Below are 56,232 nucleotides of genomic sequence, written 5' to 3' on the forward strand. Positions count from 1 at the left end.
CGGCTGGCGGCTTCTTCGGCGACTACTTTTTCAATCGCTTTGGAGGCCAGCAGACGTTTGAACAGCGCCTGACGATCCGGCAGTTTCGGCCCCGAGGCGGCCAGTTGCTGGCGGGAGAAATGGATACGCGCGACCCGCGCCAGCTTGTTGGCGATAGAATCGTCGGTGCCGTGGTTGTCTGCCATGTAACGCAGCGAAACCGGCGGGCTCAGGCGCACCATACAGTCGCGGCCATGCCCCAGCACGGTAAAGAATTTTTCCGGCCCGTTAAGCGGACGCAGAATCGGCTTCTGGTTATCCTCTTTACCCGGTTTCCGGCCCCACAGGATAGACGCCGGCACGACCTGAATGTCGAGCTCGCTGTCCTGTTTATGCTGTTCCAGCAGTGCGGTGAACTGTTCCAGCGATTCCTGAGGCAATTCGCTGTTCGAGCCAAAGACACTCGGGGCGTCAGAAATATAGACATAACGACTGAACTGTTTACCGGCAATGTCCAGCGGTTCAAGCGGATCCGGGAGCCCCAGCTCCAGTGTGCTGCGGCGCAGGGTCATTAAATCGGTGTTGGAACGGAACGGCAGGATGTAGACAATCGGACGTTCCGGGTCGAGCTCCAGATCCGCCACCGGATTGGATGGAATAGAGTGGGTTTTAACCAGCAGAGAAAGCGGCAAATCCAGTATCTTTTGGTAGATTTTCTGCCAACTTGACATATCTTCTTACTCGTCTCGAATTCTTAATGCGCCGCAAGGATAGCAGAAAAAGAGCCGCTAATAGCAGCGAAATAGCACATACTTGCGGTTAAATGACATTTTTATTGTATTTTTAACCGCTTACTTGTTTCAATTTTCCTATCTTTAATTCCGGACATTTCGTACGGCCGAGCTTTTCATCCAAGTGTAGGTGAGGGGGTGGGACGGGGCTGGCGTTTTCTCACCATAATTGCTGTTTTCATAAACAATTACCTTTTCAAGCGTGTTAACACTGGATATACTCACAGTGAACTGTATAAAAAGACAGGGTGAATGATGAAGCCGTTAACGCCGCGCCAACAAGAAGTCTTTGATTTGATCAAAGCAAAAATTGAAGATACTGGAATGCCGCCTACACGCGCTGAAATAGCCCGTGAGCTAGGCTTCCGCTCGGCTAATGCTGCCGAGGAACACCTTAAAGCTCTGGCCCGCAAGCAGGTCATTGAGATCATTCCCGGTGCCTCCCGCGGGATCCGTCTGATACAGCATGAATCTGGTCAGCAGGAGCAGGGTTTGCCCCTGATTGGCCAAGTGGCCGCCGGTGAACCGATCCTGGCTCAGGAGCATGTCGAAACCCATTACGATGTGGATCCATCGTTGTTCAAACCGCGTGCAGACTTTCTGCTGCGTGTGAACGGGATGAGTATGAAAGACATCGGCATTATGGACGGTGACCTGTTGGCGGTGCATAAAACCCAGGATGTCCGCGACGGTCAGGTCGTAGTAGCCCGCGTTGATGATGACGTCACCGTGAAACGCCTGGAACGCAAAGGCTCGCAAGTGCTGCTGCATGCTGAAAACGAAGAGTTTGCGCCTATCGTGGTAGATTTGAGCAACCAGCACCTGACGATTGAAGGTCTGGCAGTCGGCGTGATTCGCAGCAGCGACTGGATGTAAATTTTCCGGCTTTTCTTACCGTATAAATTTACACCAAAAAGCTTTACAAGTGTTAATGATAGTCATTATCATCTGTTCATGTTATGAAGGAGATGATAATGACCAATTCTGCCCGTTACGACATCCCGCCTGATCTGCTGCAGCCTCTTTGGCTTCGTAGTCGTGAAAGCATGGCAGATGATTGTCTGCTTTATGATCCCATGGCGGCTGTTGCCTGCAGCCAGTGCCATCTCAAACCGGACTGCCTGACCGGTAATGTGTCAGAACAACAGCTGCTTCATGCCAGTCTTGCGCTGCAGTGTGACCGGCAGGTTCAGCATTTCTTGCGCCGCCACCCGAACGGCACCATCATTAATATCGCCGGGGGGCTGGATACCCGATTCTACCGCATTGATAACGGCCGTTGTCGTTGGTTTGATGTCGATGCCAATGAGCATCTGTTGTGGCGCCAGCGCCTGTTTCACCGCAGCGAGCGCTACCGCATGTTACCTGGCTCTATTCAGGATCTCAGTTGGTTGCATTCGCTGCCGCCGCTGATGTCAACCCCGGTTATGCTGCTGTGTGACCAGGCGTTATTGCAGTGTACCGCCGCTGAACTTTCCCGTTTCCTGCAGTCTCTGGCCTGCCATTTTGGTCGGGCGGAGCTGTGTCTGGTCATGGCCGGGGATCGCTGCCACTGGCCGGTAGCCAAAAAAATGGGCGTGGCCCAACCTTATCGGCATGGCTTTCGCAATGCCCTGAGGCAGGTGCTGCAATGGCTGCCGTGGGCCGAACCGGTCGGGCAGTACAGCCCACTGGATAATGCCTGTTCGCGTTGGAGCCACTGGCAACGCTGGCTGGCGAGAACGCCGGGTATGAAATTCAGAATTGTGCCTGTTCTGGTACATATCCGCCTATAAGCCCTCCTAATCGCCGCATTTGGCCACACCTTCATCAATAGTGCTCCGTCGCGCTTATTCCGGCGGGCGACAGATTTTTCCTATCATTTTATTGCGCATTTTTCCTGATCCTGTCCTAAGTTAATTGTAAACAAACTGTTAACTCTTTTATTGCGCTTGAGCCTGCCTGGTTGTTCAGGTGGGCCTGTTACCGAATCATTTTCGTATTGCCATCCGGTGCAGAGTCCGCCCCGGTGTTGTGGCGAGCGGGATTAGGAAGGAGGGAACCGGGTGATGATTCGCCATCTGATGTGCTGTCTGAGTGTTTTGCTGGCTGTGCCGGTACACGCTGATACCCAACCCATGCGCCTGAACATGACACCGGGGGTTACCGAGGTCAGTCAGCGGGTGTTCGATCTCCATATGACCATTTTTTACATCTGCGTTGCCATCGGTTTGGTGGTATTTGGCGTGATGTTCTGGTCTATCATCCATCACCGCCGGTCGAAAGGGGCGCAGGCGGCTTCGTTCCATGAAAGTACCAAGGTCGAAATCGTCTGGACGGTGATCCCGTTCATCATCCTTATCATCATGGCCATTCCGGCTACCCGAACTCTGCTGGCGATGGAAGATACCTCGCAGCCGGATCTAACGGTGCAGATTACTGGCTCACAATGGAAATGGCATTACAGCTATTTCGACGAAGATGTCGGTTTTTATTCTCTTCTGGCCACGACATCGGCCCAAATTGCTAACGAACGTGACAAGCGTGAAAATTACCTGCTGGAAGTGGATCGACCGTTGATTTTGCCGATTGGCAAGAAAATCCGTTTTCTGATCACGTCCCAGGACGTCATCCATTCCTGGTGGGTGCCGGATTTTGCGGTCAAGAAAGATGCGAACCCCGGCTTTATCAATGAAGCCTGGACGCGCATTGATCAACCGGGCATTTACCGCGGGCAGTGTGCGGAATTGTGCGGCAAAGATCATGGCTTCATGCCGATTGTGGTGATTGCCAAACCGCAGGATGAATTTGATGAGTGGCTGCAGGCCACCAAAGTTGCCCAGCAGCAGGCCCGCGAAGAAGAACAGCGTCTGCTGGCGATGGAAATGGATATGGATGAGCTGATGACGCTCGGAGAGCAGGTTTACAACACCCGCTGCGCCATGTGTCACCAGGTGAATGGCCAGGGGTTGCCCGGCGCTTTCCCGGCGTTGGCCGGACAGGGTATCGCCGTGGACCCGTCAGCCAAGCTGGAACATATAAGCGTCGTGGTGCATGGCCGTCCCGGCACGGCCATGCAGGCATTCGGGCCGCAGCTCAGCCTGAAAGAGCTGGCTTCAGTCATTACCTACGAGCGTAATGCCTGGGGGAACAATACCGGGGATACGGTTCAGGCCGCCGAAGTGCAGGCTGTGATCGATGGCAAAGAGCTATAGGGGAGAGTGACGATGACGGACATGTTGCGCGAGCAAACCGGAGTCGAAAGTACCGCGACCGAGCATGAGCATCACGACCATCCTCAGTCCGGTCTGAAACGCTGGCTGCTGACCACGAACCATAAAGACATCGGCTCCCTCTACCTGATGTTCAGCTTTGCCATGTTCCTGATTGGCGGGGCGATGGCCATGGTGATCCGGGCGGAGCTGTTCCAGCCTGGCTTGCAGCTGGTGGAACCGAACTTTTTTAACCAGATGACGACCGTTCATGGCCTGATCATGGTTTTTGGTGCCGTCATGCCGGCATTTACCGGACTGGCAAACTGGATGATTCCTATGATGATCGGGGCGCCGGATATGGCCCTGCCACGGATGAATAACTGGAGTTTCTGGATTCTGCCGTTTGCCTTCACTCTGCTGCTGACGTCGCTGTTTATGGAAGGGGGCGGCCCGAACTTCGGCTGGACTTTTTATGCGCCGCTGTCGACCACGTTCAGTCCGGAAAGTACCGGTTTGTTCGTGTTTGCCATCCATATCATGGGGATCAGCTCCATCATGGGGGCAATCAACGTCATTGTCACCATCGTTAACCTGCGCGCGCCGGGCATGACCTACATGAAGATGCCGCTGTTTGTCTGGACCTGGCTGATCACCGCGTTTCTGCTGATTGCCGTGATGCCAGTATTGGCCGGGGCTGTCACCATGGTACTAACTGACAAGTACTTCGGCACGAGTTTCTTTGATGCGGCTGGCGGGGGCGATCCGGTGATGTTCCAGCACATTTTCTGGTTCTTCGGTCACCCTGAAGTGTACATTATGATTTTGCCGAGTTTCGGCATTATTTCGGCGATAGTCCCTGCCTTTTCCCGTAAGAAACTGTTTGGTTACAGTTCCATGGTTTACGCCACTGCGTCGATTGCCGGGCTCAGTTTTCTGGTCTGGGCGCACCATATGTTCACCACCGGGATGCCGGTCGCGGCGGAACTGTTCTTCATGTATTGCACCATGTTGATTTCGGTGCCGACCGGGGTCAAGGTCTTTAACTGGGTGGCCACCATGTGGCGCGGTTCGCTGAGTTTTGAAGTGCCGATGCTGTTTGCCATCGCCTTTATCGTGCTGTTTACCATCGGTGGTTTCTCCGGCCTGATGCTGGCGATCACCCCGGCAGACTTCCAGTACCACGATACCTATTTTGTGGTGGCGCATTTCCACTATGTGCTCGTGTCGGGCGCGATCTTCTCCATCATGGCGGCGGCGTACTACTGGCTCCCCAAATGGACCGGGCACATGTTCAACGAAAAACTCGCCAAGTGGCATTTCTGGTGCTCGGTGGTGTCGGTCAACATCCTGTTCTTCCCGATGCACTTTCTGGGACTGGCTGGTATGCCGCGCCGGATCCCCGACTATGCCCTCCAGTTTGCGGATGTGAATGCCGTGGTCAGTATCGGCGGCTTTATGTTTGGCCTGTCGCAGCTGATATTCCTGGCGGTCGTGATTAAGTGCGTCCGCGGCGGAGAGAAAGCGGCGGCCAAACCGTGGGACGGGGCGGAAGGGCTGGAATGGACGGTGCCGTCACCGGCGCCGCACCACACCTTCTCGACGCCACCGCGTATCGATTAATCAGGCTGATGAAGGGGGCATGTCATGGACAAGACACCGACACCCGAATCTGACAAATCTGGTGCGACCCAGCGTGATGTGAACAAGCCGGGTGCGAACAGACAGCCGGACCGTCAGAAACGCTCGTTCTGGTCTCTGGTCGCGATGGCAGTAGGCATGTTTGGTTTTGCCTTTGCACTGGTGCCACTTTACAACGTGTTCTGCGATATCACCGGCATCAACGGGAAAACCGCCGACACCCCGACAGCTGCCAGTGAACGGGTGGATACCAGCCGTCAGGTTACGGTGGAGTTTGTCGCGTATATCCATCCGGGGATGCGCTGGACATTCGAGCCGGAAGTCCGGCGGATGGTGGTCTATCCCGGCGAAACGCACACGGTGAGTTTCAAAGCCCATAACCTGACTGCGGTGGAAACCGTGGGGCAGGCCGTGCCGTCGGTCAGCCCGGGGCTGGGCGCACAGTACTTCAACAAAATTGAATGCTTCTGCTTTAACCGCCAGCCGCTCGGGGCAGGGGCAACAGCCAGCCTGCCACTGGTGTTTTATGTGGATCCGGCGTTGCCGGAGGATATTAACACCCTGACCCTGGCGTACACCCTGTTTAATGCCAAGCCGGAAGCGGCGGCCCAAACGCAATGAGGTGAAAGATGGCGAACCCTTACTCTGAGCATGAGCAGTCGGCAACCCCGGGGAGCGAACCCTATTACGTACCGGCTGCGAGCATCTGGCCGATTGTCGGGGCGGTGGCCCTGTTCCTGATTGCTATGGGGGCCGGGGCGACAGTCGGCGGCCTGTTCAACGGTCAGGGCCCCTGGATCCTGATGTCGGGCGTTGGACTGCTGTTAATCATGCTGTTCGGCTGGTTCCGCGATGTGATTACCGAATCCATGCGGGGGCTGTACAGCAGCCAGATGGACCGTTCGTTCCGCCAGGGCATGAGCTGGTTTATTTTCTCGGAAGTGATGTTCTTTGCGGCCTTCTTCGGGGCGCTGTTTTATGCCCGGATGATTGCTGTTCCCTGGCTCGGCGGGGCGGGGAACAACGCCATGACCCATGCGGTGCTGTGGCCGGATTTCATTGCCCAGTGGCCACTGCTGATGACCCCGGGCGGTACTGAAACCCAGGCAATGGGAGCATGGGGGCTGCCGCTGTATAACACCATGATCCTGCTGACCTCATCCGTGACGGTGCATATCGCGCACACGGCGCTGGAGCAGGATAACCGCCCGCGTCTGACGTTGTTTCTGTTGCTGACCGTTCTGCTGGGGGCACTGTTTGTTTACCTGCAGGGGGTCGAGTACGCCCATGCCTATGAAGAGATGAACCTGACGCTGGATGCCGGGGTGTATGGCAATACCTTCTTCCTGCTGACCGGGTTTCACGGCATGCACGTGACCCTCGGTACTCTCATTCTGTTCATTGTCTGGCTGCGTATCCTGCGGGGGCATTTTAGTGCGGAGCGGCATTTTGCGTTTCAGGCCGGTGCCTGGTACTGGCACTTTGTGGATGTGGTTTGGCTGTGCCTGTTTGTGTTTGTCTACATTCTCTGACCGAAGCGTGATATTGCTCAGTAAGGGCGGGGATTGGGGGTGATCACCCCGCTCGCCAGTGCCAGCAGCAGGAGCGCAAACAGGATCACTGACAGCAGAATGCGTCGGCCAAGGTAGCGGGACATCGGGTATGCCTGCTTACCTTTGAGCATCACGGGTAGTGCTCTGAACAAGTTGAAGATGATAAAAATCAGCAGGCAAACGATCAGGGCTTTCAGCAACATAGGCCACCTCGGCGGGATAGGGGTCAGTCATGCGAAGGATCGGGTTCATATTGTTTACTGTGGCGGTACTGGTGACGTTGGTCAAGTTGGGTTTGTGGCAAATGTCGCGGGCACAGGAAAAAGAGCAGCTGAACCATGTCCTCCAGTTTCGCAGTGAGCAGATGTATTACAGCATTGCTAGTCTGCCGGCAGACCCTCGCTGGTACAGCCTGACCCTGCGCGGCCAGTTTGATCACAGCCGGGCTGTGCTGCTGGATAATCAGATGTACAGAGGCCAGCCCGGCTATCACGTGCTGTATCCCTTTATGTCGGAAAACAGCTGGGTGATGGTCAATCTGGGCTGGATTGCTGCGCCGCCATATCGCGATCAGATCCCGGTGCTGCCGGAGCTGCACGGGGAAGTCCGGATCAGTGGCATTATCGCCCCGCCGTCAACGTTACTGGAGCTGGCGCCGGAGCAACTGGGGGAGGGGTTTCCCCTGCGGGTCCAGAATATCAACCTAGCAGCACTGAGAGAGCGGACGGGATTGCCGCTGCCGCCCTGGGTGTTACAGATTGATCCGGACAGTCCGGTGGCGCTGGAGCAGACCTGGATTCCGGTCGTGACCGGTCCGCAGAAGCATTATGCCTATGCCCTGCAATGGTTCCTGATGGCGCTGGCGGTATCCGGGCTGGCGGTGTGGTGGTTAAGACGGAGTAAGGTATGAGTAAACACGGAACGTTGTTGCTGCTCCTGGGGGTGTTTGTGTTGCCGGTGGGCATTGCCAAACTGGTGCTGGACATGGACTGGTATCACGGCGGGGTAACCAACCGGGGGGATTTGCTGGAACAGCCACTGACCTCGGACTGGCTTGGCGAGCGCCATCGCTGGCAGCTGATTTACCTGCTGCCGGACCACTGTGATGACTACTGTCAGGGGGCGTTGTTTAACCTGCGTCAGGTTCCTCAGGCGGTCGGAGCGGATCACTCCCGCCTCGACAGTGTGTTACTGGTGCAGGGCGATGGGCTTGCCGCTCAGCCAGCTGCTATTCGGGCGCAGGCGACGGGCGTGACAGCCCGTCAGGTGCCTGATTATATTGTCGCGAAGCTGAAAGCGCAGGCGCACGGAACCCGGGCGATCTATATCGCTGATCCCATGGGGAACGTCATGATGGCCTATCCGCTGGTCAAAGGACAAACCGCTGTGCTGGCGCAGGGAAAAGACGTCCTGCGCGATCTCAAGCGATTGCTCAAGCTCTCTAAAATCGGCTAAGGAGGCGGCGATGCAACGGAACGGATTCAGACTGTTGGTGCTGGCGGCATTGATACTGTCAGTGTGTGTGATTGGTCTGGGGGCGTACACCCGCCTGACCGAAGCCGGGCTGGGCTGCCCGGACTGGCCCGGTTGTTACGGTTTTGCCGGGGTACCGAAAACCGATGTCCACCAGGAACTGGCTGCCGCCCGCTATCCCCATGCCCCGTTGGAAGTTCACAAAGCCTGGAATGAAATGCTGCACCGCTATGTTGCCGGTACGCTGGGCATCATGATCCTGGCGATTAATGTGCTGGCCTGGCGGCGGCTGGAGCGTCCCCGGGGGTTACCGGCCTGCCTGCTGGTGACCGTGGTTTTTCAGGCTATGCTCGGGATGTGGACCGTAACCCTTTCGCTGATGCCGGTGGTGGTGATGGGCCACCTGCTCGGAGGCTTTACCACGGCTTCGTTGCTGTTGGTGCTGTGGCTGCGATTGCGGCCGTTACCGATGCCCCGTTCGCCGTCGCGATCCCAGCTGCGTCCATCATCGCCGTTTGCGTCATCAACGGCCTCTGCTGGGGCATTGTCGCTGTTTGCTCTGCTCGGGCTGGCCGTCGTCATCGGCCAGATTGCGCTCGGCGGCTGGACTGCCGCCAATTATGCCGCTGTGGTGTGTACCCAGTTGCCGCTGTGTGAAGTGGACTGGCAACAGAGCTTCGACAGCAGCGCGTTTTCACTGATTCAGCCGGTGCACGACAGCTATCAGTACGGGGTGCTGGATTATCAGCAGCGGGTCACGATTCACGTTACCCACCGGATTGGTGCCGCTGTTACCACACTGGTGCTGTTACTGCTGGCCTGGCAACTGTGGCGGCACTCGGCGTTGCGCCAGCTGGCACTGTTGATGCTGGGGGTGTTGTGCGGCCAGGTTGCGCTGGGCATTACCAATGTTGTGGCCAGCCTGCCGCTGGGTGTGGCGGTGGCGCATAACCTGACCGGGATGGCGTTGTTACTGGTGCTGGTGGCCGTCAATGTGCAGGTGTTCTGGCTGCGCCGCCCGACTCGGCACTGGCAGGGCTCTGCCGCCCGGTTGCACTGAATGTGTTGTTTGATGATGTCCCAAGGAAAGGCAAAGGAGGGCAAATATGGCCAAAGCTGAGATTGTTGCCAAACGCAGTACCCGAACCTGGAGTGGACATCGGGTCTGGCAGGATTATCTGACCATGACCAAGCCTAAAGTGGTGGCGATGCTGCTGCTCACGGCTCTGGTCGGGATGTGTCTGGCTGTACCGGGAATTCCGCCGGTCAAAGCGGTGACGCTTGGGTTGTTGGGAATTGGGCTGCAATCGGCCGCAGCGGCGGCTTTTAATCACGTGCTCGATCGGCATTTCGATGCCAAGATGGCGCGTACCTACCACCGGCCGCTGGCGAAAGGCCGGGTGGAGACCCACAAAGCGGTGCTGTTCGCCACGGCGTTGATGGTTGCGGGCTTTGCTGTCCTGTGGCAGCTCAACGCCTTGACGGCCTGGCTGACGTTTGCCAGTCTGGTCGGCTATGCTCTGATTTACACCGTATGGCTGAAGCATGCCACTCCCCAGAATATCGTGATCGGCGGACTGGCCGGGGCGGCGCCGCCGCTGTTGGGCTGGACCGCCGTCACCGGCCAGTTTGATCCTCATGCGCTGCTGCTGGTGATGCTGGTGTTTACCTGGACACCGCCGCACTTCTGGGCGCTGGCCATTCACCGCCGCGATGATTACGCCAAGGCCGGGATCCCGATGCTGCCGGTCACGCACGGCATCGCGTTTACCAAAACCATGGTGTTGCTGTATACCGTGATACTGGCGCTGGTGGGGCTGCTACCCTGGCTGACGGGCATGAGCGGCTGGCTGTATCTGGCCGGCAGCAGTGTGCTCAATGCCGGCTTTATTGGGTATGCCCTGAAGCTGAAATTTGCGGATCAGCCCGGCCATGCCTGGGCGACCTTCAAATATTCTATCTGGCACCTGCTGGCCCTGTTTGTGGTGTTGTTGGCCGACCACTGGCTGATCAGTCTGCTGGCGCGCTAGTCGCTGTGTGCCTGTTCGAGCGCTTTCTGCTGCACATCAGTTTTGCTGAGGGCAGGATGTGCTTGCCATTCCTAAACGCCAAGGCTTCCGCTGACTGAGGCCTTGGCTGTTTCATCTTGTTTTTCCAGGATTGCTCTCCCTGGATTCCTTTACCGTCCGGGTTTCCTCGTATCCCCCTATCATTGGGGCTTGCCGCGGGTGATCACTGCTGGTAAGCACTTAGCTGATCAGTGGCATAGAGAAGCGTGTGCATGACGGCGCTGACATGCCGGGGTGGCATGCGTTTCAGGCTGAACTCAGTATAATGTGCAGTCTGAATCTAAGGGTCGAGGTGATTGTGCTCAACGCGTTGCGAGATATGTCTTTACACCGCCAGGTTTTTGCCCTGGCGCTTCCTATGGTGTTGTCCAACATCACAGTGCCCCTGCTGGGGCTGGTGGATGCGGCGGTGATTGGTCACCTCGATCAGGCCTGGTATCTGGGCGGTGTCGCGGTCGGCAGCACCATGATTAACGTGACTTTCTGGCTGTTGGGCTTCCTGCGGATGGCGACCACCGGGCTGAGTGCCCAGGCGTACGGTGCATCGGATAAGTCGGCACAGGCCGCTGTGTTCCTGCAAGGACTGGCACTGGCCTGGCTACTGGCACTGGTGCTGATTATTTTCCATAACCCGGTGGCCGATCTGGTGTTCCAGTTCAGTGATGCCAGTGCCGAGGTCAAACAGTACGCGGCGCAGTATTTCTCGATCAGGATCTGGGGCGCGCCGGCTGCGCTGGCCAACTTTGTCATCATGGGTTGGCTGCTCGGCAGCCAGAATGCGCGTCTGCCGATGTGGCTGCTGATCGTCACCAACGTGGTCAATATCGTGCTTGATGTACTGTTCGTGGTCGGACTGAACTGGAAAGTGCAGGGGGCGGCGCTGGCGTCGGTGATGGCCGATTACAGCGGGCTGGCGCTGGGGCTGTGGTTTGTGTCCCGGCAATGGCTGGCGCAGGCCCTGCCGCCGTGGCGCGAAAAACTGGGGACGATCCGCGAAGGCACGGGGCGTCTGCTCAAGCTGAACCGGGACATTTTTTTACGCAGCTTGTGCCTGCAGCTGGCCTTTACGTTTATGACGTTTCAGGGCGCAACCCTGGGGGATGATATCGTCGCGGCCAATGCGGTGCTGATGAGCTTTCTGATGCTGGTTTCTTACGCGATGGATGGCTTTGCTTATGCGATGGAAGCGATGGTTGGTAAGGCGATCGGTGCCCGGAACCGACAGGAACTGGGACGCACGCTGGTGGGCACCACTTTCTGGAGCCTGGTGATCTCGCTGCTGCTGACGCTGGTGTTTGCGTTCGGGGGCGGTGCGATTATCGCCCTGATATCTGACATCCCGGCCGTGCAGCAGGAAGCCGCGCTTTACCTGCCGTGGCTGGCGGCGGTGCCGCTGGTGTCGATGTGGTGTTTCCTGCTCGACGGCATCTTTATCGGGGCGACCCGGGGCCGGGAAATGCGCAACAGTATGGTGGTCGCCACCAGCAGCTTTTTTGCGTTCTGGTGGTTGCTGTCCGACTGGGGGAACCATGCGCTGTGGGCGGCGATGCTCGGTTTCTTGGCGATGCGCGGCATTGGCCTGGCTGTAATATTTGCTTACCAATGGCAAAAAAATATTTTTCTGGAACCTTTTAGTGCAAACAAATAGTTAGCTACCACATGTCAAATCCGTTCAATAATTCGGCAAAAAATGCTACCCATGGGCGGGAGTTCATGGTTAAAATGCGAACAATCTTTGCTGTTTAGGAGGATGGATGAGGAAAGCGGTCATTGGACTTTTTTTGACGATTCTGATGCTAGGCTGGGTGGCTCCTGCTTCTGCCAGCATCCAGGGCAAAACCTATAATGTCACCGCCACAGCTTACAATTCAGTGCGCGCACAAACCCAAGGTAACCCGACAGTTGCCGCCTGGGGTGACCGACTTAAACCGGGCATGAAGGCGATTGCGATTTCCCGGGACTTGCTGGGACGGGGTTTTAAGCGAGGCACGAAAGTGAAAATCTCCGGGTTACCGGGTGAGTATGTGGTACTGGACAAGATGGGGCGCCGCTGGCAAAACAAGATTGATATCTACATGGGTAAAGATATCCATGCTGCCAGAAACTGGGGACGTCGAAAGGTCACTATCACAGTGGTGGAAGTGTAGGAACCAGCCACAACCTGAAAAAATAACTGCTCTGCATGCACAATGATACATGATAAAGAACAGCTACTTTTTCAGATTGATGACACAAAAAAGCGAGAGCTCAGGCTCTCGCTTTTTTTATCTAACAATACTTACTCGTGTAAGGCGGAGTAAGATTGCTTAGTAGTAAGAGTGCTCGCCACGGGCGTGCTCAGTGATGTCACGCACGCCGGTCAGTTCGCCTTCGAACTGCGCCAGCAGCTCTTTCTCGATCCCTTCTTTCAGGGTCACGTCAACCATTGAACAGCCGTTACAGCCGCCACCGAACTGCAGAATGGCAACGCCATCTTCCGTAATTTCAGACAGGGACACATTACCGCCGTGGCCAGCCAGCTGCGGGTTCACCTGGGTCTGGATCACGTAATCCACGCGCTCCATCAGTGAAGCATCATCCGACACTTTGCGGATTTTGGCATTGGGCGCTTTCAGGGTCAGCTGAGAGCCCATTTTGTCAGCGACAAAATCGATCTCGGCATCTTCCAGGAATGGCAGGCTCAGCTCATCGATATACGCCGAGAACATACCGAATTTGATTTCGGTGTCTGACGCTTCGATTGCTTCCGGCGGACAGTAGGATACGCCGCACTCAGCACTTTGCGTACCAGGGTTAACCACGAACACGCGGATGTTAGTGCCTTCCGGCTGTTGGGCCAGAAGTTTAACGAAGTGCTCTTGAGCACTTTCAGAAATAGTAATCATAGACACGACGTAATACCTGACTTAATTAGTAAGATTAATTCTATTCTACTCCTTGCTGCTCTTTCTATCACCCCCTAATCGACGTAACTATGATTTCGCCACATAAAACCGTGACTTTGCAGGTTATTTCCCTGCGGGGGTATAGCACAGGCAGTAGATGTCCACACGTTCGACGCCTTCAGCCAGCAGCAGGCGAGTGAGAACCGACAGTGTACTGCCGGTGGTGACCACATCATCCACTAGGGCAACATGGGATGGCAAGGGGCTTGATGGCCGGAAAATGGGCTTTCGTAGGCGAAAAGCATCCCGCAAGTTAGTCTGACGCTGGGCTTTGTTCAGCTGGTGCTGTGCTGGGGTATGCCGTGTCCGCCGCAATAGGCCAGGCTGACACCGGCTGCCGGTGGCCTCCGCAATCGCCGTGGCGAGCAGAGTACTCTGGTTGAAACTTCGGGTCAGCTGACGCCTGGGGTGCAGCGGAACCGGCAACAGCAGAGGGGCTGGCTCGGGGATCGCCTGCGCCAGCAAGGTGCCTAACGGGCGGGCCAACCAGAACTGATGGCCGAATTTGAACTTATGTACCAGCTGGCGCAGTGGAAACCGATATTCGCCCAGCCGGTAACAGCGTTGCCACGGTGGTGGACGGGTCAGGCAGCGACCGCAATACTCAGTCATGGTGAGGGTGGTTGCACCGCAACCGTGGCAGTATGGGGTGCGCGGAAAGCGAGCCAGGCACGGCTGACACCAGTGCTGATCCGGCGTGTCGACTGGCAGCCGGCACAACATACAGCGGTGATGACGGTGCAGAAAGTTGGTGATTTGAAATAATGGCGATACCATCTTGACCATCCCGTGGCGCAACAGAGAAAGGAAGTTTACATGACAGCCAAGCTACACTGGCATACGCAGGGCCAAGGTTCCGATCTGGTTCTCATTCATGGTTGGGGCATGAACGGTGCTGTCTGGCAGCAGATCCTGCCGCAACTGGCTGAGCACTGCCGGGTGCATGTGGTGGATCTGCCCGGCTACGGACACAGCCATGCGCTGCTTGCCGAGCAGATTGAGGAAATGACCGATATGGTGCTGGCCTCGGCCCCCGAGCAGGCCACCTGGCTGGGCTGGTCGTTAGGCGGTCTGGTCGCCAAACAAGCGGCGTTGCGCGCGCCTGAGCGAGTCTCGCGGCTGGTGACGGTGGCCAGCTCCCCCCGGTTTTCCGCCCGGGAAACCTGGCGCGGGATCAAACCGGATGTGCTGGCTGATTTTCGTCGTCAGCTGGATGACGACTTCCATACCACGGTTGAGCGGTTTATGGCGCTGCAGGCGATGGGCAGTCCGACGGCGAGGCAGGATATCAAACGCCTGAAAGAAGCCGTGCTGTCTCGTCCTGCGCCGAATCCGCAGGCGTTGGCCAATGGCCTGAAAATTCTGGCAGAGGTGGACTTGCGTGATCAGCTGGCCGATTTGCAGCAACCCTGGCTGCGGTTGTATGGCCGACTGGACGGGCTTGTTCCGGCAAAAGTCGCCCGCGACCTGGACACGCTGGCCCCGCAATCTCAGCGGGAAATCTTCGCGTCGGCGTCACATGCTCCGTTTATTTCCCATCCTGAGGCATTTCTTGAGGTGCTCACCGACTTTTTATTCGCTAACCACTGATAAGCTGCAACAATGCCGGTGATTCACTGCATTTTTTCGCGTGATGGCCGATAACGGGTAACAAGCGGTTGCTCTTGGTCCCGGAGCGGCCATAATGATAGATGTAACGATAATAAACACAGCCACTTACTTGCGGTTGGCCTGAGTGGGCTGACCGGTGGCATCGTCTAATCACTGGATGGCGGCGCGGTGCTGAAGTGCCGCCCGGCCGTTAATGCCCGGAGCATTGCACCCCGATGATCGTCTCCCCTGTCCAAGTCGGCGCCCCTACGGTCGCGCCGTCTGTGAATCCGCCGACCGAGCAGGTTGCACGGGACAACCGGGTGCGCGAAAAAATTGTGCCGCCGACCAGCATGGCGGCTGCCGGGCAGGAAAAGCCGGTAACCAGTGAAGAAAAGCAGATGAAAAAGCCGTCCTGGGATCCGAGTGAACACCCGGATTACTCAGACTTGCCCGGTTCTGAGCAGCATTACGGCTACCGCGACGAACTGGAGCAGCTGGTGAAAGTGCTGTCGGCAGACCGCTATATGGCGGACAGCAAAGACCTGGGGTATGCCATGCACATCAAATTGCCGCGGGAATTGCTGGAGGCGCTGGCGTTGATCAGCCAGGCGGAACGCACCAAGGGCGTGGTGGCCCATAAATACGCGCAGGCGACGTTGCCCAATCCACCGACGGAGTATCTGGTAAAGATATAGCGACGCAGGCATCCCGCCACTGATGTCTCTGAGTGGGTCAGCGGATGAGCCGCCGACGGACGAAAAAATAAAAAAGAGCCGACAGTCATGCCGGCTCTTTTGTCGTTTATTGTCGCAGTAAATGGCTGCCGGTAATGGCGTTACTTCTTCTTGGCGTTCGCAAAGGCCGCTGCAAAAGCACCGCCCATGGCGCCATTCGTCGCATTGCCCGCCGCATTGCCTGATGCATTGTGCTGGCCGTTGCCTTGCGACGAACGGGGCGGGTTCTGGCGGGGTGACTGGCCTTGCGGTTTACGGGCCGGTTTTTCCTGCCCCGGCTCATCGCTGAGGCGCATCGACATGCCGATCCGCTTGCGCTGCAGATCCACTTCCATCACCTTAACCTTGACGATGTCACCGGCTTTCACCACTTCGCGCGGATCCGCCACGAATTTGTCGGACAGCGCCGAGATGTGCACCAGACCATCCTGATGGACACCGACATCGACAAACGCACCGAAGTTGGTCACGTTAGTGATCACGCCTTCCAGTACCATGCCCGGGATCAGGTCTTTGACTTCATGCACGCCTTCGGCAAATGTCGCGGTCTTGAACTCCGGACGCGGGTCACGGCCCGGTTTGTCCAGCTCGCGAATGATGTCAGTGACGGTCGGCAGACCAAACTGCTCATCGGTGTAATCGGCCGGTTTCAGGCTCTTGAGGAAGTCACTGTTGCCAATAATGGCATCCAGTGCCTTGTCGTTCGCGGCGGCGATATTTTTCACCACGGCGTAAGATTCCGGGTGAACCGCCGAGCTGTCGAGCGGGTTCTTACCGTTCATGATGCGCAGGAAGCCGGCACACTGCTCAAACGCTTTAGGGCCCAGACGGGCGACTTTTTTCAGCGTGGTGCGGGACTCAAACCGGCCATTTTCATCACGGTAATTGACGATGTTCTGTGCGATCGTGCCGTTCAGGCCTGCCACGCGGGTCAGCAGCGCCGGGGACGCCGTATTCACGTCAACGCCAACGGCGTTTACACAGTCTTCCACCACCGCATCCAGACGCTTAGCAAGCATGCTCTGGCTGACATCGTGCTGGTATTGGCCCACCCCGATGGATTTCGGATCGATTTTCACCAGCTCGGCCAGCGGGTCTTGCAGACGGCGGCCAATCGACACCGCACCACGCAGGGACACATCCAGGTTCGGGAATTCGTTGGCGGCCAGCTCCGATGCAGAGTACACCGAAGCCCCCGCTTCGCTCACCATCACGCTCTGGATCTTCAGGTTGTTGTCTTTCAGCAGGGTCGCGACAAAGCTGTCGGTTTCACGTGAAGCGGTGCCGTTACCAATCGCGATCAAATCCACGTTGTGCTTGGCGATCAGGGCCAGCACCGTTGCCGCCGACTGGGCCACCTGACGCTGTGGCTGGTGGGGATAAATGGTCGCGGTATCGAGCAGCTTACCGGTCTGATCGACCACCGCCACTTTACAGCCGGTCCGCAGACCCGGGTCCAGGGCCAGGGTGATGCGCGGGCCCGCCGGAGCAGCCATCAGCAAGTCTTTCAGGTTATCGGCAAATACCTGCATCGCGCCGTCTTCGGCTTTCTCGCGCAGTGCCGCCATCAGCTCGGTTTCCAGGTGCATCAGGATTTTGATGCGCCATGCCCAGCTGATTACCTGTTTGCGCCAGTTGTCTGCCGGCTGGGTACCTGGCTTCACGCCATAATGATCGGCAATGATGACTTCACAGTAAGAGCCGCGCACCCCTTCTTCCTGATTCGGATCGGCGTTCAGGGCCAGTTGCAGCACGCCTTCGTTGCGGCCGCGGAACAGCGCCAGTGCGCGGTGGGACGGGATGTTTTTCAGCGGCTCATTGTATTCAAAGTAATCTTTAAATTTCGCGCCTTCGTGCTCTTTGCCTGCCACTACGCGGGAGGTCAGTTCGGCCTGGCCCTGCAGGTGACGGCGGATTTTTTCCAGCAGCGCCGCGTCTTCCGCGAAACGCTCCATCAGAATAGCGCGGGCACCATCCAGGACGGCTTTACTGTCGGCAAAGCCTTTATCGGCATCAATGAATGCTTCAGCAGCGGTTTCCGGCGTCTGGCTCGGATCTGCCCACAGGCTGTCGGCCAGCGGTTCCAGACCCGCTTCAATGGCGATTTGCCCTTTGGTACGGCGCTTGGGTTTGTAAGGCAGATAAAGGTCTTCAAGGCGGGTTTTGCTGTCAGCGGCACGTAGCTCGGCTTCCAGCTCCGGAGTCAGCTTACCCTGCTCGCCGATAGATTTCAGAATCACCTGGCGGCGGTCTTTCATTTCGCGCAGGTAGCCCAGGCGGGATTCCAGATTACGCAGCTGGGTGTCGTCCAGCCCACCGGTGACTTCCTTACGGTAACGGGCGATAAAAGGCACGGTGTTACCGTCATCGAGCAAGGCAATCGCCGCATTCACCTGTTCCTGGCGAACACTTAGTTCCTGGGCAATCGTCTGGTTGATCGTGTAGCTCATCCGTTGTTTCTCATGTTGTCGTTTAAGGTCCCATTCTACGGGTGAACGGGGCACAGGCAAGGTGTTGCATGTAAGAAGCGTGTCAGTACGTGACGTCAGTGCCGGGTTTACTGATAGCGGATGCTGTTGACGAACCACTCTTTTTTGCCGGTCGGGGTAGTGACTTCGAATTCGTCATCGACTTCTTTCTTGAGCAGGGCCCGGGCCATCGGGGAGTCAATCGAGATGTAGTCATTGCGGCCGTAAATCTCGTCCGGTCCGACGATGCGGAAGGCTTTGACTTCACCGGCCTCGTTCTCAATTTCCACCCAGGCACCAAAGAACACTTTGCCGTCCTGCTGCGGGGAATAGTCCACCACCTGAACCAGCTCCAGTCGCTTGCGCAGGTAGCATACCCGGCGGTCGATTTCACGCAGGCGTTTTTTGTTGTACTGGTAGTCTGCGTTCTCTGAGCGGTCACCCAGACTGGCCGCCCAGGTCACTTTTTTGGTGACTTCCGGACGTTCTTCTTTCCACAGAAAATCCAGCTCTTGCTTGAGTTTGTTGTAGCCCTCACGGGTGATCAGGTTGGTTTTCATTACCGGCCATGCTCCTGTTGGTTCGCGGCGATGCGGTTGACCTTCAATGCTCTGATCTTCCGTCGCTTGCCCGGGAAGATCAAGGTTCCTGATTCTGAGTTCGTTAGTTTTGGATAGTTCCTTGAATTTCAGGTAGTTTAGGTGGCAGGCATGTCCGGCTGAGCTTGACCATACTAAGTAAAGTGTTGAGCGAGGTTTGCCGGACATAAACGGTAACAATTTTGCGGGTATTTTCGCGGCAAAATTCAGCGAGTCGCAGGGAGGCTCGAGTACACTATGCCCGTGCCTACCGATGTAAGTAAGGTGAGATATGCAGGAAAATTACAAGATTCTGGTTGTTGATGATGATATGCGCCTGCGTGCGCTGCTGGAGCGTTACCTGTCTGAGCAGGGCTTTCAGGTGCGAAGCGTGGCCAACGGCGAGCAGATGGACCGCCTGTTATCACGTGAAACGTTCCACCTGATGGTGCTGGATTTGATGTTGCCGGGCGAGGATGGCCTGTCGATCTGCCGCCGTCTGCGTAATGCCAACAATATGCTGCCGATCCTGATGCTGACCGCCAAGGGCGATGAGGTTGACCGTATCGTGGGGCTGGAAGTGGGCGCGGATGACTACCTGCCGAAGCCGTTTAATCCGCGTGAGCTGCTGGCCCGTATCCGTGCAGTACTGCGTCGCCAGACGGTCGAAGCACCGGGTGCACCGAGTGCTGACAGCAAGATTATCGAATTTGGTGAGTTCCGCCTCAACCTGGGAACTCGTGAAATGTTCCGTGGTGACGAAGCGATGCCGCTGACCTCCGGGGAGTTTGCCGTGCTGAAGGCGCTGGTGACCAATGCCCGTGAACCGATGTCCCGCGATAAGCTGATGAACATGGCCCGCGGCCGTGAATATTCGGCGATGGAGCGCTCGATTGACGTCCAGATTTCCCGTCTGCGCCGGATGATCGAGGAAGACCCGAGCCGTCCGCGTTATATCCAGACCGTTTGGGGGCTGGGGTATGTGTTTGTACCGGACGGCAATGAGGCGTAAGCCATGCGATTGTCGCCGCGCAGTACCTTTACCCGGACGCTAATCCTGCTGGCTGGCCTGTTAATTGCCAGCCAGATTTTTTCTTACCTGGCCGTGCTGAATTATGCGCTGTTGCCCAGCTTGCAGCAGTTCAACCGCATTCTCGCCTATGAAGTGCGGTTGATGCTCAAAGAAGACGTTGAGCTGGCTGACGGCCATACGTTTCATCTGGATACGCCGTTGCGCCGGCAACTGCTGGAACAGCTGGGGGTAACCCTGCACGCCGAAGACGGCAGTGATCCGATTGCTGATGGTGAGCTGCAGGAATTCGAGCAGGCCACGGTCATCGAATACCTCAGCGAGGAAATGAGCAACGAGCTGGAATCACCGACTGAGGTGCGGCTGGTGCTCGGGGCTGACAGCTATGTGCTGTGGCTGAAAAGCGATTCGATTCCCGGCTACCTGATGCGGATTCCGCTGTCGGAGTTGCAGGAAGATGACTTTTCACCACTGTTTAACTACAGCCTGATCATTGCCTTTATGGTGATTGCTGGCGGCTGGCTGTTTATCCGTATTCAGAACCGCCCGCTGGTGGCACTGGAGCAGGCGGCGCTGCAGGTTGCCCGCGGTGAGTCGCCGCCGGTACTGCCGGAGCGGGGAGCCTCAGAAATCCGTGCTGTGACCAAAGCCTTCAACCGGATGGCGGAAGGCATCAAGCAGCTGGAAGATGACCGGGCGTTGTTGCTGGCCGGGGTCAGCCATGACTTGCGTACCCCGTTGACCCGAATTCGTCTGGCGACGGAGATGATGTCGCCGGAAGACGGTTATCTGGCTGAAAGCATGATTAAAGACACGGAAGAGTGTAATGCGATCATCAGTCAGTTTATGGAGTACCTCAAATCGACCCAGAAACTGTCTGAGGCTGAAGCGCTGGATCTGAACGGATTGTTGTGTGAAGTGGCCGAAGCGGAAGGCGGTTATGAGCGTCAGATTGAGCTCGCGCTGGACGCGATTCCCGGTGTGGTGCTTGGCAATGGCGTGTCGATTAAGCGCCTGGTGGCCAACCTGGTGGTCAATGCGCTGCGTTATGGCAATGGCTGGGTCAAAATTTCCAGTGGTGCCACTGCGGATCGTACCTGTGCCTGGTTCTGCGTCGAAGATGACGGGCCGGGGATTGAGCCGGATCAGGTGGCCAAGATGTTCCAGCCGCTGACCCGGGGCGATACCGCACGCGGTAATGAAACGGAAGGGACCGGACTGGGGCTGGCGATCGTCAAGCGAATTGTCGACCAGCACGAAGGCAGCATTCAGGTCAGTAACCGCAGTGAAGGCGGATTACGGATTCAGATTGGTTTGCCGCTGGTGATGAAAAAGCACTGATTGCCAGAACCAGAACCAGAACCAGAACCAGAACGAAACGCCAGCCGGGTGTGAAACCGACACTCTGGCCCATAAAAAAGCGAGCCCCGTTGGGGCTCGCTTTTTTTGTCTCCAGTGTTATCTGCAGGCGTTGCCAGCGTCAGGCTCTTTTCAGTTCTTGCGCTCAGTGCTTTTCTTCCGGCAAAACCAGATTCAGCACAATCGCGGTGATACCACCGGCAGCCATCCCGGAAGACAGGATGCTCTTAACGATATCCGGCATGAACTGTAGGATTTCCGGCTTCTGGGCGATCCCCAGACCCATGGAGAACGACAGCGCCATGATCAGGATGGCACGGCGGTCCAGCTCGCAGCGTGAAATGATGCGCACGCCAGAGGCCGCGATGGTGCCGAACATCACGATGGTGGCGCCGCCCAGTACCGGTTCCGGGATCAGCTGCACCAGATTGGCAACGCCCGGCAGCAGACCCAGCAGGATAAGCATGCCAGCCACAAAGTAACCGATATAGCGGCTGGCTACGCCAGTCAGCTGGATAATGCCGTTGTTCTGGCTGAATGTGGAGTTCGGGAAGCTGTTCAGCACTGCAGCCAGGGCGGAGTTGATGCCGTCTGCCAGTACGCCGCCTTTGATGCGTTTGAGGTACACCGGCCCGGCAACCGGCTGCTCAGAGGTTTCTGATGTCGCTGTTATATCCCCGATGGCTTCCAGTGAGGTGATGGCAAAGACAATCACCAGCGGGATCAGCAGTCCCCAGTCAAAGCCCAGGCCGTACTGCATTGGCATTGGAATGGCCACCAGATCGGTTTCAGCCATACGGCTGGTATCGACCATCCCGCTCATCCAGGCCAGCAAGGTACCGGCAGCCATGGCGAGCACAATGGATGAAACGCGCAGGTATGGGTTTTTCACCCGGTTGAGCAGCACAATCAGACCCAGAACGGTCCCGGCCAGCATCAGGTTATCCAGGCTGCCGAAGCTGCCACTTTCAATTGCGGCATAGCCGCCGCCCATTGAGGTCAGGCCAATCTGAATCAGGGTCAGGCCAATCAGGGTCACGACAATGCCGGACACCAGCGGGGTGATAATACGCTGGGCATACTGCAGCACCCGCGAGATGAATACTTCGGTCAGCGAGGCCAGCAGAATCGTACCGAAAATGGCGGCCATCATGGTCGGGATATCTGCGCCACCGGCTTTCAGTGCCAGGCCGGCACCGATAATCGGACCGAGAAAGTTGAAGCTGGTGCCCTGGATGGACAACAGGCCGGAACCGACCGGACCAAAGGTGCGGATCTGGATAAACGAGGCAATCCCCGAGGCGAACAATGACATGCTGACGATGGTGTTAGTATCGCTGGCCGGCAGCCCGAGTGCCTGACAGATGATCAGCGACGGGGTGATCACCGCCACAAACATGGCCAGCAGGTGCTGGGTTGCGGCAAACAGAGTTTGGGGAAGCGGCGGACGGTCTTCCAGTCGATAAATCAGATCAGATTTACGCGGCGTCTCAATAGCGCTGTGTTGGCGTGTCATGGCCCTTGGGTTCCTGTGCTGGGTTGCTGTTTTCCCGCCGGTAACGCTGAATGGGTTACCCGCTGTGTGGTTCGGATACTTTCTGTGATTGCTGTTAGTCAGAACCGAAATCCCACAGGGAATCAGAGGATGAATAAAAGTTGGCCGCTATTGTAGAGATCTCTCACTAAAAAGCAAACGTTTGCGCAGTTGCCAAAGGAAACGGCGAACAGAAATGGCGGAACAAAAATGTAAAAGTGAAGTGCAACAGCGTTGTGCAGAAGGAAAGGGCGGCAAGGATTAACGTTGGACACGGTCAGACGGTGGCAGTGCCAGTTGTCAGCGATTAGCGACTGTGCTGGGTGGCTATGATTGATGACTATGAATGGAAGCCGTGCTCGGGGACAGGGTTTGGGGGCACTGGTCGGAAGGGGGAACGGGTGCCGGGGCAAGCCAGGCACCAGCTATGATCAGGCGTTGGAGTAATTTTCCCGTTGTCCCAGCCAGCGGTCGATAATGGCCTTGGCATTCTCCGGGTAATGGTCGTGCAGGTAACGCGCCAGCCGCTGAACCTCGGGGATCAGATGCTGATCGCGGACTAAGTCGGCGACTTTAAAGTCGGCAATGCCGGTCTGTTTAGTTCCCAGCAGTTCACCGGGGCCACGGATTTCCAGATCGCGCTGGGCAATCACAAAGCCATCACTGCTTTCCCGCAGGACGCCGAGGCGCTTCTGGGCGGTTTTTGACAGCGGAGCATGGTAGAGCAGCACACAATGGCTGGCGACGCTCCCCGGCCGACCCGTCCCCGGAGCTGGTGGAGCTGAGCCAGACCGAGCCGTTCGGGGTTTTCGATGATCATCAAGCTGGCGTTGGGGACATCGACGCCGACCTCAATCACCGTGGTAGCCACCAACAAGTGCAGCTCACCGTCTTTAAAGCGCTGCATCACGGCTTGCTTCTCGGCTGGTTTCATCCGGCCGTGCACCAGCCCGATGTTGAGTTCCGGCAACTGGGCCGTCAGCTCATCGGCGGTGTCGGACGCCGCCTGGGCTTCGAGCACTTCTGACTCGTCGATCAGGGTACAGACCCAGTAAGCCTGACGCCCTTCACTGAGGCAGGCGCCCCGAATCCGGTTGATGATGTCGGCGCGGCGTGAATCGGGCAGGGCGACGGTCTGGATCGGGGTACGTCCTGGCGGCAGTTCGTCAATGACCGAGGTTTCCAGATCGGCGTAGGCCGTCATGGCGAGAGTACGCGGAATCGGGGTCGCGGTCATGATTAACTGGTGGGGATAACGGCCCTGGTGGGCCCCTTTTTCCCGTAGTTCCAGCCGCTGGTGCACGCCGAAGCGGTGTTGCTCATCGATGATCACCAGTGCCAGGTTGTGAAACTGGACCTGCTCCTGGAACAGGGCGTGGGTGCCGACCACCATTTTGGCCTCGCCGCTTTCAATCCGGGTAAGCTCGCTGTCGCGGGCCTTGCCTTTGAGCTTGCCCGCCAGCCAGCCCACCTCAATCCCTAACGGATTGAGCCAGCTGGCAAAGTTAATCGCGTGCTGCTCGGCCAGCAGCTCGGTCGGGGCCATCAGTGCGACCTGAAAACCGTGCTCGATTGCCCGCAGGGCAGCCAAGGCTGCGACCAGGGTTTTGCCAGAGCCGACATCCCCCTGAACCAGACGCATCATCGGGTGAGGTTGGGCCATATCCCGCTCAATGTCCGCCACGACCCGCTGTTGAGCACCGGTCGGGCTGAACGGCAGTCCGGCCAGCAGTTGTTGCTTCAGGGTATCTTGCGTGGCTAATGGCCAGGCAGCATGGCGCTGGCTTTTCTGGCGCACCGCCAGCATCGACAGGTTCTGGGCCAGCAGCTCTTCGAGGATCAGCCGCCGCTGGGCCGGGTGTTTTCCCTCTTCCAGTTGGTCAAGCGAGACATCCGGTGTCGGACGGTGCATCACATGGAGTGCCTGCGCCAGAGTCATCTGGCGGTCGTACAGCCCTTCCGGCAGCAACTCGCGTACCGCAGCTTTGTCGAGCAGGCCCAGAGCCTGATCGGTCAGGCTGCGCAGGGTCAGTTGGCGTAGGCCGTCGGTAGTGGGATAGACCGGGGTGAGGGTCTCTTCCACACTCAGCTCGGTAGGCTCGGAGAAGACCCGGTAATCCGGATGAATGATTTCCAGTCCGTACTTGCCGCGTTTGATTTCGCCGTAAGCTTTCACCTGCTTGCCGTCAGCCAGGCTGTTTTTCATCGCGGCATTGAAATTGAAAAAACGCAGGGTGGCGGAGCCGGTCTGGTCGCTGATTTTCACCGTCAGCATTTTGCGTTTGCCGAAGGTGATGTTGCTGTTCAGCACCTCGCCCTGGATTGTCAGGTACTGGCCGGGCATGGCACTGGCAATCGGCCAGATCCGGGTACGGTCCTCATAGCGGAGCGGCAGGTGAAACAGCAGGTCCTGCACCGTGCGCAGACCTATCTTGTCCAATTTTTCGGCCATTTTTGCCCCGACACCGGAAAGTTCAGTCAGGGCGATAGTATCTAATAGTTGTCCGCTCATCGCTGGGTCCGTCTCAGATCATTGGCGTTTTTTGCGTTTCGGTTCAATCGCCTGAATTTTCTGCCACCAGGCTTCATCGGCCACAATCTGGCCGTCTTCATCCAGGGGCGGGTATGGCATGCCTTTGCGTTGTGCCACCTTGGCCAGCACCGGGTGACCCCGTTCAAACAGAATGCGGTGTACCACGTCGTCAGGCAACAGGGTGGTGTCGCGATCATACATCCCGGCCTGCTGGCGCTGGCGCTGGGCTTCATACAGGATGAGTGCGCTGGCGACCGATACGTTCAGTGACTGTACCATACCTACCATCGGGATGATGATATCCTGATCGGCAAGCGCCAGGGCTTCCGAGGTGATCCCATTTTTTTCGCCGCCGAGAATAATGGCGGTCGGTTTGGTGTAATCCACCTCACGAAAGTCGATGGCGGTGTCAGACAGGTGGGTGGCCAGCACCTGCATGCCCTGGTCTTTGAGGGCAGCAATGGCATCGACCATGGTGTCATGCGTTTCCAGCTCAACCCAGTTGCGGGCACCGGCTGAGGTGTGGCTCAGTACGCGCATGTTTTCTTGCGGCCACACGGCGTGCACCTTATGGACCCCGACGGCGTCGGCGGTGCGGATGATGGCGGAAACGTTATTGGGTTTGTGGACTTCTTCCATGCACACCGTGAGATCCGGTTGGCGGGTGGCAAGGACTGTCTGGATGCGTTGGAAGCGATCTGGTGTCATGGTATTGGTGTCTGTTTAAAGAAAACGCCCGGAAACGGGCGTTTTACAGTTTATCGGGTTCACAGAACCGGCTCAGTTTTTCTGTCGCGAGACGCGGACCACGTTCGGCATGACCCGGATCCGGCGCATGATATTGGCCAGGTGGATACGCCCCTTGGTCGTCAGGCGCACCGTAATGGTGTACAGGCGGCCGTCTTTCTCTTCGGTCGACAGTCCCTGAATGTTAGAACCGGTCGCGGCAATGGTGTTGGTCAGATCCGCCAGGGCACCCTGATGGTTCTGCATGTCCACTTTCAGGATGGTGACAAACTCCTGTTCGAACTCGTCACTCCACTCAACCGGCATGTATTTGTCCGGCTCTCTCTGATAACCACGGATGTTGGCACACTCTTCACGGTGAATCACCAGCCCTTTACCTGGGCTGACATGCGCCATGATCGGGTCGCCGTGAATCGGGTGACAGCAGTTGGCAAAGGTCAGCAGAATACCGTCGGCCCCGCGGATTGGCAGGCGCTTGTTGTTCGCCCCACCGCTGACAGCCGGGTCACCGGCTTCTGACGGCTCTTCGACATTGCCCAGCAGGCGGCGGGCAATCACGACGCTCATCAGTTTACCCAGACCAATTTCGGCCAGCAGTTCTTCGCGGTTGTCCAGACGTAGATCGGTCAGTACCTTGTGCAGGTTTTCTGGCTCAATCTGATCAATGTTCAGCGCGCCCAGCGCGTGATTGAGCAAGCGACGGCCGAGAATAATGGACTCTTCCCGGCGCATGGTTTTCAGCACCTGACGAATCTTGGTGCGGGCCCGAGAGGTCACTACATAGTTGAGCCAGGCAGCGTTCGGGCGGGCTCCCGGTGCGCTGATGATTTCTACGGTCTGGCCGTTTTTCAGCGGTTTGCTCAGTGGATATGGCTGACGCTCAACCCGGGCACCGACACAGGCGTTACCGACATCGGTATGCACGGCATAGGCGAAATCGACCGCTGTGGCACCAACCGGCAGTTCAACGATCCGGCCTTTCGGGGTGAAAACGTAAATCTCATCCGGAAACAGATCGGATTTTACGTTCTCGATAAATTCAAAGGAGCTGCCGGCGCTTTGCTGCAGTTCGAGCAGGCTTTGCATCCAGCGCTGGGCTTTGACCTGCGCAGTGGTGCCGGAGCTTTCGCCGTCTTTGTACGCCCAGTGGGCGGCGACCCCTTTGTCGGCCATCTGATCCATATCTTCGGTACGGATCTGCACTTCCACCGGCACCCCGTGCGGGCCCACCAGTGAGGTGTGAAGCGACTGGTAGCCGTTGGCTTTCGGGATGGCGATGTAGTCTTTCATCCGGCTCGGACGCGGCTTGTACAGGTTATGCACCTGACCCAGTACGCGATAGCAGGTATCGAGATCTTTCACCAGCACCCGGAAGGCATAGATGTCCATGATGGAGTGGAAGCGCTGCTCCTTGTTCTTCATCTTGTTGTAGATGGAGTACAGGTTCTTCTCGCGTCCCAGCACCTTGCCATCGATCCTCGCGTCTTCGAGGCGACCCTCGATTTCGGCGTGAATCTTGTTGATCATTTCTTTACGGTTGCCACGCGCGGCTGCCACGACTTCTTTCAGCACGCGGTAGCGGTTCGGGTACAGGGCTTCGAAACCCAGCTCTTCCAGCTCGGTTTTGATGTTGTGAATACCCAGGCGGTGTGCCAGCGGAGAGAAAATCTCCAGGGTTTCGCGGGCAATGCGGCGACGTTTGTCAGGGCGCAGGGCACCCAGGGTACGCATGTTGTGCGTCCGGTCGGCCAGCTTGATCAGGATAACGCGGATGTCATGGGCCATGGCCATGATCATCTTGCGGAAGTTCTCGGCCTGCGCTTCTTTGCGGTCGCGGAACTTCAGTTTGTCCAGCTTGGAGACGCCATCCACCAGTTCGGCCACGGTACAGCCAAAACGGCTGGCGAGGTCTTCTTTGGTGACATCGGTGTCTTCAATCACATCATGGAGAAGGGCGGCCATCAGGGTTTCGTAGTCCAGGCGCATTTCGGCCAGGATACGAGCGACAGCAATAGGGTGGATGATGTAAGGTTCGCCGCTGGAGCGGGTTTGCCCTTCGTGGGCATCACGCGCAACGAGATAGGCCTGCCTGAGAGCCTCAATCTGAGTCTCAGGCAGGTATTCAGTTACGACTTCTTTCAGGCTATCAAAAAGATACAATGCGCCCGGTTCCCTGAATTAACGGTTGTCGCCGGCAATAGCGCTAACTGCGGCTAGCTCTGCTGCTTCCTGCTCTTGAATTTCCTGACGCTCACGGGCATCCAGGATATCTTTAGTGATCAGGCCTTCTTCGATTTCACGCAGTGCGATCACTGTGTACTTGTCGTTTTCTTCCGGAACCAGTGGATCCTTACCGCCAGTTTGCATCTGACGAGCGCGGCGTGCCGCAATTTGAATGAGATCGAAACGGTTGCCAATTTTATCAACAGCGTCTTGAACGGTTACGCGTGCCATGGAGGACTCCAGTGGTAATTAAGTAAAGATGGAAAATTGTACAAAAATAGTTACTGTTCTGCCAATAGGGCATTGAGCATGCTGTTATATTTAGCAGCTTGCTTATCCTGCTTCAATCTTTCAGCACGGATAATGGCTTTAAAATCCATCAAGGCAACGTCGAAATCATCGTTAACGATCACATAATCGTATTCGTTGTAGTGCGAGATTTCAGAACGGGCTTCCTGCATCCGGCGCTCAATAATGGCAGCACTATCCTGGCCACGGGCATTCAGGCGACGCTCCAGCTCTTCTTTCGAAGGCGGCAGGATAAACAGGCTTTTTGCTGCTGGCATTTGCTTACGGATCTGACGGGCACCCTGCCAGTCGATGTCCAGGAATACGTCGATTCCCTTGTTCAGCTGCTCTTCAATCCAGAGACGGGAAGTGCCATAGAAGTTGCCAAACACTTCGGCATGCTCCAGAAACGCACCTTGCTCGGCCAGCTCGGTAAATTCTTCTACGCTAACGAAATTGTAATGAACACCGTGGTTTTCCCCTGGGCGCATGCCACGCGTGGTGTGCGACACGGATACTTTCATGTCATAGGTCGGGTTGGTTTCCAGCAGAGCGTTGATCAAACTGGATTTGCCTGCACCACTCGGCGCCGACACGATGTAAAGAGTACCTTTGCTCATTGCCTGTTTTCACTCAGTGATAGAAGGGCGCGCAGATTATCATGAACTGCGGCTAATTGAAATTGGCGGGCTGCTTGAAAAATCATCTTTTTCTGATCTGAACCGCTTCTTATTAATCCTAGATGGCTTTTGCCAAAAAAGGGGAGGTGGCGGGCTGCGGCATGGCAGCCCGGTGTCCGGTGAAGGGCGCGTATGGTGAAGAGGACGAGCCTCCTTCTGCTGATACGACGGTGCGTAAGGCCTGCTGGTGATACCTGTGTTCACCTGGCGCTACAGCGGCACGGTGTCGGCAGACCCGGTCGGAGACGACGCGGCAGCACCCGAGCGGTCAAGCCGCAAGGTCAGTAACCCGAGCGCAGCAATGGCGACCCCGACCCACATGGGGGCGTGGAGGCTGAAGCCCCATTCCAGAACCTGCCCGCTGGCAAAGCTGCCGAACATGATTCCGAGGGTGATCACCGAGGCGTGCACGGTGTTGACCAGCGGCCGCTCGCCGTTCGGGACCTGCATCACCCGGCTGACCATCGCCGGGTTCATGCTGATTCCGGTCAGGCCGAGTCCGAGTATGGCGATGACGGCTGCCCAGGGCTGATGGATCAACAGGGCCAGCAGGGTCAGAAACAGACTCTGCAGTACCAAGCCGCCAGCGAGGATGCGCAGGTTACGTTTGCCGGCCAGCCGGGCAACGAGGTGATTGCCCATCAGCATGGCGATCCCGTAGGCAAACAGCAGCAAGGTGACGCTGTGGTGGGTAAAACCGGCCAGCTGGGTCAGGATGGGGACGAAATAGCTGAACGCGGCATAGGTCGTACCAATGACACAGAAACTGGTAGTAAAGACGGCCCAGAGTTGGCGGTTGCCAAACGCCGCCAGCTCCTGCCGCAGGCCGATTTTGGGGGCGGCGGGTAAGACGGGGAGCAGTACGGCAGTGCCCAGCGCCGCCAGCATGGTCAGAACGACCACGAGCCAGAAACTGGCGCGCCAGCCGTAGTATTCGCCGACCAGACTCGCCAGCGGCAGGCCCAGAATGGTCCCGACCATGATCCCGGCCAGCACGATGGCGACGGCGCGGATGCCCAGCTCGGGCACCACCAGGCGGTGGCAGGTGCCCAGTGCGGTACCGAAGAAGGCACCGGACACAGCACCGGTGATCAGCCGGGAGACGATCAGCTGCGGATAGCTCTGCGCCAGCGCCCCCAGCACTTCGCCGATGATAAAAAGCGCAAACAGCAGGTAGAGGATTTTCTTCGGTGGTTGGGTTCCCAACCCGAGGGTGAGCAGCGGGCCCCCGAGGGCCATGGCGGCGGCATAGAGAGAGACCAGATAGCCGACCTGAGAGAGGCTGATATCCAGATCCCGGGCCATTTGCGGCATCATGCCGAGTACCTGCAGTTCGCAGTTGATCATGGCGAAAATGCCCAGAGCCAGGACATAAACGGAAACCGGCATGTTCGGCTTGGCAGAGGTGTGCATAAGCGATCCTTGTGATGAAGTTGATGTCACTTGCGTCAGTATCACTTATGCAATAAGTTTGATTAACCCTCTCACTCTCCTTTCAGTAATGAATAAAATCATGGATCTCAATGCTATCCGCCAGTTTCTCAAGGTCGCCGAGTGCCTGAGCTTTACCGATGCGGCGGCCCAGCTCGGGGTAACCCAATCCGGGGTCTCGCGTGCGGTCAGTCGGCTGGAGCAGCAGCTCGGGGTGCGTCTGCTGCACCGCAATACCCGCCGCCTGAGCCTGACTCCGGACGGCATCGTGTTTTATGAGCGCAGTGCACCGCTGCTGGGTGATTTGGAGGCACTCGGCCAGGAACTGCAGGATCGCCGCAGTTCACCATCTGGGGTGCTGAAGGTCAGTGCGCCGTCGGCGTTTGGTCGGGTGGTGCTGATGCCGATCCTGGCGCGGCTGCTGGCAGTGCATCCGCAACTCAATATTGAAGTGGTGATGAGCGATCGCATTGTCGATTTGGTGGAAGAAGGGTTTGATGCCGTGCTGCGCACGGGGGAGATCCGGGACCAGCGCCTGATTGCCCGACCGTTGGCTCCGCTAACCTGGCAGACGGTCGCTTCGCCGGACTATCTGGCCCGTCACGGCATGCCGGCGCATCCGGATGATCTGGCGGCGCATAATTGCCTGCAGGTGCGCAACCCGCATACCGGGCGCCCGGTGCGTTGGCGTTTCACTGAAGCAGATCAAGAGAAAATGTTGGATGTGGACGGTAATCTGGTGTTCGACCACGGCGATCCGCTGCTTGATGCCGCGCGGCTCGGGGTCGGAGTGGTGCAGGTGATGACATTCTTTGCCCGTGAGGCGATCGCCCGCGGCGAGCTGCAACCTGTCCTGACCGAGTTTAATCCCCCGGCTTACCCGTTGTCGCTGGTTCATCAGCCCTCAAAGCTGCATTCGGCTAAACTGCGGGTGTTCAAGGATGCCTTGCTGGCGGAGTGGGGCGAGGCCGGTGTCGAAGCGTATTCAGAAGGCAGCAACAGCCCGCAAATAAACAAGCCCTGAAGGTTCAGGGCTTGGGGCATCGGGTTGCGCGTCGATAAGCGGGGGCTTATTCGATGTTTTGGATCTGCTCGCGCATCTGCTCGATCAGTACCTTCAGCTCGACGGCCGCGGCAGTGATTTCGGTATTGATGGATTTCGACGCCAGGGTGTTCGACTCGCGGTTGAACTCCTGCATCATGAAATCCAGACGACGGCCACAGGCTCCGCCTTTTTTCATGATTTTCTGCGTTTCTTTGACGTGCGAGTCCAGGCGGTCCAGCTCTTCGGCGACATCGCTCTTTTGGGCCAGCATGATCAGCTCTTGTTCGACGCGGTTGGCATCCAGCTCGACTTTGGCTTCTTCCAGGCGGTTCAGAATGCGTTCGCGCTGCCAGGTCAACACTTCCGGCATCATGCTGCGTACCTTGGCGGCTTCGGTGGAAATGGCCTCCAGACGCTGCTCGATCAGAGCCTGCATATTTGCCCCTTCGCTGGCACGGGCGGCAATGAAGTCGTCAATAGCGGCATCAAAACCGCTCAGCAGGTCCTGATTGATGATATCCAGATCCTGCTCCGGCGCTTCCATGACACCAGGCCAGTTCAGGACCTGGAACGGACCGATATTGCCTTCGCCGGCAGCATTCTTCACCCATTTGGCCGCCTTGATAACCTGATGCGCTAGGTCTTCGTTGATGGTCAGCTCAGTGTTGGTGGCCGGGTTAACATCAAAACGCAGGCTGCACTCAACCTTACCGCGGGCCAGACGCTTGCGAAAACGCTCGCGCAGTACCGGCTCCAGGCTGCGGAACTGCTCTGGCAGACGCAGGTATGTTTCGAGGTAACGTTGGTTAACAGAACGGATTTCCCATACGGCTGTACCCCAGTCGGCTTTGATTTCGCGACGGGCGTAGGCGGTCATGCTGTGAATCATTGGCTGATGGCCTCTAATGTAGAAAGAAGAAAACTGCTTCAGGACGGACAATCCGGAGGCTGTCGGTCCGGTGAATATGGTACGGCGCAGTGTTCGTGGTGCTTTGATTATACTGACCCCTGCGCATAAAAGAAATCTGACGGCCCGGTTCGTCCTCGGGCGATGCGGTCTCTGGGGCAGATTGCGAGGCCGTGCGGGGTTTCGCGTGCACTGGCAGCCAGATGTGGCTATAATCGCCGGTTAATATCAGCCAGAGGGAACCCCGATGCGTCCAAGCGGAAGAAATGCCAACCAGGTGCGTCCTATTACTATTACCCGTAACTTCACTGCCCATGCCGAAGGCTCAGTATTGGTGGAGTTTGGGAACACCAAAGTCATTTGTACCGCCAGTGTTGAAGAAAGCGTTCCGCGTTGGCTGAAAGGCAAAGGCCAGGGCTGGGTTACCGCCGAATACGGCATGCTGCCGCGCGCGACCCATTCCCGCAACCGTCGTGAAGCGGCCAGCGGCAAGCAGGGTGGCCGTACCATGGAAATTCAGCGTTTGATTGCCCGCAGCCTGCGTGCCGCCGTGGATCTGGAAAAGCTGGGCGAACAAATGGTGACGGTGGACTGTGATGTGATTCAGGCGGACGGTGGTACCCGCACGGCGTCGATCACCGGTGCCATGGTTGCGCTGGTGGATGCCATCAATTACATGCTGGCAAAAGGCCTGATCAAAGAAAACCCACTGAAAGGCATGGTGGCGGCGGTATCGGTAGGGATCTACAACGGTGAGCCGGTGTGCGATCTGGAGTACCTGGAAGACGTCGCAGCGGAAACGGACATGAACGTGGTCATGACGGAAGACGGCAAGATGATCGAAGTGCAGGGCACGGCGGAAGGCGAAGCGTTCAGTCATGAAGAATTACTGGCAATGCTGGCTCTGGCGAAAGAGGGCATTGCCGACATTATCAACGTGCAGAAGCAGGCGTTGAGCAGTTAATGATTTTGAGCGGTTCCTATTGGAGCCGCTTTTTTTTGGGCTACGTATCGCCCTGAACCCGTGCGGACGCGCACGGGCGTGAGTAAATAGTTATGACAAGGAGAAACCATGAAAGCATATCAGCGTCAGTTCATTGAATTTGCCCTGGAGAAAGGTGTTCTGAAATTCGGTGAGTTCACACTGAAATCTGGCCGTAAGAGCCCGTACTTCTTTAATGCGGGACTGTTTAATACCGGGCGTGATCTGGCTCGTCTAGGCCGTTTTTATGCTGAAGCTTTGGTGGATGCTGGTATTGAGTACGATGTGCTGTTTGGTCCGGCTTACAAAGGTATCCCAATTGCCACGACGACGGCGGTTGCGCTGGCGGATCAGCATGATATCGACACCCCATACTGCTTTAACCGTAAAGAAGCCAAAGATCACGGCGAAGGCGGTAACCTGGTGGGCAGTGCGCTGGAAGGCCGTATCATGCTGGTGGACGATGTGATTACCGCCGGGACGGCGATTCGTGAATCGATGGAAATCATCAAAGCGAATGGTGCGGATCTGGCCGGCGTGCTGGTTGCGATTGACCGTCAGGAAAAAGGGAAGAGCGAGCTGTCGGCAATTCAGGAAGTCGAGCGTGACTTTGGCTGCGCGGTCATCTCGATTGTGTCACTGGGTGATGTGGTGAGCTTCCTGGAAGAGCAGCCGGGTATGGAACAGCATCTGGAAGCGGTGAAAGCGTACCGTGCTGAATACGGCGTGTAAGCGTTACCGCCTGAGCGAATGCCGCAAAAAAGCGAGGGTATCCCTCGCTTTTTTTATTGGGTAGTCCGGTAACTGCCGGTTCGACAGTGGCCGTTAGCCCAGCTGGGCGCTCAGCAGGCGCCAGTAGTCGTCGAAATTAGAGGTCGGCTTGTGCTTAAAACTGGAACGAACAAAACGATTTAGACTGCCTTCCACCTGGCCCAACAGCTGTGCGGCCAGAATATTCTCATCAACCGGAAACCCTTTCCCCTCACGCAGCTTACGCTCACGCAGGATTTGACGCAGCTGCGTTTCAATCCGCTCAAACAGCTGGTTGATGCGGGACTGGAGACGGTCTTGTTCGAACATCAGGGCGTGGCCGGTCATGATGCGGGTCAGGCCTGGATTGCGCTCGGCAAATCCCAGGATCAGCTGCAGCACCATGCGCAGGCGGTTCAGGGTATCTTTTTCGTCATCAAGGATGCGGTTAATGCGGGTGGTGATCGAATCTTCAATAAACTCAATCAGACCCTCGAACATGCGCGCTTTACTCGGGAAGTGGCGGTAGAGTGCCGCTTCCGAAACACCCACCTGGGCGGCCAGCTTGGCGGTCGTAATACGTTGACTACCTTGAGCAGACTCCAGCATTTGCGCCAGGGCCTGCAAAATCTCTTCGCGGCGGTTGTTTTTCTTGTTGCCAGCCATGAATAACCGTTCCTTTTCAAAATGAGACTGTCACCGGACAGCGTGAAACCCGCCTATCTTAGCTGTGGAGTGGGATTGTGAAAAGCGTTGCGGGTAGATACTGTTTTCTATATCGACAAAAAAAGCCCAACCTTAAGGAATGGGCTTTATATTTGATCTTATTCGCTTAATTCGTCTGCATTTTCAGCACTATGACGGCGGGCTGGAAACGGTCAGGCCGACTCGTGGGTGCGGTACAGTGCCACAATTTCGGCCATCAGCTGCTGGCCTAATTCGGCTTTGCTGCACAGTGGCAGGGCTTTATCACCGTTCGGCCAGTACAGGTGCAGGGCGTTTTGATCGCTGTTGAAGCCTTGGTCCTGCTGAGAAACATCATTGGCGCAGATCAGATCCAGGTTTTTACGCTGAAGTTTATCCTGGGCGTACTGGGCCACATCCTGCGTTTCGGCGGCAAAGCCGACAGTAAATGGACGCTGTGTGGTCAGGGCCGCCACGTTGGCGATGATGTCCGGGTTTTTCACCAGCCGCAGCACCATCTCGTCTTCACCATCCTGTTTTTTCATTTTTTGCCCGGCAGCCTCTACCGGGCGGAAATCTGCCACCGCGGCACACCCGATGAAAATCTGGCTGCCCGGTGCATGGGTCAGTGCAGCTGCGTGCATCTGCTCGGCGCTGCTGACATCAATGCGCTCAACCCCGGCCGGGGTGGCCAGGTTGGTCGGGCCGCTAATCAGGGTCACTCTGGCACCGCGCTTGGCGGCGGCGGCGGCAATGGCATAGCCCATTTTGCCGGAGCTGTGGTTGGTCAGGTAACGCACCGGGTCAATGGCTTCGCGGGTCGGACCGGCGGTGATGGTCAGGTGAAGATCCTGCCAGTCAGCCGGTTGGAAAAAGGTTTCAGTCAGTCCGACCAGCTGCATAGGCTCCAGCATGCGGCCGGGGCCGACATCGCCACAGGCTTGCTCACCGCTGGCCGGGCCCCAAATCTGGCAGCCACGGCGTTGCAGGGTGGCAATGTTTTCCTGCGTGGCGACGTGACGGTACATTTGCTGGTTCATGGCCGGGGCAACGGCAATCGGGGCATCGGTCGCCAGGCAGAGGGTGGTCAGCAGGTCATTACCCATGCCTGCCGCCATACGGGCGATTAGATCGGCTGTTGCCGGTGCCAGCAGCACCAGGTCAGCCCATTTGGCCAGCTCGATATGACCCATGGACGCCTCGGCGGCCGGATCCAGCAGGCTGTCAGAGATCGGCTTGCCGGACACCGCCTGCATGGTCAGGGGAGTAATAAACTCCTTGGCTGCCGGGGTCATGACAACGCGCACCTCTGCGCCGCGCTCGATCAGCCGACGGGTCAGTTCGGCACATTTGTACGCCGCAATCCCGCCGCTGATTCCAAGAAGAATATGTTTTCCTGCCAGTGTTTGCATGGTGTTGCCTGTCTCTCTGAACCTGTAAATCCGGCCCACAAGATAGCACCAAAGCCGGTGAGATTCACGGCTTGGGATCAAGCGCTGCGCATGAAATCAGGAAAATGTGGTAGCTCTCGCGGTCTGTTAATGTCAAAAGTGTTGATGACTTCATGGAATATTGTCATGAAATCCTTAGGGTTAAAGCATACCGCGTTTAAAACAGGATATTGATCAGATGGAGTTACGCTGTCGTAGCAAGCTGTTGCTGCTGGTTTTGTTGCCGCTCGTGATTGTGGCGGCCTTGATTAACGGGATTTACCTTTCGGAGCAAAAGTCTGACTTGGCGTCGCAAATTGACACCTACCGCAGCCAGATTACCGCAATGAAAAAGCAGGAGCTGCAAACGGCGCTGCAACTGGCGCGGACGGCCATTGCCGATCTGTATGAAGCCGATATCAACGGGAACAATATTCCGGCCGCGAAAGCCCGGCTGGTGGCGATGCGCTTTGGCGAAGATGGTTACTTCTTTGCTTATAACAGCCAGGGTATCAATACCCTGCATGCGGCCCAGCCGACGCTGGAAGGTAAAAACCTGATTGATGTGGTGGACGAAAACGGCGTGCGGGTGATTGCCGGTCTGATTGATGCCGCCAAACGCGGGGATGGTTTTCTGAATTTCAGCTGGCATAAGCCGTCGATAAATGCCACCGCGCCCAAGCTGGGGTATGCCGAGTATCTGGCAAAATGGGACTGGGTGCTGGCAACTGGGGTGTATGTCGATGACATTGAGGCCGAAGTCTCGGCATTTCAGGCGAGTGCTGCTGCCAGGTTCGAGCATCAGGTGTGGCTGTCAGTCAGCGTGACTCTGACCGTGGTAGTGCTGGTCGCGGCACTGGTGGCCTGGCTGACAGGGCGGGCGCTACAGCCACTTAGCCACATGCTGGTTGCCTTGCAGGGTATTGCGGCCGGAGGTGGCGATCTGACTGCTCGGTTGCAGGTGGAAAGCCGGGATGAGATTGGCGAACTGGCTGCCGCGTTTAACCAGTTTATGGCCAAGCTGCAACAGCTGATCGGTGAAGTTCAGCAGGTTGCAAGGCATGTCAGCGATGCTTCCGGTAGTCTGCAACAGCAGACCGAGCAGGCCGGATTACAGATGGATGAGCATCATCGCCAGACCGAGCTGGTCGTGACGGCGGTGACGGAACTGAGCGTGTCAGCGCGGGAAGTGGCGAACAACACGGTGAACACGGCGACCGCGACACAGGAAGCGACCGCCCAGACGGAGGCAGCCCAGCAGGAAGTAGATGCCGTGGTTAACCGTATCGATCAGCTGGCGGCGCATGTCGATAGTGCCTCTCAAGCCATGGCGCTGCTCAATACCCAGACCACGCGCATCAGCTCGGTGCTCACCGTGATTGGTGACATTGCCGCTCAGACCAATCTGCTGGCGCTGAATGCAGCCATTGAAGCCGCCCGCGCCGGAGAGCAAGGACGAGGGTTTGCGGTGGTAGCAGATGAGGTCCGCTCGCTGGCCGGACGGACTCAGCAAAGCACGGAAGAAATTAATCAGATGCTGGCAGAACTGCAGTCGGTCACCCGGGAAGCGGTGCAGGCGATGACGGTCAGTCAGCAGCAGAGTCAGGAAACTCTGGCGGAGTCGCAGCGTATTACGGCCAGTCTGGTGACCGTGACCGATGCGGTGAACAGCATTAATGCCATGGGGGTGCAAACCGCCACAGCGGCGGAAGAGCAAAGTGCGGTGTCGGAGGAAATTAACACGAACATGGTCGCCATTCAGCACATCCTGGATCAGATTGTCGGCGCGCTGGGGCATACCCGAACCACAACCACCGAGCTGGCCGCCGCCGGAGAGCAGATGCGCAGTCTGGTCGGGCAGTTCAAGGTGTAATGGCATCGGTTTGTTTCGCACTGCCGTGAAAGTGTCGTGAAGTTGCCGGTAAAGAGTGCGAACATTTTCCCATAAGTCGGTCGGCGCTCTTGCGGCCAGGTCCGTCAGGCTCTCTTCTGGGCAGAAAACCAGGAGAGAGCCTGATGTCACTAAAACTGTTACCGTCTGATTCCCGGCCGCGGGAAAAATTACTGGCCCGGGGCGCACAGGCATTATCTGATGCCGAATTGTTGGCCATTTTTCTGCGAACTGGTATTGCGGGCATGAATGCCATTGAACTGGCCTCCGACTTGCTTGAGAAATTTGGCTCACTGCGGGCCTTGCTGGCTGCCGATCAGCTCACCTTTTGTCAGTACAAAGGTCTAGGCCCGGCAAAATTTGCCCAGTTGCAGGCCGTGCTGGAAATGAGCCAGCGTCATTTTGAAGAAACCCTGAAGCGTGGCGATGCCCTGACCAGTCCGGATCATACTCGGCGATATTTAAGTCATTTATTGCGTGATCGGCATCGGGAAGCCTTTTTTGTCCTGTTTCTGGATAACCAGCATCGGGTTCTGAGCGGAGAAGTATTATTTGAGGGCACAATTGACGCTGCAAGCGTTTATCCGCGTGAAGTTGTAAAAAGATCACTAGAACTTAATGCAGCCGCGCTCATTTTAGCGCATAATCACCCATCGGGCGTAGCTGAGCCGAGTCAGGCAGATCGTCGAATTACCCGCCGCATATGTGATGCATTGGCGTTGGTAGATATTCGGGTTCTGGATCACTTTGTTATTGGAGACGGAGAAATTACGTCTTTCGCCGAAAGAGGTTGGCTATAAAATAGGCCAAAATCGATCAAAATGATGCGAAAGGATCTGCTCGGGACTTGAGCAACTGGTTTTGACTTAGTATAATGCGCGACCTTTGATAGCTATGGTTAGCGGAAATGAAGATTTCCGTTTGGTTAACCATGGTTGATATCGAGCTGAAACGATTTGGAGAAGACAGTAATGTCCCGTGTATGCCAAGTAACTGGTAAGCGTCCTGTAACGGGTAACAACCGTTCACACGCACGTAATGCCACCAAGCGTCGTTTTCTGCCGAACCTGCAAACTCATCGTTTCTGGGTAGAAAGCGAAAAACGCTTCGTTAAACTACGCCTTTCTGCGAAAGGCATGCGTATCATCGATAAGAAAGGCATCGACGCCGTTCTTTCTGATATGCGTGCTCGCGGCGAGAACGTTTAAGAGGATTTGAACAATGGCTAAAGGCATTCGTGAGAAGATCCGTCTAGTATCATCTGCTGGCACTGGTCACTTCTACACTACCGACAAAAACAAACGTAACATGCCAGGCAAATTTGAGATCAAGAAATTTGATCCAGTAGTTCGCCAGCACGTTATGTACAAAGAAGCGAAAATCAAGTAATTGATTTTTTGCCTCTTGGTAAAAAGCCCAGTTTATTGACTGGGTTTTTTTATGTCTGCAATTTGGCGCCCTGCCACCTTTCCTGCTTCTCTCATACACTGATACTCATGGTATGATTTCGCATCTGCATGTGAAGGAGTCGTGTTATGAGGCTGTCCCGCCGAGGCTGGAACAATGTCATCATCATCGGAGTGGTTTGTTTTATCGCGGTGATCCGTCTGCCGGAATTGCTGCAGCAGCGTTTTGCAACGAACGAACCAGAACCGATGGTTGCCAGCGGGCTGACGCGCTTACTGCCCGAGGACACCCCAATGACCCGTTTGAGCCTGCCGCAGGTTGCCCTGAGACAGAGCGAACTGGGTTGGCTGGCGGAACCGCCGGTATCTTTGCCAGCCGCGACATTGGCTGCCCACTGGCAGCGCCTGGAAGGGACCCCGGTTAACCGGGACATGATGGCTCAGTTGCAGCCTACGCTGCAGGCCCCGAGAACCGCGGAGATCTGGCTAGCCAGCCACGAAGAGCCGGTACGGGTGACGATTTACCAGTTACCGCAATTCTGGCTGCTCCAGAACTGGCAGGGGGAGTGGCTGGCCGTCTCGGTTGATGAGGCCTATTTATTTCCGCGTCACATGAATCCGTCTGAATAATCGGACCTGCGGACAACGCGGGGTCTGAACGAGAGAAAAAATGCCTGAATTACCGGAAGTTGAAGTCAGCCGGATGGGGATTGCCCCCCATGTGACCGGCCAGCGGGTAACTGATATCGTGATCCGCAATCCCCAATTGCGTTGGCCTGTCCCGGAGGCGATCCGCCAAATCGTTGGGCAGGAGATCCGGCGGGTCAGCCGCCGGGCGAAATACCTGATGCTGGAAACCGATGCCGGTTATGCCATTGTCCATTTGGGTATGTCGGGCAGCCTGCGGGTTTTGCCGGCAGGGATTCCGCCGGAGAAGCATGATCATGTGGATCTTTGTCTGGCCAGTGGAGAAGTACTGCGCTACAACGATCCCCGCCGATTTGGTGCCTGGTTGTGGCAGGACAAAGGCGGCGAGCACCCGGTGCTGGCCAAATTGGGACCTGAGCCATTAAGCGAGGCGTTTTGTGCACAATATTTGCAGGAAAAAGCCCGAGGCAAGCGGACCGCAATCAAGCAGTTCATCATGGATAACCATGTGGTGGTGGGCGTAGGGAATATTTACGCCAATGAATCCCTGTTCAGTGCCGGTATCCATCCGAAACGGGAAGCCGGAAAAGTTTCGGCCAAACGGTTGGCGGTGCTGGTGGCGGAAATTAAGGCCGTGCTGGCGTTTGCGATTGAGCAGGGTGGCACAACGCTGAAAGATTTCAAGAATGCGGACGGCAAACCTGGCTATTTTGCTCAGGAACTGCAGGTGTACGGCAAAGCCGGTCAGCCTTGCCCGCGCTGTGACAAGTTGCTCAGTGAAGTGAAGATTGGTCAGCGGACCACAGTATACTGCAGCGATTGTCAGAAATAAGCGCACCGTAAAGACAGGAACATCGCTTCCGGCCTGCGTGACATGGGATCCCGGTTGCATGCCTAGTGATAGGTTCGTCAGTCTGAGAGTGCTATGATCCTGTTATCCAATACGTTTTATGTGTGTCGGGAGACGCACGCTGAGAAGGGTGAAACGGATGAAAAAATATCTGGTTACCGGTGCGGCCGGTTTTATCGGCAGCGCCGTTGTTGAACGTCTATGCGCGATGGGCCATCAGGTCGTCGGGATTGATAACCTCAATGACTACTACGAGGTGTCGCTCAAGCATGATCGTCTGACCCGAATTCAGCATCCTGGCTTCACCTTTGTGGAGCTGGATCTGGCGAACCGTGACGGTATGGCCGCGCTGTTTGCAGAGCAAAAATTCGATCGGGTGATTCATTTGGCAGCACAGGCCGGGGTACGTTACTCGATTGATAATCCGATGGCCTATGCTGACAGCAACCTGGTTGGCCACCTGACGGTTCTGGAAGGCTGTCGTCATCACAAGATAGAACACTTGGTGTATGCCTCTTCCAGCTCGGTTTACGGCCTGAATCAGAAAATGCCGTTTAATACCGCTGACAGTGTCGACCACCCGATTTCCCTGTATGCGGCGACGAAAAAGTCCAACGAGCTGATGGCGCACACCTATTCCCACCTTTACGGTGTGCCGACGACTGGCCTGCGTTTCTTTACCGTGTACGGCCCGTGGGGGCGTCCGGATATGGCGCTGTTTAAATTCACCAAGGCGATTGTCGAGGGGAAAGCCATTGATGTGTATAACAATGGCGATATGCGTCGCGATTTCACCTACATCGATGACATTGTGGAAGGCATTATCCGGATTCAGGATGTGATTCCGCAATCCTCACCGGACTGGACGGTCGAAACCGGTTCTCCGGCAACCAGCTCGGCACCTTACCGTGTGTATAACATTGGTCATGGCAGTCCGGTGAAGCTGATGGATTTCATTGATGCGCTGGAGTCGGCACTGGATATGGACGCGAAGAAAAACTTCATGCCAATGCAGCCGGGCGATGTGTACGCCACCTATGCTGATACGGCGGATCTGTTTGACGTCACTGGTTATAAACCCCAGGTCTCGGTGCAGGAAGGTGTGCAGGCCTTTGTGGCTTGGTACCGTGAGTATTATCAGTGTTAAAACGGTAGTGTTAATGCAGTCGTGTTAATACGACTGCATGAATGTTGCGGCCTGAAAAGCGGTAAGTCGTGAAGGACGCAAAGTAATGCGAATAAAAAAGGAGGCTTGGCCTCCTTTTTTGATATTGCTGGGACTGGTTTTTTATTTTCCCTGTGCCTTGAACTTCTTCTCCAGCGCGTCGGCAATCACTGGGTCGACAAACTGGCTGACGTCGCCTTTGTGCAGCGCCACTTCTTTGACAATGGTGGAGGAGATGAAAGAATTTTCTTCTGACGGGGTCAGGAACACAGTTTCCAGTTCCGGCATCAGACGGCGGTTCATGTTCGCCAACTGGAATTCAAACTCAAAGTCAGACACAGCACGCAGGCCGCGAACCAGCACATTGGCCTGATATTCCTTGGCAAAATCAACCAGCAGGCCGGAGAAGCCGACGATGTCGACGTTGGTGAGGTGCGAAGTAATGGCTTTGGCCAGTGCCACGCGCTCCTCCAGTTCAAACAGTGGTTTTTTACTCGGGCTGTAGGCGATGCCGACGATCACATGATCAAACATCGCGGCGGCTCGCTCGATCAAATCCAGGTGACCATTGGTAATAGGGTCAAAGGTGCCAGGGTAGATAACTCGGGTTGTCATAATGAGTACCAGTCGCTGATGTTGAATTAAGAAATGAGAGTGTCGAGGGTCGCTGTCACCTGCGCCAGACTGATGTCTTTCATCAGCTGATCGCCTTTGACCCGGGTTCCCCACGGCAGGGCAGATACCGGTTTGCCGTGCTGCGCTTCGGCATGCTGGTCGTACACGCTGCAGACTGTGTTCAGACTGTTGTACGGGCCGGTGCGCTGGGGGTTACTGTGGGCGTACAATCCAATCACCGGGGTGCCCTGCGTGGTTGCCAGGTGAGCCGGACCGGTATCGGGGGCGACCACGACGGTGGCCTGTCCAAGCAGAGCCGTCAGCTGTTTCAAGCTGGTCTGGCCGATCAGGTTTTTGACCGGATGCTGGCAAAGCTGTTCGATGGCCTGACCCAGGGTGACTTCGCGCGGTGCCGGTGAACCGCATAGAATCACCTGCATACCTTTTTCATTCGCATAATCGGCCAGCTGGGCATAACGTTCGGTCAGCCAGTTGCGCTCGTCTTTACTGGCGGCCGGCGAGATGATCAGTGTCGGATGCTGGTTAATCTGCTGCCGGGCAAATGCTGTGTCCTCATCGGACAGTGGGATATTCCAGTGAGGCTGGTCAAACGGCACCCCCAGATAGCGGGCAAAGTCGGCGAAATTGTCCAACACATGGAAGCTGTTGGTGTCAGGCAAATGGCGGTTGGTAAACAGCCACTGGCCTTCTTTGGTGCGGTTTTTGCCAAATCCGACCCGGTAGCGGGCTTTGATCCCCAGTGACAGGGCACTTGCGCGCAGTGCCACCTGCATATGCAGCAGGGCATCAAATTGCTGACCTTTCAGGGCGGCCCAGACAGCTTTCATACCGGCCCATCCGGCTTTTTTGTCAAACACCACCACCTCAATGCCCGGTAAGTCGCCAATCAACTGAGCTTCGATTTTTCCGGTGACCCAGGTGATTTTGGTACTCGGCCAGTGAGCCTGAATCGCTTGTACGACAGCAATGGCATGGCAGACATCACCGATGGCGGACAAGCGAAGAATACATAAGGATTGTGGCGGAGTTGAAAATAACGCCATGACAGTTACCTGTTAGTGATTCAGAGAGGAAATTATGCAGTTCACGTAAGTGATTGTAAAATACTCTGTCGCCTCATGCCTGGAGAGAAAGTGTGCAAGTGATTACGAAAGACAATCAGCGGGTCTGGTTTGACCCGGATTTGTTACGGGAAGAGCCCCTTCGTTGCTTTGACCCGGCCTTCTGGCAACAGGCCGGACGGGTCACCGGCTCGGCACAGGGCCGGGGCACGACCTGGTTTGTCGAGGGCCAAGCACTGCCGATGGCCTTGCGCCACTATCGCCGGGGCGGCCTGTTCGGCAAGCTGGTGAAAGATGCCTACTGGTTTACAGGCTGGGACAATACCCGCGGCGCCGCAGAGTTTCGCCTGCTGGATAAACTGGCGCAGGGTGGCGTGAGGGTTCCGCGACCTGTGGCGGCGCGGGCAGTACGTAGCGGACTGACCTATCAGGCCGATTTGCTGGTGGAAAAAGTGGCTAACGCGCAGGATTTGGTCGCGATTCTCGCCGAGCAGGCTTTGCCAGAGTCGTGTTGGCGCGCGATTGGGGCCATGGTGCGTCAGATGCATGACCTGCAGGTGTGCCATACCGATCTCAACAGTCACAATATCCTGCTGGATGACCAGCAGCTGGTCTGGCTGATTGATTTTGATAAGTGCTATGAACAGCAGGGCGAGCAATGGAAAGAAGGGAATCTGTCCCGCTTGCACCGCTCGTTTGTCAAAGAGCAGGGCAAGCGGGGGATCCGGTTTGATGCCTCGTGCTGGCAGTGGCTGCTGGCCGGATACCGGAACGACTAATCTTTCAGCAGAGTGGCCAGTACCGTCAGGGTTTTGTTAACCGCGCCCTGATTCTGCCTGACGACATTCAGGGCGGCCTGGCTCATGCACTGGCGCTGTTCTGGGGCCGCCAGCAATACGGACAAACGCTCGCCCAAGTCCCGGGCGTCTTGGCAAACCTCGAGAGCTCCGGCGTCCCGTAATTGCTGGGTGATGTCGGCAAAGTTATAAAAACTCGGCCCGGTTAGGGTCGGTTTGCCCATTGCGGCGGGCTCCAGCATATTGTGGCCGCCGACGCGATCGCCGATCAGGCTCCCGCCCATGAAGGTGATATCGGCAGCCCCCAGAAACAACAGCATTTCTCCCATGGTGTCTGCCAGATAAACCTGAGTTTCCGGCGTAACCGCCTGGTCGCCGGTCCGGCGAACACAGCGTAATGACTGTGCCAGACAAAGCTGCTCAACCTGATCGAAGCGCTCGGGGTGGCGGGGCACCAGAATCAGCAGACTGTCGGGATGCTGGTGGCGAACCGCGGCAAAGGCTTCCAGCACCTGTTCATCCTCTCCCTTGTGGGTGCTGGCTGCGACCCATACCGGGCGAGCTGAACCCAGCACCGTCCGCAGCTGCTGTGCCTGCTTGCGAATGCTCTCATCAATATGAATATCAAACTTCACTGAGCCGGTAACTGTCAGTCGGCTGGCTGCAATGCCCAATCGGGCGAAGCGGTCGGCATCATCTTGATGCAGGCACAGGATATGGTCAAGATGACGTGCAATCAGTTTAAAGACCGGCTGGAAGCGCTGATAACGGGTGGCGGAGCGGGCGGACAGGCGCGCGTTCATCACGATCACCGGAATCCCGGCGCTGTGCACTGTCGCCAGGGTATTGGGCCATAGTTCGGTTTCCATGATCAGCATCGCGGAGGGGCGAACTGCGCGCAAAAAACCGCGGACGCACCAAGCAAAATCGATAGGCATATAGCGGTGTTCCACCAGATCCCCGAGTTTTTCGACTTGCTGGGCCCCGGTGCTGGTGGTGGTGGTAACGACAATGGGGGTGTCGGGGTAAGCCGCTTTAAGGGCTTTAATGACGGGGATCGCGGCAATGGACTCGCCCACACTGACGGCATGAACCCAGATCGGACGCTGACCCCGGACAGGCGGCGTGAAGCCAAAATGCTCTTTCCAGCGGGAACCAAAAGTCGGTTTACCGGGTTTCTTTTTATAAAGCCCGAACAACAGCACGGGAGAGGCTAGGCAGAGCAGCAGGGTATAAAGGGCGCGTATCAACATAATCAAAGGCCAGTGAACGATTTAGGGCTATTATAACGGCTTCTTTCGTCACGAACAGGCGGGGAAAACTCACTATCCACAGCATGATTCGGTTAGAATAACCGTCTTGTTTCATGTACAGACCGGCGACGGGAACCGAGCAGAGAGTTAGATGAAAAAACGTTACTTGATGTATATCGCCCAGAACTATTCGTATGCCATCTTACGGCCGCTGCAACACGCCATATTGGCACAGGGCGGGGAAGTGCGCTGGTTCCTGGAAGGCAATGAAGTCAATCCGGCTTTCCTCGCTCCTGACGAGCAGGTGCTGGCGACCATCGGCGATGTCAAAGCCTGGCAGCCGGATGCGGTGTTCGTCCCGGGCAATGTGGTGCCGAGTTTCGTTCCGGGGCTCAAGGTGGGTGTCTTTCATGGTTTCAATGCCGGAAAACTCAACCGCCGCGGTCGCGAGGATCATTTTGAGATACGTGGTTGTTTTGATCTGTACTGCACGCAGGGGCCGGATACCACCGAACGATTTGAACAGCTGGCCGCTGAGCACGGTTTTTTCCGAGTGGCGCAAACAGGCTGGCCGGCACTGGATCCGCTGTTTACCCCAGAGCCTAATAACCCTTACCTGGCACCGGCTGACCCGCGGCCGACGGTGCTGATGTGCTCGACGTTTTCCCGCAACCTGACATGTGCGCCGATACTGTTTGAGAAGATCAAACAGTTGTCGCAGACCGGTAAATGGCGCTGGCTGATTCAGTTCCACCCGAAAATGGATCAGGATATTGTCGATAAGTACAAAAGCCTGGCGGGCGAACACCTGCAGTTTGTCGAAACCGACAATGTGATTCCGTTGTTGCAGGCGGCAGACGTGATGTTGTGCGACACCTCATCGGTTCTGCTGATGTTCCTGTTGCAGCGTAAACCGGTTGTGACGTTCTGCAATCAGTCACCGGGGGAGTACCTGCTGGATGTCACTGAAGTGGATGCTGTCGAAGCGGCGCTTACCGAGGCTCTGCAACGCCCGGAAGCCCTGATGGCTGAGATTGAGCGCTATTGCCAACTGATTCACCCGTATTCTGACGGCGCATCCAGTGAGCGTGTACTGCAGGCCACCAACGCGATGATTGCAGACGGCCGGGCCGGGCTGAAATCCAAGCCGTTGAATTTGATGCGTCAATTCAAAATGCGAAAGAAACTCGGATACTGGAAGTGGTAAGCTCGGGGAATGTAGCCTGCAAGTAGCTGCCCGATACAGAACTTATTCAAAACATCGTTAACAGAAAGGCCCAATTTATGAGAAGGCATTCATTGTCAGTAATTGTGATCACGAAAAACGAAGCGGATCGCATCGAGCCGTGCCTGCAATCGGTCGTAGACATCGCCGATGAAATCATTGTGCTGGATAGTGGCTCAACCGATAACACAGTCGAAATTTGTCAGCGTTATACCGACAACGTGACGATCACTGACTGGCCGGGGTTTGGTAAGCAGAAACAGCGGGCGCTGGATAAAGCAACTGGCGACTGGGTTCTGTCTATTGATGCCGACGAAGCGCTGGATGAAACGATGAAATCGGCACTGATCGCGATGCTGGAGCAAGAGCAGATTGAGCACACGGCGTACCGTCTGCCTTGGGGTGTCACGTTGTACGGCAAAACCCTCAAATATGGCCGCAGCGCCCGTTCGGTTCTGCGTCTGTTTAAACGTGAAGGCGCAAGGTTTACCCTGGATGAGGTTCATGAAACTGTGGTGCCTGCACCGGGCTCGACCGGTGTCATGAAAGGCTTGTTGCTGCATTACACCCACCGCGATTACGGTCACGGTCTGGATAAAGCCGCTAAATATGCCTGGCTGGGGTCGCAGAAATACCATCGTAAAGGGAAAAAATCCCATGGCCTGGTACTTGCCCTGCTACGAGGGATGTGGACGTTTTTCCATATTTATATTCTGCGTCGTGGTTTCCTGGACGGCAGTGTGGGTTTCATCGTCGCCATGACGTATGCCCAGGTGAACTTCAATAAATATGTTGGGCTGTGGCTGCTTGAGCAAGAAAAGAACGCATGAAAGAGATGATACGAAAACTGCGAAAGTACTTGCAGCCGACACCTGTCATCTCTGAGCAGGATTATCAAAAGGGTCTTGAGGCGCTGTCTCATATTCAGCACCTGGAAATTCCAGCGGGTGATTTTACGAAGACCGTCTGGATGTACTGGGATTCAGGACTCGACAACGCCCCAGAGGTTGTGCAGCTTTCTTATAAAAGCTGGGTAACACAAAACCCTGATTATCAAGTTATTCTCCTGAATGAAGTGAATATCTCTGACATACTTGGCTTCAACTTTAATGATGTCTTCAATTGTTTCACGGTGGATCTTAAAGCTGCAGGCAAGAGTGATTTCCTGAGAATATTTTTATTGTATAAGTTTGGTGGTGTATGGGCTGATGCCACCTCATTTTGTTTAAAGCCGCTGGATCAGTGGCTTGATATGGAAAACACACCGTTTTTCTCCTTTCGCGAAAAGTATTCTGATGATCGTCAACTGGTCTCGTGGTTTTTAGCGGCGCGGCAGGGAGCGGTCATTCCGAAGCGGCTGCTTGAGGTGGCGATTGAGTATTTATACCAGCCGCACAGAAAACAGAAGCTCGAGATAAGAGGGCTAAATACAACTAGGAAACTTGCGGCTCGCCGGAATCTGATCAGCAAAGCCGGTAGTGGATATCCTTTGCTGGAACATTTGGAACGAAAAGGGTTTGCGCCTTATTTCTGGTTGTTTTATTTATTTAATGAAGTCGTTAGCTGTGACGACCAGGCAGAGACTTGGCAACAAATTCAACTGCTATCGAATAACTACGCTGAGCTTGATGATGACTTCTCACAGTACAGGAATGCATTCATTGCCAAGCAAACCTATCGGGACAAGTATGTGCAGGGAGAGCGTTACCAGGAAAGGATAACCTTCTTGAAGCAGGAAATATTATAGGATCTTGCTGTTTCGGTATCTCCAGTACGAAGAAAAACCGCCATTTTGGCGGTTTTTTTAGTGGGACCATTTATAAATCAGCTTGCTCAGCGGCAGTTTGAACAGCCGGCGCAACTCCAGTAACAACTGCTGTGCGGTATAGGTCAGCGGCTGGCGGGCATCACAATATTTGCGGTACAGGCGCAGCCAGTCGATATGACTGTATTCATTGGCCCGCTTCAGCTTCCTGATGGAAATTTTCCGCAGACCAATGCCGCTGTTCTCCGGATCGGCAATAATGATGTTGCTGGCCAGGAATGATTCCCAGAATGTGATGTCTTGCTGACGGCTGGTAAACCGGCTGGCCATTAGAGGTGTGCGTTCGGGTAACAAGGCCTTGAGCCAGATTTGGCAGTACACTTGCTCAGCTTCCAGTGCCGGCTCTCCGGCTGACCGGCGGGTAGCCTGCGCCATCAGTTCAGCCGCGAAGGGTTGCTGGGTAAATGGCGGTTGGTCCCAGATTTTCCGCAGATCGTCAGTGCGGCCATAATAGAAAAAGTCACTCGGGCTCATGATCACCCGTTGGCCGTGTGAGGTCCGTCGAAACAGGTTCGCGTTGATGACCACTTTTTCGGCAAACACGCGGTGTTCGGCCTGACTGCAAGGGAAGGCTTGCTGCAGTGCCACGAATTCGTTGCCGGTGAGGAAGTTGTCACTGCGCAGCTTCACAGCATAAGGGGTTGTCACGCGTGCTAGGCCTGCTTTGGTCGAGACGATCTGGCGATAGTAATTCACCGGGCAGAAGCCGTCACTGTTTTGCCCCGGGTCTTCACTGATCACCAGCAAGTCATAATCCAGACCCGACAGGTCCTGATCCGGCCAGGTCGACAGGATGACCGTCGCTCCCGGTAAATGGGTACGGATACTGTCCAGGCAGCGTTTGGTGATGCCTTCTTCGTGATGGGTCCGGCCTTTATAGTTTTGGACCGGTCCCTGAACCACAACGCTGATGTGTTGGAAATCCTGGCTCAACCTTGTCCCTCCAGAAATTGGTAGTACTCGTCCGGTACGCCACAGAAAATGACGTCATCGGTTGCAATCAAGTGGTAATGGATAGCGTGACCGTCCTGAATCAAGGTGTTATAGAGCGGGGCGATATAGAGCTCACCTTTGGCCCATTCAGCTTGAGGGCGGGCAAGATAGCGTTCATAGGCATCCGTAAACAGCACCGTTGAGGCAAAGTAATATAAACCGGTGCTGCACAGATCGGAGATCGGCTCTTTTTCGGTGGTGCGCACCACGCGGGTGGAGTCGGCCGATGCTGGTTGAGCAAATGACCAGTTATCACCACTGCCCTGAAACACTTCAAGGTAACCGTCCCACTGGGTCAACTCGGCTGGGAAAGTGAAGCCGGGACGGAAGGTGTCGATATTAAAGATGGTTATCGGGCCCTGATATTCGGGCAGCGATTGCAACCCGAGGTACACCGTTTCCGCCTGACCGCGGGTGGCTTCCTCCAGCACAAAAATGTGGGCTTCTTTGATACCCAGGCGTTTTACTTCCTGCTCGACGAATGCCCGGGTTCCGTACACATCGCGAATGATGAACAGAAATGACTCGGTGTCGAAGTAGTGTGAGAAGCTGTTAATGGCGTGAGCAAACAGTGTCTCTCCGTGGGCTTTGAGCATGTATTTTGGCTCGGTAAACCCAGCTTGGAAAAAACGGGAACTTAGGCCGGCCATGGGAATGACGATCATACTTCGGCGTCCTGAATCAGTTGGTAAAGGCGAAATGCATTGGCCATCAGCGCTTGCTGGCGGCGTAAATCGTCGGCATGCAGTGGCAGCATAGACAGAAACAGCTGGATCTGCATGGCGTACAGGGCTTTATCGGATAGCTGATACTTCTCTTTCATCAAGGTAATGAACAGCTGCTGAATGCTTTTAATGTGTTTAGGAATATCCAACCGGAAGGTGATCGCACGTTGTACCACGCTAACCTCATAGTAGCCGGCGATAATCCAGTCATACAGGCCGAGTACCGAGTGGCTCAGCTTGGCCAGATCGTAACGCACATCCCCGTACACGGTGAAGTCGCCATGTACATCCATGCCCCGTGGGTCGATGGTTTTTATTTTATCGCTGCGAAAGTCATACAAAATATTGCTAAAGCAGTAGTCGCCGTGCATGACACTTGGTGGCAATGATGCCGTTGGCAAATATTGCTCGCTGGCCGCCAGTAAATCGGCAAAGGAGGCGCTCAGGTTGTCGTTAAACGTCCACGGTGTTGCCATCTCGCAACCAACGGATTGGCAGTATTCAGTCAGCCGCTGACGTGTTTTTTCGCCGAACAATACCTCCAGAGACTGGATCGGCTGATGGTTGTCAGTGGCCGGGGTGTGTTGCTGGCAGGCGTCGATAAAGTCCAGGCAACTGCTGAGAATTTGCTTCCACACCAGCTCCGGCAGGGTGGAGAACACAAACAGCTCGTTCAGTGCGGTATGGTGCAGGTATTCCAGCTGGTAAGACACTGTCCCGTTTTGTGTCTGAGTACCGAGAAATTGAGGCAGATAGGTGCGAAGAATCGGCGGTACCTGTTCAAACCAATGAGCTTCTGCGGCTATTTTCTGGTTTTTTGTGCTGGACTTACGAATCCATTTGGGCGTGATTTCCAGATGATTAAAGGCCCGCTGGGTCGTGAACTTGGCTTTGGAGGTGTAGTAAGTATTCAGGTGACCAAAGTCGAGCCAGTTGGAAACGTGAACGCTGTTGAGGCCACATTCCTCGTGGTAATAGTTCAGGCTCTGGATGAAATCCCAGTGCGCCATCGTCAGTGCTTTGAGCAACCGCTGGGGCTGGCTGAATTTGAAATACCCGCAAACCACGTTGTTCTGATCCAGCAGATGGCGATGCTGTGGGGTGTCGAGCCAGTGGGAGTTATCATTGGTGACGATGGCCCAATCGTAGCTGTTTTCGACCTGGGAAATCGTAATGATATCTTCGCCGCCAGGCAGCTCGGAAAACAGGGTGTCTCCGAACAGGATACTGAGGCTACTTTTATGGTCATAATCAGCCAGTGTCAGGGCAGAGACCAGCGAGGCGCCCAGTGACAGGCCATCCGGGATGCGCAGCAGGGCGACACCGTGCTTGCTCAGCCAGGCTTCATCGTAAGTTTCGAGCTGATAGCTTTCCGGCAAGCTGAGGTAAATTTTCTTACCTTCCGGCGCACTGGCGACCTGATGCTGAAACAGACGGCGGTTACCCAGCGGCAGAAACGCCGGTGGAATGGTGCCGAACTCCGACTCTAGCTCCTGACTGACATAAGCAGCGGACATGATCAGAAACATGCTTTTTCCTTGTCGAGCAGGGCATTGATCTCCTCTACTGACAGAGAGGCAAATTCTGATGGGCGTACTGCACGGTCATCAATGTAGAAGCCGTCATGACCGCACCAGGGCTTGCCCACCAGAATCTCATCATAAGGTACCTGATGTTTGTCCAGCCAGGCTGTAATGATCGGTAGGGTGTGAATGTTAATCAGTCCTACATTCCCTTCGTAAGTGCGCATGTTGCGCGCCGTACTGATGGTGATCGTGTAGCCTTGCGCCTTGTAATTTTTCAGTTGCTCAATCACTGCCAGATTCGGCGCGACGTTCTCGTAATCATTGGTATCGGCCAGCGTTATCGTGCCGTCTAGATCAACAACCAGTTTTTTCATATCAGACTGTCCTACTTCGTTGGGTGCAGCAGCTTTTCAAAAAAGGCGATGTGATGGCGTACGGTTTCCATCGCATTGAATTCCGTATCCAGTTTCTTTTGTGCCGCGGCGCTGAATCGGGCAATTTTGTTTTTATCCGTAATCAGCTGGTTCATTGCCTGGCCCAGAGCCTGTGCATCGCCGGCCGGAACGATAAAACCGGTTTCACCGTCATCAACCAGCTCCGGCGAACCACCGGTGGTGGTGACAACAGAAGTGGTTCCGTTTGCCATGGCTTCAATAATGGTACGAGGCAGGCCTTCACCACTGACTGACGGCTGAACCTGGAAATCGGCCATGGCCATGATCGAGGGAACGTCTTTACGGTGGCCGACCAGGTGGATCCGGTCTGCCATAGGGCTTTGCCTGATTTCGTCAAAGTGAGGTTCGAAACCGCTGCCGACCAGCAACAGGTGGAAATTCGGGTTATCAATCTGGTGGGTGGCTTGTACCAGAACCGAAATCCCCTTGCTCGGGCGCACATGCGCGGCGCAGACGGCAATGATGTCATCGTCGGTCAGGCCAAATTCTTCACGCTGGGTCGGTGCAACACTGTACCAGTCCAGCTGGTGACCTTTATAAATGGTGACGATGTTGTCGCGGTTTTTCCAGACGCGCTGGCTGACATCGCGGCGCACGGCGTCAGATACACAAATGATACCGTCAACCCGTGGGTGAAGATGGGTCAGGTAAGCACTGGGATCGTGGCGATACAGGCCGCCTGTTGTGCCCCGGTAAGTCACCATTTTTGCGCGGGTACCGATGCAGGCAAACGCGGCATTGGGAATGGTTTTGGAGTTAAATCCGTAGCAGATGTCGTAGTCGCCATCTTTCAGTTCGCGATGCAGGGTTTTGATGGTCTTTGAACAAATTTTCTTGGTCGGGTAGCAGTCGATAACTTTTACCCCGTGCTCACGAAAACGGGACACATATTCGGCATCGCCCTGCGTGGCGACCGTTACCTGATGACCCTGGCGAACCATTTCAATAAACATTTCCGCTTCTGGACGAACGCTGTTCCATGCGTGATGGTAGGAGCTGGCAATCAAAATTTTCATAATTCAGGCTTTATTTTTGTTTGATTTTATACAGAGCGTTATGTGTTTCGCGCTTAAAGAGCTCGGTCAGATTAAACCACTCCCGTTTGCAGCGGGTCAGCAGACTGCGCGGTGGTTTCTGGCTGTCGTAACCGATGTCCGAATCGAAAATCGGGTCGTTGGTTAAACAGGCAGGGGCTGTGCCGTAGCAATCGACCTGGTTGATCCAGAAACGGTCCATATAAATATCGACCGCCATATACCAGCGATCGGAATGTGCCAGGAACTTCCGGGCTCCGGTCGGCGTCAGGTAATAACCGGTGGCACTCATATGCCCCTTGGTAAATTTGCACACAGACGTTGCGCCTAGCGAAACCAATGGGGTGAAGTTAAATGCTTTGCGCTTGTTATCAAACAGGCGGATACATTCAAATTTGGGATCAAGGGTCGGTATAGCCCGGACAAAGTCCGTCATTGGTGCCGGATAAAGCAGGGCATCATCCTCAATTACAATAATTGGCTTATTCAGCTCAACGCACTTTTGCCACAACAGGTAGTGGCTGGCATAGCAGCCGAGTTGCCCTTTGCTCAGCGATTTGCCGCGGTATAGCTGACTGAGAGGATCATCATAGTTGTCGAACAATGGGTGATGGCCTTCGCGGCCATTCACTGCGGAGAAAACGGAAAAGGGTAATCCGAGTTCGTCAAGCTGCCGAGAGATATTGTGACGGCGCTCAACGGAGGACTCCAGGTTGATGACAAAAATTTCGTACATATCGTTAGTGTTTTCTGCTAGATGTCGTTAAGCAGCTGACCAGAAAAATATACAACAGCAGCGGCTGTGGGTGGCTAAAAGGGACATCAGTTAACGATGCCGTGGCATAAAGAAGAACGATAGAGCTCAGCATATAGCGGTGCTGATGTGAGGCGCGTGAGAGGCCGATCAATGGCACTGATAACAATGCCAGTAGCAGTGCCACGCCAACCATGCCGCTCTTCACTAACCGATCCAGGAACTGATTGTGATAATGGGCAGGGTTTTGTTGCTTTAAGGTTTCGGATGCCTGCCCTTGTTGGTACAGTTCGTTGAACTTCTCGCGGTGATACCTGCCAAGCCCCAGTAACCAATTATCTTCAACAAGTTGTGGGACAATTGCCCACATCTGCAACCGTAATCCTGCTGATGTCGTGAAGTTACCAGACATGATCTGATTCACTTCATATTGTGTTTCATCAATTCGTGCTTCAACAACCGGTTTTAAGGCAAAACCGCCCATGATTAAGAGCAACAGGGCAACAAGACAGGATTTTTTTGTCAATAACAGGGAGCGGAAGTGCAGGATAATCATTAACGCGACGGTGACGAAATAACCCAGCCATACCCCCCGACTCTGACTGAAGAGGACTGCTGCAGTGCTAATAACAAAGGCGAGCACAGCGATGGTTGTATGACTCGCATTTTTGTTGCAAGAAAGGCTCAAAGCAATCAACCCAATTGCTGCGCTCATAGTCGCCTGAGGAATGGCATTGATAGGCCAAGCGCCACGGCCAATATCCAAATACTGGCCGTAGTAATACGCCATGTAGAAACACGAAATACCTCCCATCAGGCACAGCCAGCTTAAGAGGCGCTGCGAAATGAGTTCTCGAGGAAAACAAATCAGCATGACTGACGCCATCAACAGGGCACGAATTTCTCGGGAACTGATGCCGTGGTAGAAATGACTGAAAAGACCATAAGCGGTCAGTGCCAGTACCACCCATAAAACCCGGTTGTGACGGAGGTTGTCTCTGGTCGTCTGAAGTCCGTAGTAACTTATTGAGGTAATAGCGGAAATAACAACCAGTGCGACCATCGGCTTATCGCCATCGCCGACAACCAGTAAGCCGCTGAACAGCCAGATAACCGGCAGCAGGATAAGGGTGTTGAATATTGTACTTCTGTTCATTCTGCCCTGATCCTATTTCTTGACGTTATACGGGTTGGCTTCGCCATTTGGTCGCGTTTTTAACAGACGAAGAATCCACATATATTGTTCCGGGCGTTCGGTGACGTACTGCTCGATGCACTCGTTCATCAGACGGGCATCCTGCTCTTCGGTTTCCAGAGGAAACGGTGACAACGGCGGATAAATGTCGATTT

At 55.7% G+C, this 56,232-nt stretch carries 56 protein-coding genes and 1 pseudogene (2 of these 57 only partly in view); 30 read left to right on the plus strand and 27 right to left on the minus strand.

What is annotated here, in order from left to right; all coding sequences use genetic code 11:
• On the minus strand, positions 1-710 hold the beginning of the coding sequence (gene plsB / locus FH974_RS00540; RefSeq protein ID WP_207103423.1) for a glycerol-3-phosphate 1-O-acyltransferase PlsB. 1,747 nt of this gene lie to the left of the window's left edge; 710 of the gene's 2,457 nt are visible here — the first part of the coding sequence; its start codon is at positions 708-710; the stop codon falls past the left edge of the window.
• A 315-nt stretch (positions 711-1,025) separates the two neighbouring features.
• Between plsB and lexA the strand changes: the two genes are divergently transcribed.
• The 6 genes from lexA to FH974_RS00570 all read left to right on the plus strand — a co-directional run bounded on the left by lexA (position 1,026) and on the right by FH974_RS00570 (position 7,134).
• The gene (gene lexA, locus FH974_RS00545) at positions 1,026-1,646 is read left to right on the plus strand and encodes a transcriptional repressor LexA (RefSeq protein WP_047887331.1); all 621 of its coding nucleotides are present in this window, start codon (positions 1,026-1,028) and stop codon (positions 1,644-1,646) included.
• Positions 1,647-1,744: 98 nt separating this feature from the next.
• Positions 1,745-2,545, plus strand: coding sequence for a class I SAM-dependent methyltransferase (locus FH974_RS00550; RefSeq protein ID WP_047887259.1), 801 nt, complete (start codon positions 1,745-1,747; stop codon positions 2,543-2,545).
• 273 nt (positions 2,546-2,818) lie between these two features.
• A complete protein-coding gene (coxB, locus tag FH974_RS00555; RefSeq protein ID WP_207103667.1) occupies positions 2,819-3,964 on the plus strand; it encodes a cytochrome c oxidase subunit II in 1,146 nt (381 codons plus the stop codon).
• A 12-nt stretch (positions 3,965-3,976) separates the two neighbouring features.
• Entirely contained in the window at positions 3,977-5,584 is a 1,608-nt protein-coding gene (ctaD, locus tag FH974_RS00560; protein WP_047887257.1) for a cytochrome c oxidase subunit I, read from the plus strand.
• A gap of 24 nt (positions 5,585-5,608) precedes the next feature.
• Positions 5,609-6,223, plus strand: coding sequence for a cytochrome c oxidase assembly protein (locus FH974_RS00565; RefSeq protein ID WP_207103424.1), 615 nt, complete (start codon positions 5,609-5,611; stop codon positions 6,221-6,223).
• An 8-nt stretch (positions 6,224-6,231) separates the two neighbouring features.
• Positions 6,232-7,134: a cytochrome c oxidase subunit 3 gene (locus tag FH974_RS00570; RefSeq protein ID WP_207103425.1), complete on the plus strand. Its 903-nt coding sequence runs from the start codon at positions 6,232-6,234 to the stop codon at positions 7,132-7,134.
• Between the two features lie 17 nt (positions 7,135-7,151).
• On the opposite strand, the gene FH974_RS00575 is transcribed toward FH974_RS00570, so the two are convergent.
• The gene (locus FH974_RS00575) at positions 7,152-7,358 is read right to left on the minus strand and encodes a DUF2909 domain-containing protein (protein WP_047887255.1); all 207 of its coding nucleotides are present in this window, start codon (positions 7,356-7,358) and stop codon (positions 7,152-7,154) included.
• Between the two features lie 29 nt (positions 7,359-7,387).
• Between FH974_RS00575 and FH974_RS00580 the strand changes: the two genes are divergently transcribed.
• The 6 genes from FH974_RS00580 to FH974_RS00605 all read left to right on the plus strand — a co-directional run bounded on the left by FH974_RS00580 (position 7,388) and on the right by FH974_RS00605 (position 12,844).
• The gene (locus FH974_RS00580) at positions 7,388-8,065 is read left to right on the plus strand and encodes an SURF1 family protein (RefSeq protein ID WP_047887254.1); all 678 of its coding nucleotides are present in this window, start codon (positions 7,388-7,390) and stop codon (positions 8,063-8,065) included.
• Entirely contained in the window at positions 8,062-8,610 is a 549-nt protein-coding gene (locus FH974_RS00585; protein WP_047887253.1) for a hypothetical protein, read from the plus strand. Before FH974_RS00580 ends, FH974_RS00585 begins: the two co-directional genes overlap by 4 nt.
• Positions 8,611-8,620: 10 nt before the next feature.
• The gene (locus FH974_RS00590) at positions 8,621-9,688 is read left to right on the plus strand and encodes a COX15/CtaA family protein (RefSeq protein ID WP_047887252.1); all 1,068 of its coding nucleotides are present in this window, start codon (positions 8,621-8,623) and stop codon (positions 9,686-9,688) included.
• A gap of 46 nt (positions 9,689-9,734) precedes the next feature.
• Positions 9,735-10,658 (plus strand): heme o synthase, encoded by a 924-nt coding sequence (gene cyoE, locus FH974_RS00595; protein WP_047887251.1) that lies wholly within the window; start codon positions 9,735-9,737, stop codon positions 10,656-10,658.
• 337 nt (positions 10,659-10,995) lie between these two features.
• Positions 10,996-12,345 (plus strand): MATE family efflux transporter DinF, encoded by a 1,350-nt coding sequence (dinF, locus tag FH974_RS00600; protein WP_047887329.1) that lies wholly within the window; start codon positions 10,996-10,998, stop codon positions 12,343-12,345.
• 106 nt (positions 12,346-12,451) lie between these two features.
• A complete protein-coding gene (locus FH974_RS00605; protein ID WP_047887250.1) occupies positions 12,452-12,844 on the plus strand; it encodes a 3D domain-containing protein in 393 nt (130 codons plus the stop codon).
• Positions 12,845-13,003: 159 nt separating this feature from the next.
• Here FH974_RS00605 and nfuA read toward each other — a convergent pair whose 3' ends face one another.
• The gene (nfuA, locus tag FH974_RS00610; RefSeq protein ID WP_047887249.1) at positions 13,004-13,582 is read right to left on the minus strand and encodes a Fe-S biogenesis protein NfuA; all 579 of its coding nucleotides are present in this window, start codon (positions 13,580-13,582) and stop codon (positions 13,004-13,006) included.
• 123 nt (positions 13,583-13,705) lie between these two features.
• Positions 13,706-14,419: a ComF family protein gene (locus tag FH974_RS00615; RefSeq protein WP_207103426.1), complete on the minus strand. Its 714-nt coding sequence runs from the start codon at positions 14,417-14,419 to the stop codon at positions 13,706-13,708.
• Between the two features lie 39 nt (positions 14,420-14,458).
• Between FH974_RS00615 and bioH the strand changes: the two genes are divergently transcribed.
• Both bioH and FH974_RS00625 read left to right on the plus strand, forming a co-directional pair.
• Complete coding sequence (bioH, locus tag FH974_RS00620; RefSeq protein ID WP_207103427.1) at positions 14,459-15,232, plus strand: pimeloyl-ACP methyl ester esterase BioH; 774 nt, start codon at positions 14,459-14,461, stop codon at positions 15,230-15,232.
• A gap of 236 nt (positions 15,233-15,468) precedes the next feature.
• A complete protein-coding gene (locus FH974_RS00625) occupies positions 15,469-15,930 on the plus strand; it encodes an ATP-dependent Lon protease (RefSeq protein WP_207103428.1) in 462 nt (153 codons plus the stop codon).
• Between the two features lie 140 nt (positions 15,931-16,070).
• Here the strand turns inward: FH974_RS00625 and FH974_RS00630 are convergent, their stop codons facing one another.
• Complete coding sequence (locus tag FH974_RS00630) at positions 16,071-18,419, minus strand: Tex family protein (protein ID WP_207103429.1); 2,349 nt, start codon at positions 18,417-18,419, stop codon at positions 16,071-16,073.
• 107 nt (positions 18,420-18,526) lie between these two features.
• Entirely contained in the window at positions 18,527-18,997 is a 471-nt protein-coding gene (greB, locus tag FH974_RS00635) for a transcription elongation factor GreB (RefSeq protein WP_207103430.1), read from the minus strand.
• A 310-nt stretch (positions 18,998-19,307) separates the two neighbouring features.
• Here greB and ompR point away from each other — a divergent pair, with 310 nt between their 5' ends.
• Together ompR and envZ are read left to right on the plus strand one after the other, a co-directional pair.
• On the plus strand, positions 19,308-20,027 hold the full coding sequence (gene ompR / locus FH974_RS00640; RefSeq protein ID WP_047887243.1) for an osmolarity response regulator transcription factor OmpR: 720 nt from the start codon (positions 19,308-19,310) through the stop codon (positions 20,025-20,027).
• Between the two features lie 3 nt (positions 20,028-20,030).
• Positions 20,031-21,386, plus strand: coding sequence for a two-component system sensor histidine kinase EnvZ (envZ, locus tag FH974_RS00645; RefSeq protein WP_047887242.1), 1,356 nt, complete (start codon positions 20,031-20,033; stop codon positions 21,384-21,386).
• Positions 21,387-21,549: 163 nt separating this feature from the next.
• Here the strand turns inward: envZ and FH974_RS00650 are convergent, their stop codons facing one another.
• The 7 genes and pseudogenes from FH974_RS00650 to FH974_RS00680 all read right to left on the minus strand — a co-directional run bounded on the left by FH974_RS00650 (position 21,550) and on the right by FH974_RS00680 (position 30,822).
• Entirely contained in the window at positions 21,550-22,920 is a 1,371-nt protein-coding gene (locus FH974_RS00650) for a uracil-xanthine permease family protein (protein WP_047887241.1), read from the minus strand.
• A 449-nt stretch (positions 22,921-23,369) separates the two neighbouring features.
• Positions 23,370-25,450 (minus strand): annotated as a pseudogene (gene recG, locus FH974_RS00655) (ATP-dependent DNA helicase RecG).
• Positions 25,451-25,468: 18 nt separating this feature from the next.
• Positions 25,469-26,179, minus strand: coding sequence for a tRNA (guanosine(18)-2'-O)-methyltransferase TrmH (gene trmH, locus FH974_RS00660; RefSeq protein ID WP_047887239.1), 711 nt, complete (start codon positions 26,177-26,179; stop codon positions 25,469-25,471).
• Between the two features lie 72 nt (positions 26,180-26,251).
• A complete protein-coding gene (gene spoT / locus FH974_RS00665) occupies positions 26,252-28,378 on the minus strand; it encodes a bifunctional GTP diphosphokinase/guanosine-3',5'-bis pyrophosphate 3'-pyrophosphohydrolase (protein WP_207103431.1) in 2,127 nt (708 codons plus the stop codon).
• An 18-nt stretch (positions 28,379-28,396) separates the two neighbouring features.
• Positions 28,397-28,672 (minus strand): DNA-directed RNA polymerase subunit omega, encoded by a 276-nt coding sequence (gene rpoZ, locus FH974_RS00670; protein ID WP_047887237.1) that lies wholly within the window; start codon positions 28,670-28,672, stop codon positions 28,397-28,399.
• A 50-nt stretch (positions 28,673-28,722) separates the two neighbouring features.
• Positions 28,723-29,349 carry a guanylate kinase gene (gene gmk / locus FH974_RS00675; protein ID WP_047887236.1) on the minus strand — a complete coding sequence of 209 codons (627 nt, stop codon included), beginning with the start codon at positions 29,347-29,349 and terminating at the stop codon, positions 28,723-28,725.
• A 270-nt stretch (positions 29,350-29,619) separates the two neighbouring features.
• Entirely contained in the window at positions 29,620-30,822 is a 1,203-nt protein-coding gene (locus FH974_RS00680) for an MFS transporter (protein ID WP_207103432.1), read from the minus strand.
• 100 nt (positions 30,823-30,922) lie between these two features.
• Here FH974_RS00680 and FH974_RS00685 point away from each other — a divergent pair, with 100 nt between their 5' ends.
• Positions 30,923-31,864 carry a LysR family transcriptional regulator gene (locus FH974_RS00685; protein ID WP_207103433.1) on the plus strand — a complete coding sequence of 314 codons (942 nt, stop codon included), beginning with the start codon at positions 30,923-30,925 and terminating at the stop codon, positions 31,862-31,864.
• A gap of 46 nt (positions 31,865-31,910) precedes the next feature.
• Here the strand turns inward: FH974_RS00685 and FH974_RS00690 are convergent, their stop codons facing one another.
• Complete coding sequence (locus FH974_RS00690; protein WP_207103434.1) at positions 31,911-32,774, minus strand: YicC/YloC family endoribonuclease; 864 nt, start codon at positions 32,772-32,774, stop codon at positions 31,911-31,913.
• 265 nt (positions 32,775-33,039) lie between these two features.
• Here FH974_RS00690 and rph point away from each other — a divergent pair, with 265 nt between their 5' ends.
• Together rph and pyrE are read left to right on the plus strand one after the other, a co-directional pair.
• The gene (gene rph / locus FH974_RS00695) at positions 33,040-33,756 is read left to right on the plus strand and encodes a ribonuclease PH (protein WP_047887233.1); all 717 of its coding nucleotides are present in this window, start codon (positions 33,040-33,042) and stop codon (positions 33,754-33,756) included.
• 108 nt (positions 33,757-33,864) lie between these two features.
• On the plus strand, positions 33,865-34,506 hold the full coding sequence (gene pyrE / locus FH974_RS00700; protein WP_047887232.1) for an orotate phosphoribosyltransferase: 642 nt from the start codon (positions 33,865-33,867) through the stop codon (positions 34,504-34,506).
• Positions 34,507-34,599: 93 nt separating this feature from the next.
• Here pyrE and slmA read toward each other — a convergent pair whose 3' ends face one another.
• Positions 34,600-35,190 carry a nucleoid occlusion factor SlmA gene (slmA, locus tag FH974_RS00705; protein WP_047887231.1) on the minus strand — a complete coding sequence of 197 codons (591 nt, stop codon included), beginning with the start codon at positions 35,188-35,190 and terminating at the stop codon, positions 34,600-34,602.
• Positions 35,191-35,402: 212 nt separating this feature from the next.
• Positions 35,403-36,620 (minus strand): bifunctional phosphopantothenoylcysteine decarboxylase/phosphopantothenate--cysteine ligase CoaBC, encoded by a 1,218-nt coding sequence (gene coaBC / locus FH974_RS00710; protein WP_047887230.1) that lies wholly within the window; start codon positions 36,618-36,620, stop codon positions 35,403-35,405.
• Positions 36,621-36,837: 217 nt separating this feature from the next.
• Here coaBC and FH974_RS00715 point away from each other — a divergent pair, with 217 nt between their 5' ends.
• The 7 genes from FH974_RS00715 to FH974_RS00745 all read left to right on the plus strand — a co-directional run bounded on the left by FH974_RS00715 (position 36,838) and on the right by FH974_RS00745 (position 42,580).
• Entirely contained in the window at positions 36,838-38,511 is a 1,674-nt protein-coding gene (locus FH974_RS00715) for a methyl-accepting chemotaxis protein (protein ID WP_047887229.1), read from the plus strand.
• Positions 38,512-38,654: 143 nt separating this feature from the next.
• Positions 38,655-39,329: a RadC family protein gene (gene radC, locus FH974_RS00720; protein ID WP_047887228.1), complete on the plus strand. Its 675-nt coding sequence runs from the start codon at positions 38,655-38,657 to the stop codon at positions 39,327-39,329.
• A gap of 171 nt (positions 39,330-39,500) precedes the next feature.
• Positions 39,501-39,737: a 50S ribosomal protein L28 gene (rpmB, locus tag FH974_RS00725; protein ID WP_047875542.1), complete on the plus strand. Its 237-nt coding sequence runs from the start codon at positions 39,501-39,503 to the stop codon at positions 39,735-39,737.
• 13 nt (positions 39,738-39,750) lie between these two features.
• Entirely contained in the window at positions 39,751-39,918 is a 168-nt protein-coding gene (rpmG, locus tag FH974_RS00730; protein WP_002535344.1) for a 50S ribosomal protein L33, read from the plus strand.
• 146 nt (positions 39,919-40,064) lie between these two features.
• The gene (locus FH974_RS00735) at positions 40,065-40,565 is read left to right on the plus strand and encodes a hypothetical protein (protein WP_047887227.1); all 501 of its coding nucleotides are present in this window, start codon (positions 40,065-40,067) and stop codon (positions 40,563-40,565) included.
• Positions 40,566-40,605: 40 nt separating this feature from the next.
• Positions 40,606-41,415 (plus strand): bifunctional DNA-formamidopyrimidine glycosylase/DNA-(apurinic or apyrimidinic site) lyase, encoded by an 810-nt coding sequence (gene mutM, locus FH974_RS00740; protein ID WP_047887226.1) that lies wholly within the window; start codon positions 40,606-40,608, stop codon positions 41,413-41,415.
• A 157-nt stretch (positions 41,416-41,572) separates the two neighbouring features.
• Positions 41,573-42,580 (plus strand): NAD-dependent epimerase, encoded by a 1,008-nt coding sequence (locus tag FH974_RS00745; protein ID WP_047887225.1) that lies wholly within the window; start codon positions 41,573-41,575, stop codon positions 42,578-42,580.
• 141 nt (positions 42,581-42,721) lie between these two features.
• On the opposite strand, the gene coaD is transcribed toward FH974_RS00745, so the two are convergent.
• A complete protein-coding gene (gene coaD, locus FH974_RS00750) occupies positions 42,722-43,213 on the minus strand; it encodes a pantetheine-phosphate adenylyltransferase (protein ID WP_047887224.1) in 492 nt (163 codons plus the stop codon).
• 26 nt (positions 43,214-43,239) lie between these two features.
• On the minus strand, positions 43,240-44,277 hold the full coding sequence (locus FH974_RS00755; RefSeq protein WP_207103435.1) for a glycosyltransferase family 9 protein: 1,038 nt from the start codon (positions 44,275-44,277) through the stop codon (positions 43,240-43,242).
• Positions 44,278-44,369: 92 nt separating this feature from the next.
• On the opposite strand from FH974_RS00755, the gene FH974_RS00760 reads away from it, so the two are divergent.
• Positions 44,370-45,074, plus strand: coding sequence for a 3-deoxy-D-manno-octulosonic acid kinase (locus FH974_RS00760; RefSeq protein ID WP_207103436.1), 705 nt, complete (start codon positions 44,370-44,372; stop codon positions 45,072-45,074).
• Here the strand turns inward: FH974_RS00760 and waaA are convergent.
• A complete protein-coding gene (waaA, locus tag FH974_RS00765) occupies positions 45,071-46,345 on the minus strand; it encodes a lipid IV(A) 3-deoxy-D-manno-octulosonic acid transferase (RefSeq protein WP_047887221.1) in 1,275 nt (424 codons plus the stop codon). The two genes, FH974_RS00760 and waaA, sit on opposite strands and share 4 nt — an antisense overlap.
• A gap of 151 nt (positions 46,346-46,496) precedes the next feature.
• Between waaA and FH974_RS00770 the strand changes: the two genes are divergently transcribed.
• The 3 genes from FH974_RS00770 (at position 46,497) to FH974_RS00780 (ending at position 49,317) form a co-directional block, all read left to right on the plus strand.
• Positions 46,497-47,552, plus strand: a complete 1,056-nt coding sequence (locus FH974_RS00770; RefSeq protein ID WP_047887220.1) for a CDP-glycerol--glycerophosphate glycerophosphotransferase — start codon at positions 46,497-46,499, stop codon at positions 47,550-47,552.
• Between the two features lie 77 nt (positions 47,553-47,629).
• Positions 47,630-48,400, plus strand: coding sequence for a glycosyltransferase family 2 protein (locus FH974_RS00775; RefSeq protein WP_047887219.1), 771 nt, complete (start codon positions 47,630-47,632; stop codon positions 48,398-48,400).
• Entirely contained in the window at positions 48,397-49,317 is a 921-nt protein-coding gene (locus FH974_RS00780) for a capsular polysaccharide synthesis protein (protein WP_207103437.1), read from the plus strand. The genes FH974_RS00775 and FH974_RS00780 overlap by 4 nt, the downstream gene beginning before the upstream one ends.
• A gap of 57 nt (positions 49,318-49,374) precedes the next feature.
• Here the strand turns inward: FH974_RS00780 and FH974_RS00785 are convergent, their stop codons facing one another.
• The 8 genes from FH974_RS00785 to lpxM form a co-directional block, all read right to left on the minus strand.
• Positions 49,375-50,328, minus strand: a complete 954-nt coding sequence (locus tag FH974_RS00785; RefSeq protein WP_053061929.1) for a WavE lipopolysaccharide synthesis family protein — start codon at positions 50,326-50,328, stop codon at positions 49,375-49,377.
• Positions 50,325-51,053, minus strand: coding sequence for a glycosyltransferase family 2 protein (locus FH974_RS00790; protein WP_047887215.1), 729 nt, complete (start codon positions 51,051-51,053; stop codon positions 50,325-50,327). Before FH974_RS00790 ends, FH974_RS00785 begins: the two co-directional genes overlap by 4 nt.
• Positions 51,050-52,642 (minus strand): phosphotransferase, encoded by a 1,593-nt coding sequence (locus FH974_RS00795; protein ID WP_047887214.1) that lies wholly within the window; start codon positions 52,640-52,642, stop codon positions 51,050-51,052. The genes FH974_RS00790 and FH974_RS00795 overlap by 4 nt, the downstream gene beginning before the upstream one ends.
• Entirely contained in the window at positions 52,633-53,013 is a 381-nt protein-coding gene (locus tag FH974_RS00800) for an HAD hydrolase family protein (RefSeq protein WP_047887213.1), read from the minus strand. Before FH974_RS00800 ends, FH974_RS00795 begins: the two co-directional genes overlap by 10 nt.
• 11 nt (positions 53,014-53,024) lie before the next feature.
• Positions 53,025-54,110, minus strand: coding sequence for a glycosyltransferase family 4 protein (locus FH974_RS00805; RefSeq protein WP_047887212.1), 1,086 nt, complete (start codon positions 54,108-54,110; stop codon positions 53,025-53,027).
• Between the two features lie 10 nt (positions 54,111-54,120).
• A complete protein-coding gene (locus FH974_RS00810) occupies positions 54,121-54,864 on the minus strand; it encodes a glycosyltransferase family 25 protein (RefSeq protein WP_047887211.1) in 744 nt (247 codons plus the stop codon).
• Between the two features lie 4 nt (positions 54,865-54,868).
• Positions 54,869-55,945: an O-antigen ligase family protein gene (locus tag FH974_RS00815; RefSeq protein ID WP_207103438.1), complete on the minus strand. Its 1,077-nt coding sequence runs from the start codon at positions 55,943-55,945 to the stop codon at positions 54,869-54,871.
• 105 nt (positions 55,946-56,050) lie between these two features.
• Positions 56,051-56,232: the end of a lauroyl-Kdo(2)-lipid IV(A) myristoyltransferase gene (gene lpxM / locus FH974_RS00820; protein ID WP_047887209.1), read on the minus strand. The gene runs 775 nt beyond the window's last position; 182 of the gene's 957 nt are visible here — the last part of the coding sequence; its start codon lies beyond the right edge, outside the window; it ends in the stop codon at positions 56,051-56,053.

The organism is Photobacterium ganghwense (genome assembly GCF_017329545.1).
GTDB lineage: Bacteria > Pseudomonadota > Gammaproteobacteria > Enterobacterales > Vibrionaceae > Photobacterium > Photobacterium ganghwense.

What these genes read in the sequence shown, in the direction of transcription:
- waaA (WP_047887221.1), bottom strand. Translation starts at nt 46,345, where the DNA reads ATGTTGATACGCGCCCTTTATACCCTGCTGCTCTGCCTAGCCTCTCCC.
- cyoE (WP_047887251.1), top strand. Translation starts at nt 9,735, where the DNA reads ATGGCCAAAGCTGAGATTGTTGCCAAACGCAGTACCCGAACCTGGAGT.
- trmH (WP_047887239.1), bottom strand. Translation starts at nt 26,179, where the DNA reads ATGACACCAGATCGCTTCCAACGCATCCAGACAGTCCTTGCCACCCGC.
- FH974_RS00805 (WP_047887212.1), bottom strand. Translation starts at nt 54,110, where the DNA reads ATGAAAATTTTGATTGCCAGCTCCTACCATCACGCATGGAACAGCGTT.
- mutM (WP_047887226.1), top strand. Translation starts at nt 40,606, where the DNA reads ATGCCTGAATTACCGGAAGTTGAAGTCAGCCGGATGGGGATTGCCCCC.
- FH974_RS00680 (WP_207103432.1), bottom strand. Translation starts at nt 30,822, where the DNA reads ATGCACACCTCTGCCAAGCCGAACATGCCGGTTTCCGTTTATGTCCTG.
- coaBC (WP_047887230.1), bottom strand. Translation starts at nt 36,620, where the DNA reads ATGCAAACACTGGCAGGAAAACATATTCTTCTTGGAATCAGCGGCGGG.
- FH974_RS00615 (WP_207103426.1), bottom strand. Translation starts at nt 14,419, where the DNA reads ATGGTATCGCCATTATTTCAAATCACCAACTTTCTGCACCGTCATCAC.
- FH974_RS00650 (WP_047887241.1), bottom strand. Translation starts at nt 22,920, where the DNA reads ATGACACGCCAACACAGCGCTATTGAGACGCCGCGTAAATCTGATCTG.
- FH974_RS00795 (WP_047887214.1), bottom strand. Translation starts at nt 52,642, where the DNA reads ATGTTTCTGATCATGTCCGCTGCTTATGTCAGTCAGGAGCTAGAGTCG.
- FH974_RS00735 (WP_047887227.1), top strand. Translation starts at nt 40,065, where the DNA reads ATGAGGCTGTCCCGCCGAGGCTGGAACAATGTCATCATCATCGGAGTG.
- radC (WP_047887228.1), top strand. Translation starts at nt 38,655, where the DNA reads ATGTCACTAAAACTGTTACCGTCTGATTCCCGGCCGCGGGAAAAATTA.
- ctaD (WP_047887257.1), top strand. Translation starts at nt 3,977, where the DNA reads ATGACGGACATGTTGCGCGAGCAAACCGGAGTCGAAAGTACCGCGACC.
- FH974_RS00690 (WP_207103434.1), bottom strand. Translation starts at nt 32,774, where the DNA reads ATGATTCACAGCATGACCGCCTACGCCCGTCGCGAAATCAAAGCCGAC.
- FH974_RS00780 (WP_207103437.1), top strand. Translation starts at nt 48,397, where the DNA reads ATGAAAGAGATGATACGAAAACTGCGAAAGTACTTGCAGCCGACACCT.
- rpoZ (WP_047887237.1), bottom strand. Translation starts at nt 28,672, where the DNA reads ATGGCACGCGTAACCGTTCAAGACGCTGTTGATAAAATTGGCAACCGT.
- FH974_RS00815 (WP_207103438.1), bottom strand. Translation starts at nt 55,945, where the DNA reads ATGGTCGCACTGGTTGTTATTTCCGCTATTACCTCAATAAGTTACTAC.
- FH974_RS00800 (WP_047887213.1), bottom strand. Translation starts at nt 53,013, where the DNA reads ATGAAAAAACTGGTTGTTGATCTAGACGGCACGATAACGCTGGCCGAT.
- FH974_RS00745 (WP_047887225.1), top strand. Translation starts at nt 41,573, where the DNA reads ATGAAAAAATATCTGGTTACCGGTGCGGCCGGTTTTATCGGCAGCGCC.
- coaD (WP_047887224.1), bottom strand. Translation starts at nt 43,213, where the DNA reads ATGACAACCCGAGTTATCTACCCTGGCACCTTTGACCCTATTACCAAT.
- FH974_RS00810 (WP_047887211.1), bottom strand. Translation starts at nt 54,864, where the DNA reads ATGTACGAAATTTTTGTCATCAACCTGGAGTCCTCCGTTGAGCGCCGT.
- slmA (WP_047887231.1), bottom strand. Translation starts at nt 35,190, where the DNA reads ATGGCTGGCAACAAGAAAAACAACCGCCGCGAAGAGATTTTGCAGGCC.
- FH974_RS00770 (WP_047887220.1), top strand. Translation starts at nt 46,497, where the DNA reads ATGAAAAAACGTTACTTGATGTATATCGCCCAGAACTATTCGTATGCC.
- FH974_RS00550 (WP_047887259.1), top strand. Translation starts at nt 1,745, where the DNA reads ATGACCAATTCTGCCCGTTACGACATCCCGCCTGATCTGCTGCAGCCT.
- FH974_RS00580 (WP_047887254.1), top strand. Translation starts at nt 7,388, where the DNA reads ATGCGAAGGATCGGGTTCATATTGTTTACTGTGGCGGTACTGGTGACG.
- FH974_RS00625 (WP_207103428.1), top strand. Translation starts at nt 15,469, where the DNA reads ATGATCGTCTCCCCTGTCCAAGTCGGCGCCCCTACGGTCGCGCCGTCT.
- envZ (WP_047887242.1), top strand. Translation starts at nt 20,031, where the DNA reads ATGCGATTGTCGCCGCGCAGTACCTTTACCCGGACGCTAATCCTGCTG.
- lexA (WP_047887331.1), top strand. Translation starts at nt 1,026, where the DNA reads ATGAAGCCGTTAACGCCGCGCCAACAAGAAGTCTTTGATTTGATCAAA.
- FH974_RS00605 (WP_047887250.1), top strand. Translation starts at nt 12,452, where the DNA reads ATGAGGAAAGCGGTCATTGGACTTTTTTTGACGATTCTGATGCTAGGC.
- FH974_RS00570 (WP_207103425.1), top strand. Translation starts at nt 6,232, where the DNA reads ATGGCGAACCCTTACTCTGAGCATGAGCAGTCGGCAACCCCGGGGAGC.
- FH974_RS00585 (WP_047887253.1), top strand. Translation starts at nt 8,062, where the DNA reads ATGAGTAAACACGGAACGTTGTTGCTGCTCCTGGGGGTGTTTGTGTTG.
- bioH (WP_207103427.1), top strand. Translation starts at nt 14,459, where the DNA reads ATGACAGCCAAGCTACACTGGCATACGCAGGGCCAAGGTTCCGATCTG.
- nfuA (WP_047887249.1), bottom strand. Translation starts at nt 13,582, where the DNA reads ATGATTACTATTTCTGAAAGTGCTCAAGAGCACTTCGTTAAACTTCTG.
- FH974_RS00630 (WP_207103429.1), bottom strand. Translation starts at nt 18,419, where the DNA reads ATGAGCTACACGATCAACCAGACGATTGCCCAGGAACTAAGTGTTCGC.
- FH974_RS00565 (WP_207103424.1), top strand. Translation starts at nt 5,609, where the DNA reads ATGGACAAGACACCGACACCCGAATCTGACAAATCTGGTGCGACCCAG.
- FH974_RS00775 (WP_047887219.1), top strand. Translation starts at nt 47,630, where the DNA reads ATGAGAAGGCATTCATTGTCAGTAATTGTGATCACGAAAAACGAAGCG.
- rph (WP_047887233.1), top strand. Translation starts at nt 33,040, where the DNA reads ATGCGTCCAAGCGGAAGAAATGCCAACCAGGTGCGTCCTATTACTATT.
- FH974_RS00715 (WP_047887229.1), top strand. Translation starts at nt 36,838, where the DNA reads ATGGAGTTACGCTGTCGTAGCAAGCTGTTGCTGCTGGTTTTGTTGCCG.
- gmk (WP_047887236.1), bottom strand. Translation starts at nt 29,349, where the DNA reads ATGAGCAAAGGTACTCTTTACATCGTGTCGGCGCCGAGTGGTGCAGGC.
- rpmB (WP_047875542.1), top strand. Translation starts at nt 39,501, where the DNA reads ATGTCCCGTGTATGCCAAGTAACTGGTAAGCGTCCTGTAACGGGTAAC.
- coxB (WP_207103667.1), top strand. Translation starts at nt 2,819, where the DNA reads ATGATTCGCCATCTGATGTGCTGTCTGAGTGTTTTGCTGGCTGTGCCG.
- FH974_RS00575 (WP_047887255.1), bottom strand. Translation starts at nt 7,358, where the DNA reads ATGTTGCTGAAAGCCCTGATCGTTTGCCTGCTGATTTTTATCATCTTC.
- FH974_RS00590 (WP_047887252.1), top strand. Translation starts at nt 8,621, where the DNA reads ATGCAACGGAACGGATTCAGACTGTTGGTGCTGGCGGCATTGATACTG.
- greB (WP_207103430.1), bottom strand. Translation starts at nt 18,997, where the DNA reads ATGAAAACCAACCTGATCACCCGTGAGGGCTACAACAAACTCAAGCAA.
- FH974_RS00755 (WP_207103435.1), bottom strand. Translation starts at nt 44,277, where the DNA reads ATGGCGTTATTTTCAACTCCGCCACAATCCTTATGTATTCTTCGCTTG.
- ompR (WP_047887243.1), top strand. Translation starts at nt 19,308, where the DNA reads ATGCAGGAAAATTACAAGATTCTGGTTGTTGATGATGATATGCGCCTG.
- rpmG (WP_002535344.1), top strand. Translation starts at nt 39,751, where the DNA reads ATGGCTAAAGGCATTCGTGAGAAGATCCGTCTAGTATCATCTGCTGGC.
- pyrE (WP_047887232.1), top strand. Translation starts at nt 33,865, where the DNA reads ATGAAAGCATATCAGCGTCAGTTCATTGAATTTGCCCTGGAGAAAGGT.
- FH974_RS00790 (WP_047887215.1), bottom strand. Translation starts at nt 51,053, where the DNA reads ATGATCGTCATTCCCATGGCCGGCCTAAGTTCCCGTTTTTTCCAAGCT.
- FH974_RS00685 (WP_207103433.1), top strand. Translation starts at nt 30,923, where the DNA reads ATGGATCTCAATGCTATCCGCCAGTTTCTCAAGGTCGCCGAGTGCCTG.